Here is a 49,257-nt window from a genome sequence, read left to right on the forward strand (position 1 = left end):
GGGGGCGTGAAATGTCAATCACACCAATTGCGTCTATCGAACCACGTCGGTTGCACGGCGCTGCGAACAGCGCGGCGCCGTCTGGCACCGTAAGAGACTAGCATCCACGCGCTACCCCTTTCGTACGCCGGAGTGAACGTTCCGGCTCGACTTCGAGCACCGTTCCCGTCGCAGAGAAGTCGGGCAGCGCGACGCCAGGCAGCGCGAACGCGCTGAACGACGGACCACTTCCAGACAGGCGGATGCCGGCGCCGCCGCGCTCGGCCGTCGCGTGCCCGTAGAGCGGCCGCGGCGTCCCGGCGAAGGCATGCGCGGGAAGCGACACATCGTAGGCGCCCCGGGCGGCGATCACGAGGACCGACTCCTTGGCTGTCTCTCGGATGAAAACGAGCACCTCTCGCCCGACATGCAGCCAGCGCATACCACCACCGTTGAGTGCCGGATGTCCGGTGCGCAGGTGGATGAGATCGGAGTAGGGGTCGATCGTGGGGGCCGCGGCATCCACCTGGTCCCACGGTATGGGCGTTCGTGAGTGCTCACCGTCGTCACCGACCAGGCCGAACTCGTCGCCGGCGAAGACCACGGGAATGCCCGGCATCGTCATCGACAGCCCGACAGCCACCGGCTGGGCGCCGTCGATCGCGTGCGTGAGAAAGCGCGGGGTGTCGTGCGTGTCGAGGGCGTTCATCGTGCTCAGCTGCACACGCCAAGGAAAGCCGTGCGCAAACTGGCGATGCGCCGCGAAGACCTGCTCACCGGTGTAGGACGGAATCTTGCCGAACGGTAAGCCGAAGTACGACGATTCGCGCTCCTGGGCCGACAGCCAACCCCACACCGGTCGGGTGAAGTTGGCGTAGGTCATAGCGCCATGCCATGCGTCGCCCTGAAAATCGCTCGTCGCATCGTTGGTCGATTCACCGAGCAGGATCGTGTCGGGGTTGATCTCGATCATTGTGCGCCGGATGATGCCCCGTACTTCGGCATTGAGATCGTCGGTCAGATGGCGTCCCGTCATGTTCGCGACGTCGATGCGCCAGCCGTCGAGCGAATAGGGCGGCGCCAGCCACTTCGCCACGATGGAGTCCGGTCCCTCGATGAACCGAGCCCGCAGTTCGGGCGAGTTCCAGTTGAACTTGGGAAGGCTCGGCACGCCCAGCCACGACGCGTACTCGCGCTGCTCGGCATCCAGCCAGTAGTAGAAGGCGCTCTCTGGCGTACCGGGCCTGAGGTGGGATGCCTCGAACCATTCGTGCGCGTCGCCACTGTGATTCGAGGTGAGGTCGCCGATCACCCGGAGACCGCGAGCGTGCGCCGAATGCACCAGGGCAATAAGCGCCGCATCCCCGCCGAGAAGGGGATCGACCTCATCGAAGGAGAGCGCGTCGTAGCGGTGATTGGACCGCGCGGGGAAGACCGGGGTGAGATAGAGCATGGTGACGCCGAGGCGCTCGAGGTGATCGAGGTGCTGCTCAATGCCCTTGAGATCGCCACCGTAAAACTGGGTCGACGTGTGCGGCCCGACGTGCGTCACCGGATCGCTCCACTGCGCCTGCTCTGCCCAGGCTGGCAGTTCGCGCCCCGCGGCATCCGCAGATCGGGCGAACCGGTCAGGGAACACCTGGTACATCACGCTGGCCTTCGCCCACTCTGGCGGCGCAGGGTGGGCGAGGATCTTGAAGTCCTCCGAGTCAAGAGTCTCGATCGTGTGAAGACCCGTGGCGTTGAGCCAACAGTTGGACCCGTCGGCGAGTGTGAAGAGAAAGCGGTAGCCGTGGGTCAGGTTCTCCACCTCGATCTCCGCTTCCCACCACTCCCAGCCCTCGACTATCGCCACGGGGGATGCCATCGTGAACCGCGGTTCGTGATTGGGATTGGAGCGCGTGCGTACGACATCGACCGGACCGAAATCCGACGGGATCCGCACGCGCACGCGCACGCGATCGCCAAGTCGGGGCGTGGCGTCGGAGACGTAGAGGGGAGAACCGTCGTGATGCGGCTCGTGCACGATGCCCATGATGATCCTTTTTTGTGCGACGCGGAAGACCGTTGGGCCCGGTAGGTCAGTGGAGAAACTGCAGAAACACCGTCGCATCCGAATTATGCCAGTAGTGGAAGCGCTTCCCGTCTGGCGGGGATGCAATAGGGTTTTCGCATGAGCCTCGACATTCTGCAGGGATCCTCCGTGCCCTCAACCGAGTCCGTCACCCTTTCCAGCGCCGCCGGAATTCAGTGGTGGCGCTCCGCGGTGATCTACCAGATTTACCCTCGCTCCTTCGCCGACGGCATGGGAGACGACGGCCTTGGCGACCTCGTCGGAATCACCGAGCGCCTTCCCGCGCTAGTGGAACTCGGGGTGGATGCGATCTGGCTCTCGCCCTTTTATACGTCGCCACAGAAAGACGCGGGGTACGACGTGGCCGACTATTGCGACGTCGACCCGATCTTCGGCACCCTCGCCGACTTCGACGCGCTCGAGAAGCGCGTGCACGAACTCGGGCTCAAGCTCATCGTGGACCTGGTACCCAACCACTCCTCAGACCAGCACGCGTGGTTCCAAGCCGCGCTCGCCTCGCCGGAGGGAAGCCCCGAACGAGGGCGCTACCTGTTCCGTGACGGCGCGGGCGTCGACGGCGAGCTGCCACCCAACAACTGGGAATCCGTCTTCGGCGGTCCGGCCTGGAGCCGCCTCACCAAAGCCGATGGCACCCCTGGCCAGTGGTACCTTCACCTCTTCGACGCCTCGCAGCCCGACCTCGACTGGCAGAACCCCTGGGTACGCGACCAGTTCCGCCACATCCTGCGCTTTTGGCTTGACCGCGGCGTCGACGGCTTCCGAGTGGATGTCGCGCACGGGCTAATCAAAGCGGCCGGCCTTCCCGATTACACGCCATCGGCCGGCGGCGGCAGTATGGGCGGAAGCGGCAGCCTGGGGCTTGAGCCAGAAATCGACGCCCATCTCGGAAAGGGCGAAACCACACCACCGTACTGGGCGCAAGAAGGCGTGCACGAGATCTACCGCGACTGGCACTGCGTGCTGGAGGAATACGAGGGTGATCGCGTGCTCTGCGCCGAGGCCTGGGTCGAGCCACTCGACAAGCTCGCGCACTGGGTACGCCCCGACGAGATGCAGCAGGCATTCAACTTCTCTTACCTCGAGACGCCCTGGAGTGGCCCGTCCATGCGGGCGACCATTAACGCTTCGCTTGCCGCCTTCACCGGGGTCGGCGCACCGAGCACCTGGGTGCTCTCTAACCACGATGTGGTCCGTCACGCCTCGCGCCTCGCGGTCACGGCCGAGAACCCACAGGGGCACGGTATTGGGCCGCGATCCCCCGGTCAGCCGGTACGTTCTCTCGGACTGCGCCGCGCGCGCGCGGCGACCACGCTCATGCTCGCACTGCCGGGCAGCGCCTACATCTACCAGGGCGAAGAGCTGGGCCTTCCCGAAGTTATCGATCTCCCCGACGAGGCACGCCAAGACCCCACCTGGTTCCGAACCAAGGGCGAGCGCTACGGGCGCGATGGATGCCGAGTGCCGATCCCCTGGGAGGCGGACGCGCCGGCCTACGGGTTCGGCTCGAGTGGCAAAAGCTGGCTCCCGCAGCCGGAGGACTGGGCGCCCTACGCTCGCGACGCGCAGCGCGGCCTGCCCGGCTCGACCCTCGAGCTCTATCGCACCCTTCTGGCAGCACGGTCGCGCGCAAATCTCGGACTCGGCGATATCGAGTGGCTCGACGGCTACCCGGATGCCGTGGTCGCCTTCCGCAACGGCTCCGTCACGGTGATCGCCAACACCGGCGATGCCGCGGTGGAGTTGCCCGCTGGCGAGGTCATTGTGGCCTCCGAGGAGTTCGACGCGCGGCAGCTTCCGAGTGACACTGCGGTGTGGTTGCGCTCCTGAATGTTAGTTCGCGTTGGCCTTGAGCCATGCGAACGGATCAACGGGTGTGTTGTTTAGGTGGATCTCGAGGTGGAGGTGAGCGCCCGTAGAGGCGCCGCTGCTGCCCACCTGGCCCACTTGGTCGGACACCTTCACCATCTGGCCGACGACCATGCGCACCGACCCGGCGAGCATGTGGCCATAGATGCTCTGCACCTTCTGGCCGTTGATGTTGTGGTCGATTGTCACGTTGTTGCCGAGACCGCCGCCGTCGAATTCGACCTTGCTCACGACGCCGTTGGCGATGGCCTGGATGGGGACGCCAGAGCCCGGAGTGAAATCGACACCTTCGTGGAAGGTTGAGCAGAATCCGCACCCTTCGACCTGGCGGGGCCCGAAGCCGGAGGCGATCGGCACCGGCACGGGGAAGGGCCACTGGATCGTGCCGTTCGGATCGTTCGTGTAGGCAGTACTGCGCGCCGCCGACGCGTATTTCGTAGCGATCTGCTGCACGAGGGAGACGACCGTGTAAGCGTCGCGAGGGGGTGCGGCAACTGCGGCGTTGGCATCAACCCTCAGGTTTTGCACTGGCACCCCCGCGCTTGCTGATGTGGTGGTCGCGGAGGCACTGGACACGCCCGATGAGTTGAGGAACGCGCTGGCCGGCAGCGACGTGGAGATGAGCAGTGCACCGGCACCGGCCATCGCTCCGACGGTCATCAGCTTGCGCAGAACGCGTCTGAATCTATTGCGTCGCAGCGGTGCTGCGGGGCGAATCGCGACCGCCACTGTTCGGGCTCGGCGGGTGCGAAGACGAGGTGTGGAGGCGCGGCGTTCTGCCAACTCTCGGCGGCTTCGCGCCGAGGGCAGCCCGATGTCGTCGGTCACAGGCCTCCCGAGCCAGCGAACGGCACTCCCAGTGGAGCGCTCCCACATGCACAGGACAGGCTTGCGACTGCAGGCGACATGACAGGTGCTCCTTGCGACGCTGCGCGGTACCAGTGGACTGGTACGGCCACAAACGTCCTTTGGGCTCGCGACGCCGCTGGCTCCATGCGTAAGTAACGAATTTGCTAACAGTAGCCAAAAAGACCACGGAAGACCACCCCGCATGCGGGGGCGGATTTCAGTTCGCGTTCGCCTTGAGCCAGGCGAAGGGGTCGACCGGTGTTCCATCGAGGTGGATTTCGAGGTGAAGATGCGCTCCGGTGGAATGCCCGGTGCTGCCGACCTGCCCGATTTCCTGGGTCACCGTGACCTGCTGGCCAACTACGACCTTTATCGATCCCGCGAGCATGTGGGCGTAGAGGCTCTGCACCTTCTGGCCATTGATGTTGTGGTCGACGATCACGTGATAGCCAAAGCTCGAGTCGTACGCGGCAAAGGTGACCGTGCCGTTCGCAACTGCGCCGATGGGCGTGCCAGAGCCAGGAACGAAGTCAACCCCCTCATGGAAGGATGAGCATCCAGAGCACGGTGACACGCGCCCGCCAAACCCCGAGCTGATTGGCACCGGGGCGGGGAAGGGCCACTGGATTGTGCCGTTTACATCGTTCGTGTACTCGAAGTTCTGACTGCCGAGCTGCATACGGGACGGCTGGATGGTGTTGACGACCGTGTAGGAATCCCGCGTCGTCGCCGCATCGAGGGCGGTGCCGGCGACAGCGAGTCCCTGCACCTCCGAGCTCGCCTGCGTCGGGAACTGCGCGCTTGAAGCACTCGCCGAGTTACCCGGGAGAGCCACCGCTGGCAGCGAGGTCGCCACGAGCAGTGCACCCGCCCCGAACATCGCTCCGAAGGTGACGAATTTGCGGAGTACCTTCGCGCGACGGGGAGTGGATGACCGTGCGGACGTTACCGGAACCGACTTCACCCGAGCGGCTCGCACCGGTGTCGGTCTCGCCGACGTCAAGCGCCGCGGAACCCTGGCCTTTCGTGCCCGGGACACCGGTGCTGCGTTCTCTTGTGCCCTCAGGTTGCGACGCGAAATGAACGGTACTGCGTCGGGAGTGGCGCCTGCGTGGTCCGCGACATCTGCTGAGTCGAGATTCCAGCTGAAATCCGCCACGCTAGCGATTCTCCGACTTCGTCGGTCGAGCGGGTGTCAAACAAAAAACGATCACAGCTGGTGGTCCTCCAACAACGAATACAGCGAGATGGAGAACTCGAGTACGTCTGTGGGTCTGGAATTGGCATGTCAAATAATGACGTGGTCGATGCCGCAAATCCCCGGGCCGAAGCCCGTGGAAATTATAACGAACGGGTAAAGGCTACGACACTCTGTGCCAAACGGCAATTACGTCGGGTCCGTGAGGTGGCCACACCCGTGGTTCACGAGAGTCTGAATTTGTCTTCAGCGTTCGCGGAGCAGCCATTGAAAAGTCGCGGCGAGATACGAAAATCCGGTAACCACCAGCGCCTATCCAGTGCCGATGAAATTTCGATTGCCGCTCCGGCTCGAATCGGCGTGCCCGCGAAAAAAGCCCCACCCTTGCCGCACAAATCTCCCCTGGTGCCGAAACGCGAAAGGCCCGTCTCGTGTCGAGGCGGGCCGGTGTTCGCGCTGGTAATGGTGGCAAGTGCGAGATTCGAACTCACGAAGTCGTAGACGGCTGATTTACAGTCAGATCCCTTTGGCCACTTGGGTAACTTGCCATGCCCGCCAACCATAGGTCAACGGTGCATCGTAAGGATACAGGGTGAACGGCCTCCGCGAAATCGGGTAAGCGACGACCGAGGTAATAGGTTTCAGTTGGTCGCACGACAGGTGCGATGGGCAGGCGCCGTGGCTGGCATCCAGGAGGTTGCGGATGCCGCATTTCACCGCCTGTTACTTCGCCGCCTGTTACTTCGCCGCCTGTTACTGCACAGGGTCGACGTCCCTCGCGTACCCGGTGGAGTATCGGATCACATCGACGAGGTACCGATTCGACCCGTTATAAGCGAGCACTGCCTTGCGCCAGCCGCTCTCGGTATCGAGGGCCTTTCCTCCCGCGCGGCATAGGTAGCTCGCCGCAGCGAGAGTTGCGTCGTCGATGTTCTGTGGATCCTGCACCCCGTCGGCGTTGCCGTCCGCATGCCAGTTGCGCCAAGTTTCGGGGATGAGCTGCATCGGACCCACCGCACGGTCGATCGTTGCGTCGCCGTCGATCGCCCCCTTGTCGGAGTCGGGGATGTTTGCCACCGCACCCCCGCTGAGCGGAATCCCGAAAATCGGCGGAATCGCAGAGCCATTGGCCGCGATTCTGCCTCCAAAGATGGTGCCGTGGCGGGATTCGACCTCGCCGATGCCAGCGAGGGTGTTCCAACCAATTCCACAGGGGCGACTCTCGAACGAGATCGCGACGCCGGCATAGGCAGCAAGCGCGCGCGGGGGAATACCGGTCTTCCTCGCGGTGGCCGCGACCCAGGCCGGGTCGGCGAGCGCGGAGAGCGCGGGACCGGCCGGATCTGGCGCTGCGCTGACCGGCGCGGCCGTCGCAAACCGGGCGAGCGGGATCGAGGGGCTCTCGGCATCCGGACGCCCCGGTAGTCCGACCCCTCCCGGCAGCGTGAAGGCCACGATGGCCCCGACCACGGCAACGGTGGCCATTACGCCGGCCGCGGAAATCAGGACCACTCGCAGATTCGACATCGGATCCTATCTTCGCCTGACCGGCCCGTTAAACTGCTGGAATGGCTGACCCAACTTTTGACATCGTGAGCAAGGTCGACAAAATGGAGGCCGACAACGCGCTCCATCAGGCACAGAAGGAAATCGCGCAGCGATACGACTTCAAGAACGTGGGCGCACAGGTGAATTGGAGTGGCGAGAAGCTGCTGCTCAAGGCCTCATCGGAGGATCGCGTTAAGGCAGTGCTCGAAGTGCTCGAGGCCAAGTTCATCAAGCGAGGCATCTCGCTGCGCAGCCTCGATACCGGGGAACCCTATCCGTCAGGAAAGGAGTACCGCATCGACATTTCGCTGAAAAACGGAATCTCGAGTGAGGATGCGAAAAAGGTCTCAAAACTCATCCGCGACGAGGGGCCCAAGAGCGTGAAGGCGCAAATCCAGGGCGACGAACTTCGGGTCACCTCGAAAAGCCGCGACGATTTGCAGTCGACGATGGCAATCCTCAAGGGCGCGGATCTCGATATCGATCTTCAGTTCGTCAACTTCCGCTGAGCCTGCTGTCCACGCGACCCAATGATTTCGTTCGTCGTCAATTTCTTCGCCAGCTCCCTCTTCGCCACGATCGCTCTGGTAGTCGACATTTCGATCCGGGTGATCGCGGTGATTGTGGTGCCGCAGAACCGCAAGCCGCAAACCGCTATGGCGTGGTTGCTCGCGATCTTCCTCATCCCGTACGTCGGGATCCTCCTGTTCCTGCTCTTCGGCAGCACGAAGTTGCCGAAGAGCCGGAGGGAGAAACAGGTCGAGATCAACGCCTTCATCCTCGAGACGACCGAGGGAATGGACCGGGTGGAGAAGGAAATCGACTTTCCGTCGTGGCTCGAACCGATCGTGGAACAGAATCGCACTCTGGGCTCGATGCCCCTGGTCGGGGGCAACACGGCGAAGCTGTACACCGACTATGCGGGGTCCCTCGCCGCAATGACCGAGGCGGTGGGCCAGGCGAAGCGATTCGTGCACGCGGAGTTCTACATCCTGTCGTACGACCAGACAACGAAGCCGTTCTTCGATGCGCTCGAGGCCGCGGTGTCGCGAGGGGTGACCGTGCGGGTGTTGCTCGACCACATCGCGTCGATACGCTCCCCCGGCTACCTGCGCACCATTCGTCGGCTGAAGCGCATCGGAGCGCTGTGGCAGCTGATGCTGCCGGTGCAGCCCTGGCGCGGACGCTGGCAGCGTCCCGACCTGCGTAACCACCGCAAGCTGCTCGTGATCGATCGCACCGTCGCGTTCACCGGATCGCAGAACATGATCGATCGCAGCTACAACAAGCGCGGCAACATCCGTCGCGGCCTGCAGTGGAAGGACCTGATGGTGCGATTCGAGGGACCGGTCGTCGCCGGCATCAACGCACTTTTCGTCACGGACTGGTACAGCGAGACCGACGAGTTGCTCCTGCGGGAGACCGACCGCTTTCCCGATGCGAAAATCGTGGGTGCGATCGATGCCCAGGTGGTGCCGAGTGGGCCGGGGTTTGACCTCGAGAACAACCTTCGGCTTTTCGACTCGCTCGTGTACAACGCACGACGCCGGGTGATCATCACGAGTCCGTATTTCGTGCCAGACGATTCGATGCTCTACGCGATCACCAACGCCGCCTACCGCGGGCTCGACGTGCAGCTCTTTTGCTCAGCCGTGGCCGACCAACCCGTGGTCTTCCACGCCCAGCGCAGCTACTACGAGGCGCTGCTGCGAGCCGGCGTGCGCATATGGTTGTACACGTCGCCGACGGTGCTGCACGCGAAGCATTTCACGATCGATGATGAGGTGGCGGTGATCGGGTCAAGCAATATGGACATGCGCTCGTTCACCCTCAACTACGAGATATCGATCATGGTGCACGGTCGTCAGATCGTGGCCCAACTGCGTGAAATAGAGGAGACCTATCGCGAGCACAGCACGGAACTGCTGCTCGACGACTGGCTAACCCGACCCCTCCGCTCGAAAGTGCTCGACAACACCGCGCGGCTGACCGCCGCAGTTCAGTAACGCGTGGCTTGACTGGTCCCGTGCAGCGGTGGATCAGGCCTCGGAGCGCGACACCGCGACCATCTCGACGCGAGGCACGATCTTGATACGCAGGCGGCCGACTGGTTCGCCCAGCGCTTTCTCGTGCTCATCGAGACGATGCCAGCCGCTGAGGTCGGTGTATTCCACTCCCCGCTCCTGAAGGAGGTCGACCACGGACTGCTCGTCGGGATGCGACGGTGCCCACCAATTCGCCTGGTCGTTCACAACATGCTTGATGGTCTCCATCGCATCGCTCTTGGTGTGTCCGATCAGTCCAACCGGTCCGCGCTTGATCCAGCCCGTGGCGTAGACACCGGGCACCGGGTGGTCCGTATCATCCAAAACCTGGCCTTCACGGTTGGGAATGATGCCGCGCCTCTCGTCGAAGGGGATCCCCGGCAGGGGCGACCCGAAGTATCCGACCGCGCGATACACGGCCTGAACCGGCAGTTCGCGGACTTCGCCGGTGCCGACGACTCCACCCTGCCCGTCGGGGGCAGTGCGTTCGTAGCGGAATCCCTCCACCCGCCCGTCTCCGGTGACCGCCACCGGGTTCGCGTGGAAATGCAGGTGCAGCCGTCGGGATGCGGTGCCAGCCTCCCGTGCGCGCCACCCGGTGAACACCTTATCGATCACGAACACCTGCTTATTGCTCGCGATCGCGGCCTTCGACGCCTCGTCGTAGTCGAAGTCCTCGTCGTGCACGATCATGTCCACATCTCGCAACTCGCCGAGTTCGCGCAACTCAAGCGGTGTGAACTTCACCTGCATTGGTCCGCGGCGCCCGAAGACGTGGACGTCGGTCACTGGAGAGGCGGCGAGGGCCTCGTAGACGTTGGCCGGGATCTCGGTCGGCAGCAGGTCGTCCGCGTGCTTCGCGAGAATGCGGGCCACATCGAGGGCCACGTTGCCGTTGCCGATCACCGCCACTTGCTTTGCCTCGAGCGGCCATCCGCGCGGCACGTCGGGATGCCCGTCGTACCAGCTCACGAACTCGGCGGCACCGTAGCTGCCGTCGAGATCGATCCCCGGGATGTCCAGATCGGCATCGCGCACCGCACCGGTGGAGAAAATCACGGCGTTGTAGTGGGCCTTGAGATCGTCGAGGGTGATGTCCTGCCCGTAGAGGACGTTACCGAAGAGACGAATACGACCGGTGTCGAGCACTTCGCGCAGCGCCGTGATAATTCCCTTGATCCGCGGATGGTCGGGGGCCACGCCGTAGCGAACCAGTCCGTACGGAGCCGGAAGCTGCTCGAACAGGTCGATCGACACCTCGAAGTACTTCTCCGCCTTCAGCAGGATGTCGGCCGCATATATTCCTGCGGGACCGGCACCGACAATGGCAAGTCTCAGTTTCGTCATGGGTTCCTTGTTGGTCTGCAGCAGATCTCGACTGTCTCGACCCGCGGGATGGCGCTGCGGTTAGTTGGAGCGTTCGACGACGCTCTCGGCAAAGCGGGTGAGGGCCTTCTTCACGGGGCCGGCTGGCAGCGGGACGAGCGCTTCCACGGCCTCCCGCGCCCATCGGTGTGCCTCGTCCAGAGTCTTCTGCGTCACCTCGTGGCCGCGCAACTCGGCGATCGCGTTGGCGAGCTCCGCCTCATCGTCATTTTCGGGCGAGTAGTGCGCCGCGTTGACGTCGCGCTCGAGGCGGGTAAGCAGGTCGGCGGCATCCACATCGGTCTTCGCGAGGTCGCGCAGGTACAGCAGCGGGAGAGTGGCGACCCCGGACCGCAGGTCGGTTCCGGGGGTTTTTCCTGTCTCCTCCTCGCCGGCCGCCAGATCGATCACGTCGTCGATGAGCTGGAACGCGACGCCGATCTTCTCGCCAAAAACCTTCACCGGGGTGCGATATTCCTCCGGGGCATTGCCGAACATTATGCCCATCTCCGCTGCGGCGGCAATGAGCGATCCGGTCTTGTCGGCGAGTACCTGGATGTAGTGGTCGATCGGGTCTTCGCCGTCGCGCGGGCCGATCGTCTCGTGCAGCTGGCCGAGGCAGAGACGCTCGAAGGTGTTGGCCTGGAGCATGATCGCCCTTTCGCCAAGGCTGGACATCAGCTTAGATGCTCGCGCGAACAGCAGGTCTCCGGTGAGAATGGCCACTGAGTTACCCCAGACGCTCTGAGCACTCGGCACGCCTCGACGCATCCCGGCCTCATCCATGACGTCGTCGTGGTACAGCGAAGCGAGATGGGTGATCTCCAGGGCTTCGGCGGCGATCATCACCTCGGGAGTGTTGCCACTGCCGAGTTGCGCGGTGAGCAGTGCCAGCGTCGGGCGCACCCGCTTGCCTCCCGCCTCGAGGAGATAGCGGGTTGTCACATCCGCGAGATCGTCGGCGAATGACACCTGGTCGAGCAGGCCGGTTTCAACCTCGTCGAGACCGTCTTCGATCGCGGAGGCGAATTTGCGCTCGCTCGCCGATGAGAACAGCTTTTCGCCAAGCCCGAGGGCGGAGTTGAGCGAGTTACGGCGGCGGGCGAGGGGCACGCTGGGAGTCACGGGGTCGGCCTTACCGTCGAGGGCGGAAACGAAGCCCTAGGGCTTCGGAGCCGCCGGGCTGTCCGGGTTGGTGCCGCTGACATCGGTGTTGGTCGCACCGAGGTCGGTGACGGTCTCGATCTCGGGCTTCTTCGTGCTGACCGTCTTCCGCGACGCCCGGCGGGTGACCACCCTGGCCGGCTTGTGCCCGCGGTGAAGCGCGACGACTCCGGTGGTGAGGTTGCGGTAGGCAACGCGCGTGAAGCCGGCACCACGGATCCACTGGCTCAGCGTGACCTGGTCCGGCCATTCGCGAATGGAGTCGGCAAGGTAGGTGTAGGCCTCGGGATTAGAACTGGCCACTCCGACAATCGAGGGCATGAGGTAGCGCATGTAAGCGGTGTAGCCAGCGCGGAAAATCGCACGCGACGGAGTGCTGAATTCACAGATCACGAGGCGGCCGCCCGGCTTGAGCACGCGATACATCTCGGCAAGGGCTTTTTTCGGATTTTCGACGTTGCGGAGGCCGAAGGAAGCGGTGACCGCGTCGAACTCGCCATCCGCGAACGGCAGGTCTGTCGCATCCGCTACGACGAAGGAGATCGACGGGTGCTTTTGCCTGCCGACCTCGATCATGCCAGGCGAGAAGTCGGCAGCGACGACATCGGCACCACTCTTCGCCAGCGCGGCGGAACTGGTGCCAGTGCCGGCCGCGATGTCGAGAATGCGCTCTCCCGCCACGGCAGCGACCGCTCGAGTCGTCGCGATCCGCCAGATAAACGAATTACCCATCGAGAGCACGTCGTTCGTGCGGTCGTAGTGTTTCGCGACGTCGTCGAACATCTCGGCGACCTCTTTGGGTTGCTTAGTCAGATCTGCCTTCGCCACGATGGCAAGTCTAGTTCAGCGTTCCTGTGCGTTTTCGGCTCCCAGTGGGGCCCGGCTAGTGTTGGCCGGGTGACCGCATTCGCGCCCTTCGACGATGACTCCACGGTGCCGTCTCTCACTGTCGAAACGACCGCGACGGCCGATCTCGGTCCGCTGGTTCCGCTGCTCGAGGCGGGGCATCCCCTGGCCTGGATGCGTCGGGGCTTCGGCCTCGTCGGACACGGTGAAGCCCTGCGGCTCGAGTTCTGCGGCCCCGATCGGATGCGGGATGCTGCAATTGTCTGGCAGCGGATCGCGACCGCCGCGTCCGTGACCGATCCTCTCGTCCGAACCGGCACCGGACTGCTCGCGTTCGGCAGCTTCGCCTTCTCCGATAGCTCGGCGACGACGAGTGTTCTCATCGTGCCGTCGGTCATCATCGGTCGCGACAAGGGTCAGAGCTGGTTGACGCGCATCGCGGTGGGTGAACTCGAACCCCTGGTCGTGCCGCCCCTGGAGCCCTACGGTCCGAGGTATCACGTCGACCTCCACCCTGGCACGGTGCCGGACGCCGACTACCGGCACGCGGTTGCGGCCGCCGTTGCGCGCATCCGCTCCCACGAAGTGAGCAAGGTCGTGCTCGCCCGAGACCTGGTGGGGCAGTTGCCGCCGGGTGCCGATATCCGTCGCATGATCGACGTGCTCGCCCTTGGCTATCCGGACTGCTGGACTTTCGCCGTCGACGGCTTCATCGGGTCGAGCCCGGAAACCCTCGTGAGTGTGGATGACGGCTCAGTGACCGCCCGGGTGCTGGCGGGTAGCGCAGCCCGTGGCACGGATGCAGCCACGGACGAACAGGCGGCCACGGCCCTGGCGACCTCGACGAAGGATCAGGACGAGCACCGGTACGCCGTGCAGAACGTGCTCGCGTCGCTGCGATCACACAGCCCGAACGTGATGGCCAGCGAAATGCCGTTCACTCTCAAGTTGCCGAACGTGTGGCATCTCGCGAGCGACATCGAGGGAGATCTCATCGACGGGTCGACCTCTCTCGACCTCATTGATTCGCTGCATCCCACCGCCGCGGTTGCGGGCACTCCGACGTCGGAGGCCCTGCGCATCATCGACGAACTCGAGCCATTCGACCGCGGCCGCTACGCCGGACCGGTCGGCTGGGTGGGAGCGGATGGCGATGGCGAATGGGCGGTCGCACTGCGGAGCGCGCAGTTCGACGAAAACGGCCGGGTCACGGCATATGCCGGTGCGGGCATTGTCGCCGAATCCGTGCCCGAACGGGAGCTGCTCGAAACGCGGATGAAGTTCCGGCCGATTGCGGAGGCGCTGGACTGAGAGTCGATCTCGATCCACTTCCGCGAACGCCAACCTCAGCGCCTGCGAGTGACACGGGCGCCCGCATGTTTGGGCGCGAGTGTCACTCGCGGGCGCGGAGATGGGCGTGAGTGACACTCGTGGTCGGACCGTCAGGCGGTGGCGAGCCGCTGCTTCTGCGCCGCAACGTCGTACTCCGCCACCGGCCAGGTGAGGTGCAGCCCACGCAGCGCGTCGAGCAGCAGATGTTGCACCGCCACTCTGGCGTACCACTTGTGGTCTGCGGGGATCACGTACCACGGGGCATCCGCCGTGGACGTTTTTTCGAACGCTGCCTGGTAGGCATCCTGGTAGTGGGCCCAGAATGCGCGCTCGTCGAGGTCACCCGGATTGAACTTCCAGTGTTTCTCGGGATCGTCAAGGCGGGCGGCGAGCCTGGCCTTCTGTTCATCCGCGCTGATGTGCAGCATGACCTTCACGATGGTGGTGCCGCCGTCAACAACCTGCTTTTCGAACTCGTTGATCTGGGCGTAGCGCTCTTCGATGACGTCGGGCTCAACCAGGTTGCGCACCCGCGCGACGAGCACATCTTCGTAATGCGAGCGGTCGAACACTCCGAGCAGTCCGGGCGTCGGCAGATGGTCGCGCACCCGCCAGAGAAAGTCGTGCGAGAGCTCTTCCTTCGTCGGCTTTTTAAAGCCATAAACCGTGACGCCCTGCGGATCGACCCCGCCGACCACGTGCCTGACGATCCCACCTTTGCCTGCGGTGTCCATCGCCTGAAGCACCAGAAGCACAGCCCGCGTGCCGCCAAACCGGCTCTCCGCCCAGAGCCGCTCCTGCAGATCGCCGAGCTCGATACGCCCCTTCTCGAGCAGAGTTTCACCGTCGAACTTGCCACCCTTGAGGCCGGGCGTGGATGACGAGTCCACACCGGCGAGCGCGAATCCCGCTCCCACCGTGAGCAGCACACCCGGGTCTTCGCTCCATACGGTTTGCGCCATAGGCCAGATGCTACTCGGGTGGCCGGGCTTTCCATCCGGTGGCTATTCTCGCGCCGTAACACGCCGGGCAGTCAGCGAGGCAGCGGCACCTCGACGAGCGTCGGGTTGTTGGATGCCGCGAGCGCCTCATCCAACTCTCCCCGGTTGCGCGCCACCCGGTAGTCCCACCCATAGGCGGCGGCGAGAGCTCGCAGGTCGACCGACTGCGGCGTGTACTGCACTCGGTCGAAGGAAATTGCGGGAGCCGTGACTGCGACCTCAAGCCCGTCGAAAATGGTGCCACCCCCGTCGTTACCCACGATCACCTGGATTCTCGGCCGCACCTCGCCCCCGCCGAACAGCAGCGCGCCGACGTCGTAGAGCGCGGTGAGGTCGCCCACCAGCACGCGGGTGATTCCGGAGTCACCGCCGTCGGTGTCCTGGCTCGAGAGCGCGATGCCGATGGCAGTGGCGATCGTACCGTCGATGCCAGCGAGCCCACGATTGGCGTGCACGGGAATTCTCTTACCCGGCACACAGGCGTCCGCCTCGCGGATGAGTCGGGATGCCCCGAGCACCAATCGATCGTGTGGCCAGGTCACGCCCCACACGGACTCCACCAGCAGGCGTCGGGTCACCGGCTCGCGAAACACCGCCAGCTGTTCCCGTGCCAGATCTCCCGGGCGCTCGTCCGGAGCGGGAGGTGTTATCGCGTCGGCATTGAGTATGCTCCGACCGGAATGGACCCAGCTGCCGAGCCAGGTGCGACCCTCCGGCGAGTCGTCCGTTGGCCCGTCGTGGGTCACCGCTGCGTCGATCGATGCGGCACGGTGGCCCGGGTTGTACGCGTCTGAGGTGGGTCCACGCACGACGTGCACGACGACATCCGACCGAGTGAGCAGTGCCGGCACCTGTCGGGTGAGGGTGGGATGCCCGAACACGATCGCGCGCTTGATCTGGCCGCCGAACTCGACATCATCGAGCAACTGCCGGTAGGCGCCAACGAGGTTGGGGCCGAACCGTGAGCCGCTCGAGACCTCCGCGATCAGGGGAACCCCGAGTGACCTAGCGAGTGCCTCGGCATCAGGCCCAGCGCCATGACCGGCGATGACGACTGTACGCGGGGAATTCGCGATCTGCCGCGCCGGTAGCGCGTGGCCCTGGGCTACTCCAGTGTCGATTATCGGCGGGAGCCCGCCGACCGGGCCCGACAACGGCTCACGGAACGAGAGATTGAGCTGGACCGGTCCCGGCGTGCCGACTGCTGCGGCATACGCCTCCTCGGCCAGGGATGCTGCCCCCACTGAATCCACAGGCGGCGCGACGTCCCGCACCCAACCAACAGCGCTGCCGAACATTCCGACCTGGTCAGTGGTCTGATTGGAGCCGATACCGCGAAGCTCGACCGGACGGTCCGCGGTCAGCAGGATGAGTGGAATACCGGAGTGATGCGCCTCGAGCACCGCCGGATGCAGGTTGGCCACGGCCGTGCCAGAGGTCGTGATAACGGCGACCGGGCGCCCGGTCTCCACCGCGATGCCGAGCGCGAGAAAGCCGGCAACCCGCTCGTCGATTCGCACTCTCAGACGCACTCGGCCCTGCTGTTCCCAGGCTGCGGCGGCCAGGGCGAGGGCCTGAGACCGGGCACCGGGACACAACACAATGTCGCGCAAGCCTCGCCCGATGAGCTGCCCGAGCAGTGCGACCGAGAACTCCGTCGCCAAGCTGCCCACTTGCACCGAGCCACTGGCCGGATTGCTCACTTCTCGGTCGAGTTGTTCTGGTCGTCGTCGAGTTCGGCCAGTCGGGCCTCGAGCTCGCGGATTCGCGCATCGCGCTGTTTGTCGGCGCCCAGCTGGCGCAGGAATTCCGGGTCGTCGTCCGGAGCTTTCGAGCCGCCACCGCGGGTTGCGCCGACCGGTGAGCGTCCGGATCGATCCTTGCCCAACGCGAACCAGAGGATGCCACCGAACGGGGTGATGATCACAATCAGCACCGCCCAGAGAATCTTCGGCAATGCTCGGACGCGCGGCTCCGGCGTGCGGATGCAGTCGATGAACGAGAAGATCGTGAATGCCACGAAAAGCACTGTGAGTATCACTGCGAACCGAGCCATGAGCAGATTCTAAGCCGGGATCCTGCATGGATCGGATGAGCTTTCAGGCGGCCATGCCTAGACTGTTTGCCGTGTACTCGCGCCAGTGGATTCTCTTCTCCCTCATCAGGGTCGGCACCTTCGCTGTGGCGCTCGCGATCCTCCTGCTGCTGGGCGTCAACGTGTTCGTCGCGGCCCTCGGCGCGGCGGTCATCGGTTTCTGCGTCTCCTACATCTTTCTGCGCAAGCAGCGCGAGGCCGTGTCCACGAGCATCGGGCAGCTGCGCGCCAACAAGGACCGCGACCGGGACAATGAGCTCGAGAACGAAGCTCTCGACCGGTTCGACGAACCTCGATAATCGCATCTGATTTCTCCGCAACCCTAAAAAGCGATCGCTGCCGCGAGGGTGACGCCGAATACCAGTGCCGTAAAACTCGTGAGTTTGAGCGCCAGAATGAACTCGGGTGCGGTTTTGCCGGTGAGGGTGATCAGGATCGCGGGCAGTGCAGAGAGCAGTGAGAAGTACACGAGCGGCGCCTTCGCGTAGAAAACCGAGAAGAAGATCAGGATCACATACGGCACGCCCACGAACACCGCGAAGAGGATACGAGCTCGGCGACTGCCGACAAGCACCGCGAGGGTGCGCTTTGCCGAGAGAGTGTCCTGGTGGATGTCGCGGATGTTGTTCACCATCAGCACCGCACACGCGAACAACCCGGCGGCAACACCGGCAAGCCAACTCTCAATGTTGACGGTGCCCACCTGGGTAAAGGTCGTGCCGGTGGTGGCGACGAGGCCGAAGAAGACAAAGACGAAGAGTTCGCCCAGCCCGTTGTAGCCGTAGGGACGCTTCCCCCCCGTATAAAGGTAGGCGGCGACGATACAGACCGCACCGACGGCAAGCAGCCAGTAATATCCGCTCAACACGGTGAGAGCGAGCCCGGCGAGGCCGCCGAGGCCGAAGAACACCAGCGCGACGATGAGTACCGTTCGCGGCTTCGCGGCGCCGGAACCGGTCAGGCGCGAGGGGCCGACCCGGTTCTTGTCGGTGCCGCGCACGCCATCCGAGTAGTCGTTGGCGTAGTTGACCCCGACCTGCAGGAAGATCGCGACCGCAAGCGCGAGCAGCGCCCGCACCCAGTGCCAGCCCCCGTCCGAGAGGAGGTGAGCTGCGCCGGTTCCGAGTGCGACCGGGGCGATTGCGAGCGGGAGAGTGCGCAGCCGCGCGCCGCCGATCCAGTCTCTCGCGGTGGCCGCGCGCACGACGACGCGCGGCGCTTGGCCACCGGGCCGGCCGCTCTTGCCCGGTTGCATCCGCCCGGGTGTCTTGCCACCGACGCTGCGGGGATCGATGCGTTTCTGGACGGGTCTGCCTGCGTTAGCCACGAACCGAATTCTACTGACCGGACCCGGGTCATCCGCCGCGAGTCGCCGCGAAGGCCGTGAGCGCCACACGGTCCGGCTTGCCGTTCGGCAGCTGGGGCACACTCTCCACCCGCACCAACGCAACGGGAGCGGATGCCCGCCCGAGCGCCGCGATCACGGTCGCCTTCACCGCGGCCAGGGTTGCGATCCCGGACGTGAAAACCACCGGTACCTCGCCCCACTCGGCGCTCGGCGATCGCACTGCCACGGCATCCGCGAGGCCGTCGATGGCGCGCACGACACGTTCGATCGCATCGAGCGACACTTTCTCGCCGCCGGAGATGATCACGCCATCGAGACGTCCGGTAACCCTCAGGGCGCCGTCGTCGATCTCGCCGGTGTCTCCGGTGCGATACCAGCGCGCTCCGTCGTGCATGGTGAAGGCGGCATCCGTCGCGGCTGGGTCGCCGAGGTAGCCCTCAGCGAGCATTGGGCCGGAGAGTTCGACCTGCCCCTCGATGATTCGCGCCTCAGCAGAGCCGATGGGGATGCCGTCGTAGACGCAGCCGCCGGAAGTCTCGCTCGACCCGTAGGTGCGCGTCACGTTCAGGCCGAGCTCGATGGCGCGGGCGAGGAGAGCCGGCGGAGTGGCCTGGCCCCCAACCAGGATCCGATCAAAGCGGCGAACGATGGTGAGCAGGTCGAGGTCGTTGTTCGCGGCATCCACGAGGCGGGAGAGCTGGGCCGGCACGAGTGCGGTGAACCGCAGCCGGGCATCCATCGTGCGGGTCGCCGCAGCGAACTTCGCCGCGTCGAAGTGCCCTGCGCCGAAGTAGACCGGCTCGAGATCAGCGGCGATCGATCGCACGAGCACGTTGATTCCGGCGATGTAGTGGGTCGGCAGTGCGAGCAGCCACTGGCCAGGCCCACCGAGGGATGACTCAGATGCTGCGGCGCTCGCGAGCAGGGCATCTGCGCTGAGAGCGACCCGTTTCGGGACCCCCGTTGAGCCGCTCGTCTCGATCACCACGGCAACACGCTGTTCCACGGTCTTCGGAATCGCTGTTCGGGGACTCCCCGGCAAGATCGCCGGCCCTCCGGCGAGGGCATCGCGCAATGCGGCCAACACCATCGAAGAATCGACGGCGGAAACGGCCAGCAGTGGTCGACTCACGACAGCCCGCGAAGCAGCGAAAACAACCAGACCAACACCAGCGGATTGGCGAGAATCCCCAACGCTACGGCGAAGATGCCCCACCGTCGACCGTTGCCGGTGAGAATTGCGGCGAGGCCGACTGCGATGGAGATCACGAAGAGGGCGATGACGAACCAGGCCAGGGTGGTGGCGAGGCCCCAGGCTCCGCCGCCTCCGACCGCGATCGCAAGCACCTCGAGGACGACGGCCGAAATGGCGAGCACGAGGCTCGCCATTCCCAGCCGACGGATTGACTGCGTCACGGCCTTTGACACAGTCACCTCCGGAGCAGCCTGCACGGAGTCAAATGACATGATTTCAGGGTAATCCAACCCGCCTGAGCCGGGCGCAGCCGAGCTACTTTTGCATGTCGATGGAGAACTTCACCGCTCCCTCGTCGTCGATCTGCGCATCGAGCACCTTATCGTCGAGCACGAGCGCGGCGTTCTGCTCCACGAAGACCGTGGCACCGGCAGTCTTGATCACGGTGTCGTTCGGCTCGGCTTGGGTGGCGACGGCGAGGGAGAGATCGGTCGCTCCGGGCTCTGAGGCGCTGATGCGCAAGGCGGCATCGGTGGTGTCCGGGGTGCGCTCGACGATGGACTTGACGACCGTGGAGGCGGAGTCGGTGAGTGTGAGCATGGTGAACCCTTCCGGTTGTGCGAATGGAAGTAGGCCACGCTTCCGCAGTCCGCCGACAGGCGCAAGTCATTCCGAAAGACACGGAGGATTCTCCCACCTGCCGAAAGTCGGATCGGCCCGATACCAGCGCACTACGACAGACTGGAGCTATGTTGCCATCGCTGCCAGACATGCTCTCTTCCGCACGCGTCGTCACGTTGCCGCTGCGCCAGCGCTTCCGGGGAATCGAGAGTCGCGAAGTGATGCTGTTCGAAGGTCCGGCCGGGTGGACGGAATTCTCCCCCTTCCTCGAATACGGCGACGCGGAGGCATCCGCGTGGTTGGCGGCGGCGATCGATTTCGGCTGGCAGGAGGCGCCGCCGCTCTTCCGCAGCCAGATCCGGGTGAACGCGACTCTGCCTGCGGTGGCCCCGGATGCTGTTCGCGAGATCCTCGACCGGTTCGCCGGCTGCCGAACGGTGAAGGTCAAGGTCGCGGAGCCCGGGCAACAGCTCGCCGACGATCTGGCTCGGGTGATCGCCGTGCGCGAGTACCTCGGACCGGAGGGCCGCATCCGCCTTGACGCCAACGGCGGCTGGAACGTAGACGAGGCCGAGCATGCCATCCACGCCCTCGCACCGAGTGACCTCGAATATGTGGAGCAGCCGTGCGCCACCGTGGACGAGCTTGCGGACATTCGAAAGCGGGTGAAATACATGGGCTTGCCGATCGCCGCAGACGAGAGTGTGCGCAAGGCCGTGGATCCGCTCGAGGTCGCGACCGCACAGGCCGCGGACCTTTTGGTGATCAAAGCGCAGCCGCTCGGCGGCATCCGTTCCGCGCTGCGGATCGTGGATGCTGCGCGCCTTCCGGTCGTCGTCTCGAGTGCTCTCGAGACCTCAGTCGGTATTTCGATGGGAGCGCACCTCGCCGCAGCTGTCCCGGAACTGGCCTACGACTGCGGGCTCGCCACGGTGAGCCTTCTGGGCTCGGACGTCACGACGGATTCACTCGTTGCCGCCGGTGGGATGGTGGACGTGCGCCGGGTGAGCCCGGATGCGGCGCTGCTCGACCGCTACGCCGCGGATGCCGAGCGGAGGCAGTGGTGGAACGCGCGACTCGAACGCTGCTTGGCGCTGCTGGACGCCTGACTCTCAGCACCGTTTCGGCCAGGGTAGCCACCCGTTGGCGGGCAGGCTCGTGAACCCGAAGGTCAGTGTGGCCGTGAGCGGAACGGCGGGCGCGAGGCGCTGCGGGTTGCTGACTCGGCTGTAGGAGTCTTCGGGGGGCCTGCCTGCGGTCCAGCGGGATCCGTACGGGATGACCACTCCGGCCTCGTCGCGATACTCGGTGGGAGGCACCGATATCCGCGAATAGCCTGTCTTCGTGGCAGTCTACGCATCGACGGAATATCGACGGCCCGGTCTCCGTTATTAATCGATGCACATGCATAGACATTGACTTGGAGAGACGCTGATGGCCCCGCACCTCGAACTCGGACTCGACACCTTCGGTGACGTCACCACTGAAGCGGACGGTACCCCGGTGCCCTTCGCCCAAGTGCTGCGCAATCTCGTGGCCCAGGGCGTGCTGGCCGACCGGGTTGGACTCGACTACATCGGGGTCGGTGAACATCACCGTAAGGACTTCGCCGTCTCCGCGCCAGAGGTCGTGCTCGCGGCCATTGCGGCGCAGACCGAACGCATCCACGTCGGTACCGCTGTCACCGTGCTGTCATCGGATGACCCGATCCGGGTCTTCCAACGCTTCGCGACCCTTGACGGCATCTCGAACGGGCGTGCGGAGGCGATCCTTGGTCGGGGTTCGTTCACCGAGTCGTTCCCGCTGTTCGGACTTGACCTCGCGGACTACGAGCGTCTCTTCGAGGAAAAGCTTGAGCTGTTTGCAGCAGTGCGCGAGCAGCAACCGGTGAACTGGACGGGAAGCACCCGCGCCCCAGTGGTCGACAAATCCGTTTACCCGACCATCGAGAACGGCCTGCTCCCCACCTGGCTAGGCGTGGGAGGCAGTCCGGAATCGGTCGTGCGTACCGCCCGCTACGGCTTCAATCTCATGCTCGCGATCATCGGCGGGGAGCCCGCTCGCTTCGCCCCCTATGTGGACCTGTTCCACCGCGCGCTGGCCCAGTTCGAGCGGCCGACGCCGAAGATCGGCGTGCACTCGCCCGGTCACATCGCCGAGACAGACGAGCAGGCGCGCGAGGAACTCTGGCCTCACCACTCGGCGCTGATGGGCCGCATCGGCAGGGAACGCGGCTGGGGCCCGATGAGTCGCGAATCGTTCGAAAACGAGGCCGACACCGGTTCCCTCTATGTCGGATCCCCCGAGACGGTCGCCCAGAAGATCGCGTCCACCGCCCGCGTGCTCGGTCTCGACCGCTTTGATCTCAAGTACTCCAGCGGCACTCTCGCCCACGAGAAACTGATGTCGAGCATCGAGCTCTTCGGTACGGTGGTTGCTCCGCGGGTGCGCGAGCTTCTGGCAGAAGAGGCCTGATGTTATTTTTGGTAGCCTCTAGCCCCGGTCGAGCGGCGGTGTCACACTACTGACATGGCCAAACACGGTAAGAAGTCCAAGAGCGAGACCATCGGCAAGGCCGCATCCGACAAAGTTGTCGCCTCGGCCTCATCCACGTCCAAGAAAACTGGCCCCGATGCGGGCCGGGTCGGAGTGCTCGATGAAGCGCTCACCTACGTGTTGCGGCATGCGGCGGCATCGCTGCGGAATGCGATGGCAGAGGCGTTGCGTCCCCTCGATCTCACCGCGGCGCAGCACTCCTGTCTCGAATTGCTCGGACGCAGCCCCGGGCTGTCGAGCTCCGACCTCGCCCGCGGTGCATTCGTGAGCCGGCAGTCGATGAACCTCGTTCTGCGCGGCCTTCAGGATCGCGGACTCGTCACCCGCCCTGAGGTCGCGCCTCTTGGCCGGGCCCTCCCGACGAAACTCACGGCCGAGGGCCGAGAACGTCTCAACGCAGCCAACTCGCTCGCCCGGTCAGTGGAGAAGCGGATGCTCGCGGCAGTGCCCGAGAAACGGCGCGCCCGCTTTCGGGCTGACCTCGCCGCCTGCGCCGCCGTGCTCGCGCCGACCGACTAACTCACTCGCCCCGGCGCGCCAAGGAGTGCAGAGCCACGCTTCGCATTCCACTGATCGAGGCGCCTCGTTCTCACCTCGCGACCGCGACCGCGTCCGCGTCCACGTCCGCCTCCGCGTCCGCGTCCGCGAAGGAGGGAAAATCCCAATCCTGCGCGAAAAGTCCCTCCATCCGAGGCGGATTCTTGAAATGTCCCTCCCGCGCCGGAGTTGAGGCGAGGATGCATTCGGGAGACGAGCGTAGACCGCGAAGAGACAACGATGAGCGGATGGATGCGACCGGGCCACGCTTCACATTCCGCTGATCGAGCCGCCTCGTTCTCACCTGGCGACCGCGACAGCGTCCGCACCCGCGTCCGCACGGTCACCCGCATCCGCATCCGCGTCCACACCCGCGTCCACGTCCGCGTCCGCGTCCGCGAAGGAGGGAAAATCCCAATCCTGCGCGAAAAATCCCTCCATCCGAGGCGGATTCTTGAAATGTCCCTCCCGCGCCGGAGTTGAGGCGAGGATGCATTCGGGAGGTGAGCGTAGACCGCGACGAGACAACGATGAGCGGACGGACGGGACCGGTACTGACGAGCCGGTACTGACGGGGCGGAGCTCCGGGGGTTTGACACGGCCCAGAACCGCGCCCGACCGTGCGGGTTACAGGCCGCTGTAGGCGTGCAGGCCCTTGAAGAACAGGTTCACGATGGTGAAGTTGAACATCACCGCGGCGAATCCGACTATCGCAAGGTAGGCGGAGCGCGAGCCGCGCCATCCGCGAGTCGCCCGCGCGTGAATGTAGCCGGCGAAGATGGTCCAGATGATGAAGGTCCAGACCTCCTTTGTGTCCCAGCCCCAGTAGCGTCCCCAGGCGTGTGCAGCCCAGATGGCGCCGGCCATGAGGGTGAAGGTCCAGAAGACGAAGCCGACCACGATCACGCGGTAGGCGAGGGTCTCGAGCTTCTCGGCATCCGGCATCGTGTCCAGGAATTTGAGACCCGAGAACTGCTTCGCCTCGCGCCGAGCCTGAATCAGCTGTACGAGCGACAGTCCCGCGCCGATGGCGAAGAACGCCGTGCCGAGGGTTGCCACGAACACGTGGATCACCAGCCAATACGACTGAAGCGCCGGGGGAAGGGGCACGACGCTGACGTAGAAACCGACGGTGCCGAAGCCCAGCACGATGAGTGAGAAGCCGGTGATGTAAGCGCCGAGAAAAAGCAGGTTTTGCCACACCTGCACCGCGATGAACACACCGACGATGATGGCGGATGCCGTGAGCGAGAATTCGAACATGTTGGCCCACGGAACGCGATGGGCCGCGATGCCGCGCAAGACGGTGCCGACGACGTGCAGCGCCCAGCCGAGGATGGTCAGCGCGAACGCCGCCCGCTCAAACCGATTCGATCGGCGCTGGGGAGCGGAAGGCGTGATCGGCAGGCGGTCGAGCACCGCAGTGCCTCCGACCCGGGACATGAGGCCCACGCGCGCGGGCGTCGTCGTTGCGGCGACCGGAGCCTCGGCGGAGCGCTTTGCGAGGTCGAGGGTGAAGGCGATGAAGGCGAAGAGGTACACGCCCATTGCGGAGTAAATCGCAGTGAGGGAGAACGATGCGAGGGCAGCTGAAGTCACAGATTGAGCCTAAGCCCGAGTTGCTGGGAGTGACGCTGGGCGACAGCGGAGACTGCGGCGTCCAGGGTCGGGTCCTCGCCACGCGCGAGCCCGGCATATTCGATCCGCAACCGCCCGCCCGCCAACTCGACCACCTTGATCCACAGGCGCCGCCGAGGGATGAAAAGCGACGTGAGCAGCCCGGCGAGCAGGCAGATCGCGAAGAAGAGCACCCAACCCTGGGTCGGGTCGCGATGCACGTCGAACGAGACGAAGCGTTGCACGCTTTGGGACAGGTCCGCCTTCTCAGACGCCGGCGCCTTGTTCTCGAAGGTGATGGAACCGAGGCCGCGGGGAATCTGCACGGTCTCGCCGGGTTTCAACCGCAGCGCCGAGGTTCCGTCAGCCGAGCCCGGGCCAGCGAGCGGGGTCATCTTGTCGGTATTGAGCACGTAGACCGACTTTGGTACACCCTTGTCGATACCGAGGTCGCCCGTGAAGACGACGAGGGACAGCACCGGGTTGCGCAGATCCGGATACACCGAGCCGAGAACGCCAGTCGCACTCTTGGCCGCGGTCGGGTAGAAGAACGCCCGCATCCCCACCTGGGACGCCAGGCCGTCGGGCACCTTGATGATTCCGAGGGAGGTGAGGTTGGCATCCTGGGCGAGAAACGGCACTGGCTCGGAGTAGACGGTCTTACCGACCGGGTTTTTCACGGTGACCCAGGGGGCGTAGCCGTTGCCAAGAAGGTAGATGTCGTTGCCGCCGAGGCGCAACGGGTCGTTCACCTTGACCACAGCCGGTGTTGCCTTCCCCGCCGCATCGAAGGTCGTGACATCGGCGGTGTAATCGATCGGCTGGCCGAGGGCGTTTCGATTGGTCTCCTCATATTTTACGGCGAACTTGTCGAGCCGAAGCCGGTACGGCTGCAGGTCGCTGTCCGAGAAGAAGCGTCCCTTGGTGAAGGCGTCGAAGGTGAGGCGCACGTTGGCGAATGCCTGCCCGACGACGAGCACCTTTTGGCCGGTGTAGCCAACACCGCCGCCGATGCCCACGGCCAGGAGGATGCCGATCAGCGAGAAGTGGAAGACCAGGTTGCCGGTCTCGCGCAGGTAGCCACGCTCGGCGGAGACGGACAGCTCGGGACCATCGGGTCCGCGCCCGTCGAACATCCGGACGCGATACCCCGCCTTGCGCAGTACCGCACGGCCGGAATCGACGGCGGAGGCGGCCGTGAGGGCCGGACCAGAGGCATCCGCTTCGGTTTCGAAGGCGCTGAACGCACCGAGTCGCTCGAGACGCGCCGGAGTCTTTGGGGGCGGCGAGGCGAGGGCTTTGGCGTGGTGGATCGTGCGCGGGATGACGCACCCGATGAGCGAAACGAACAACAGCAGGTAGATGGCCGAGAACCATGCTGAGGTGTAGACGTCGAAGAGCTGGAGTTTATCGAGCGTCGGCGCGGCCGACGGATTGTTGCTGAAGTACTGGGTTACGCCGTTGGGGTCGGAGCTCCGCTGCGGAAACACGGATCCGGGCACGGCGGCGACCGCGAGCAGCAACAGCAGGAAGAGGGCGGTTCGCATGCTCGTGAGCTGTCGCCAGAAATAGCGGACATAGCCGATCGGGCCGAGTTTCGGCTGGATGACACCGTCGCGAGGGGCGGGCGCCGGGGAATCAATGTGATCAGAGGGGCGTGACATAACTTCCGACGATCACCCCCTGCAGTTGCGCGATGATGATCTGCCAGAGGCCCGAGACCATGAGCAGTCCGATCAGGATGAGCAGGGATCCTCCGATGATATTGATTACTCGAATGTGACGCTTGAGCCAGGCCACCGAGCCGGTGACCCAGTTGAGACCGAGCGCGACGAGCAGGAACGGGATGCCGAGGCCGAGGCAGTAGACGACGCCGAGGAGTACGCCCCGGCCGGCGGTTCCGCTCCCTGCGCTGAGCGTGATCACCGCCGCAAACGTCGGTCCGATGCATGGCGCCCAGCCGAGTCCGAAGACGATGCCGAGCAGGGGTGCTCCGGCGAGCCCGGTGGTAGTACGCCAGCGCGGTTTGAAGTCCCGCTGCAGGAAACTGAACTGCCCGATAAAGACGAGTCCCATGATGATGAGCACGACGCCCGCGATCCGGGTGATCACGCCGATCCACGGCAGTAGCAGCGCTCCGACCGCTGCAGCGACAAGCGTAAGCCCGACGAAGACCACGCTGAAACCCAGCACGAAGAGCGCGACTCCGAGCAGGAGTCGACTGCGCTGCCTCGTGCCACGCACATTCTTCTCCGCGCTCCCGGCGAATCCCCCGATGTAGGCGAGGTACCCGGGCACCAGTGGTAGCACGCACGGCGACGCGAATGCCACGATCCCCGCGAGCAGCGCGAGCGGAAGTGCCACGGCGAGATTGCCACCAAAGATGAGTTGGTAGATCGGGTTCTGCACTACTTGCTCTCGGCGAGAGTGTCGGAGATGAGCGTGTTGAGGATGGACTGCGATTCGAGCTGCCCGACAATTCGGGCGGCGATGCGCCCCTTGGCGTCCAGAACGAAAGTCGTGGGGGTGGCGGTCGGTGCCACGGCGCCGGCGAAGGCGATCCTCGCGGCGCCACTGTCGACATCCATCACCGAGGGATAGGTGATCTTGTAGGTCTTCTCGAACGAAAGTGCGCCCGCCGGCTGGTCGAAGATGTTGACGCCAACGAAGTTCACGCCGTCGGACCGGTATTTCTCAGAGAGCCCCTGAAGGAAGGGGGCCTCTGCACGACATGGCGCGCAATTGGCGTACCAGAAGTTGACCACGGTCACCGGACCCCGGGAGTCGGATGCCGTGTAGGTCTTGCCGTCCACAGTCGTTCCGGTGAAGTCAATCGCCTTGGTTCGCTTGTCTGCCGAGATCACCACAGGGAGGCCGGAGTTATCGGTGTAGTTGGACCCGCCAGTGCCGTAATCCTGAGCGAGGGAGTCGCTCGCGCAGCCGCTGAGCGCGAGCACGCCCAGAAGGGGGATGGCGATGAGCGCAATGGTGATGCGCGCTCTCACACGGCACCCGTGTCGATCGACCCGGCCAGCAGCTCGGCCGCCGGGTCCTGGTATCCGACCTCGACGAAGGACTCGCCGTCCTTCTGAAGGGTCGTGATGCTCGACAGGTGGCAGCGGCGTTGACGCGGGTCGTGGAACGGCTTGGCCCCGGCGACGAATCGCTGCACCATCACGATGGGCATCTGATGGCTCACCATGACGACCTCGCCGCCGTCCGCGGCATCCCAAGCATCACCGATCGCAGACATCATGCGGTCGATCACGCTCACGTAGGGCTCGCCCCAGCTCGGCTTCCAGGGATTGATCACCCAACGCCACATTCGGGGTTTGGTGAGAACGGCGGGGCCGAACTCGAACTTTTCCCCTTCGAAGCGGTTGGACGGCTCGATCAGACGGTCATCGGTGATGATGTCGAGGCCGAACTTCGCACCCCAGGGAGCGGCGGATTCCTGTGCGCGTTGCAGGGGGCTCGCATACAACGCGGTGATGGGATGCCCGGCAAGCTCGCCTGCTGCGGCGGCGGCCATCCGCTGCCCGAGCTCCGAAAGATGGAAGCCCGGCAGCCGCCCATAGAGGATGCCCTCCGGGTTGTAGACCTCTCCGTGCCGGACGAGGTGAATCAGAGTTGCAGGCACCCTCTTATTCTACGTTTTGCGGTGCTGCAGGATTCCCGTGAGGATGCTCGGCGGACGCTGCCCTTGGATCGTATTCGAGATCCGGGCACCCGTGCTGGCCCGTCACTGGTACCGTGACGTCCATGAACAACGACTCCCCCGACCCGCGCCAGGCCGCTATCGCGGCGGGCCGCGAATTGCAGACGATCCTCGAGGCTCACATCGCGCTACTTGCCGCCGGCACGGACCAGGATGACGCGGCCGTCGAGATCGATCGTGAGCTCTGGGAGGCGGTGGGCGCTTACGGCGAAGCGCTCGACGAACTCTACGATAACGCGGACGACGACGCGGACGACGACGCGGACGAGCTCACCTTCACCGTGCGCACCCGTTACGACTACACGGTCATCGACGAGAAGGCTTTCCTCGCCGCGGGCACGGGCGTCGGAGCCGCGATCTCGGCCCTGCTCGAGCGGGCCGGCGGCAAGCCGGTGAGCGCGCTCGAGGTGGCCTCGCTTGAGACTGGCAGCGGCATCCTCACGGTGCATCTCAACAACGAACTCCTGGTGTCCGCAGATTTCCAGGCTGCCGACGAAGAGACCGACCTGCTGCTCGTGGCCCCGAACGAAGAACTCGTCTATGTTCTCGACGAGCCCGTCTACGAGTCTCGCGCGGAAGCGGAAGCGGAAGCGGCAGCCAAGAACCGCTGACGAGGGTGACTACACCAGGAAGTCGACCGCGGCCTGCTCGCTGACGACCGAGCGGATGTGCGCTGCCACTTTTTGGTGCTCCGGGTGCACCTGGTACGCCTCGAGCCCGGCCTCATCGTCGAAGTCCACGACCAGGCCGAGATCCCAGTGGTTGGGACCGGTCACGACGCTCGGCCCGACGCTGAGCGCACGAATCGACGGCACGACCCCCACGAGCGATTCGAGGCCGGCGACGATCGACGCGATCGTCTTCTGGCCCTCCGGGCTGGGGGCATCCGCGACTTTCCACGCCACGACATGTTTGAGCATTCTCTAGACCTCCAGTAGGGCGGCGCGCAGCCGAGCGGCGTCGACGCGCCAGATGGTGTGCACGCGCCCGTTGATGAGCACAACGGGGATCTCATCCGCGTACCGGTCGAGCAGGACCGGGTCGTCGAAGATCGAGAGCTCCCCCACCGTGATGCCGGGAGCGGATGCCTCAGACGCGAGTTGCCCGACCACCGTGCTGATCGTTTCGCGGGCGGCATCGCACAGGTGGCAGCCCGGCTTGCCGATGAGGGTTATGGCTGCCGTGGACACGGTTCAACAGTATCGGCGTTGCGCGGGGCCGTGCGGCCGATGGTTCGGAACTCCCGCGTAACATAGTGCGACATGCCAGCATCAGACACCGGATCGGCGGCCCGACCGATCGTGGCGTTCTTCGACGTCGACAACACCCTGCTTCATGGCGCGAGCGCGTTCCATGTGAGCCGCGCCGCCTGGAAGCGCGGACACGTCGGGGTGCGCGACCTCCTCACCTTCGGCTGGCAACAGCTGCGATTCGTGGCGGTCGGAGAGAATGTCAAGCACTTCGCGAGTGCGCAGGAGCGAGCCCTCGGCTTGGCAAAAGGCCTGCCAGCAGACGAGCTCACGAATCTCGCGGACGATGTCTACGAGCGGGAGATCGAGTCGCGGCTCTGGCCGGAGACCGTCGAATTAGCGCGCGAACATTTGCGTAAAGGTCACGAGGTCTGGCTCATCACCGCTACCCCGGTCGACATCGCCGCCGTGATCGCCCGGCGACTCGGCCTCACCGGTGCCCTCGGTACGATGCTGCGGTCAGAGGACGGCAAGCTCACCGGGGAGTTCGACGGGCCAGTACTGCACGGCGCGCGCAAGGCCGTTGCAGCGAAGGAGCTCGCGGCCGCCCTGGGAGCAGACCTCGCGGACTGTTGGGCCTATTCGGACTCCCGCAACGACATCCCGCTGCTCGAGCTGGTGGGCAACCGCGTTGCGGTGAATCCGGATGCCACCCTCGCGGCGCACGCACGCACGCACGGCTGGCCCATCATGCGATTCGATCCCGCGAGCATCCGGGCCACGGTGAAGCGGGTGCGCCGCGATGCGCGGGCGGCGCAGCCGGAAGCCGACACGTCATCCAACCCAAAACGCCAGGCCGGTTAGGCCTGGCGTTTAGTGTGACTCAGTCCACACGGTCAGGGTGCGCATGCGCACTCCCGGTGGTGTGGAGCTACTTCTTGTTGCGACGCTGGTGACGAGTCTTACGAAGCAGCTTGCGGTGCTTCTTCTTCGCCATGCGCTTGCGACGCTTCTTGATTACGGAACCCATAAAGACCTCAACTGTTGTTCGGAAGACGACCGGGTCCGATCAGAACCGCGGAAAAATGCCTCTGGCTAGCTTAGCCGCCCGACTGTCGCCCCGCTAACCGGCCGGCCGGCGAGCATCCCGTCCACCTTGGTCACGGCGGGGCGATAGCCTCGCGGAGGGAGTCGTAACTCCCGCCGGAACGCACTGAGAGCGCCATGAACGGGCGTATCCCCCGCCACGGCGTGAAACGGGCCGGGGCGATTGCAGAACAAGCCGCCCGTGCGCTAACCGACGTCGGAGATGTGCGTATCGATAGCCGCGACGACAGCGGATTCCGGAACACGGAACGAGCGACCGAAACGGATGGCGGGTAACTCGCCCGAATGCACGAGACGATAGACCGTCATCTTCGATACCCGCATCATGTCGGCGACTTCGGCAACCGTGAGAAACCGCACCTCGGAAAGATCGCGTGCCATGTCGGGTGCCCCTTGTCAGGTTCCAGCGATATTGGGAACAGACGCACTCGATCGCCTGTGTTACTGGAGTGCTAATCGGTAACTGTAGGGGCTAATGTGACCCGTTGGCAACCGCCCATTCGGTCGGACTATCTCTCGTCACGCCTCGTGAGCTTCTTCTTGATCGGTTCGATCACCCGACGTTCCAGGTCATGCTGGGCATCCTGCAGTCGAATCGAGGCCTCGGCGGCGCGACGACCGATCGCCGTGCCCGCCTCGGTGGGATGCTGCAGCGTCTCGGCTGCGCGCCGAAACGGCTCCGGCACCTGAACGCCCGACCACGCCGCGAACACCGTCGAGCCGTCGTCTATGCCCCCGTCAAAGTCCGCGCTCAGAAACGGAATGAGCCAGTCCTCGAGTTCTTCGAGTGGGCTGGTGTCGAGGCTGTAGTAGCGGTGCTGTCCCTCTTCACGCACGGTCACCAGTTTGTGGTCGCGCAGCACTTTGAGGTGCTTCGACACCGTCGGCTGGCTCAGGCCGAGCTTTTCGACGATCTCGCCAACACTGATTTCTCCCCTGTCGGCTCGGCCGTGAGTAGCGTTGGACGCCGTGTAGCGGTCGAGTAGTACCTGCAACAGGTCCCGTCGGGTTGCATCTGCAACCACGTCAAAGATGTCAGCCATCCTGACAGGCTACCGGGCGGGGCTATGAGGCACCATGACAACCTGTTGCGCGCGGATCGATGGCCATCAGACCAGTTGTGCGCGCCGATTACCCACGCCGGGCATTCGACTCACCCGCTGATGTTGCGTCGGCATCCCCGTCGCGATGTGCCACCGTTATCCTCCGCACGGAAGCGTGCAGGTACCGACCTCTGAGGGCACCTACACGGGAGAGCTGATTGGCGATCTGCCGCCGAGCCTCTCAGCCCGCGGCGAGCTCCCTCGCCCTGGCCAGCGCCGCGGCCGTCGCCCGATCGAAAACGGTCGACAGGTCGGCCTTCTCGAGCTCCCAGATAGCGCGCTCGGTAGTGCCCTTGGGGCTGGTCACCCGGCGACGCAGCTCCGCGGGCTCCTCCCCGGATGCCTCGAGCAATTCGGCCGCCCCGAGAAAGGTGCCGTTCACCATCGTCGCGGCCTCCTGCCAGGTGAAGCCGAGCGCGACCGCGGTCTTGGTCAACTGCTCGATCAGGTAGAAGACATAGGCGGGGCCCGATCCGGAAATCGTGCTGAGTGCGTCGATCTTCGACTCGGCAATCTCGAGCACCTGGCCGACAGTATCGAACAGGGTGAGCGTGAGCGCGACATCCTCCGGCGTCGCACGCGATCCGGGGCTGACGCCGGTCACTCCCCTACCGACGAGGGCTGGCGTGTTCGGCATCGCCCGCAGCACGACCTGCGAGACGAGCGCCTCCATGGTGGCGGTAGTCACCCCGGCCGCAACGCTGACGACGATCGCGTCTTCGGCAAGCGCGGGGCCGATCTCCCGCAGCAGGTCGGGCACCATCGCAGGCTTGACCCCGATCAGCACGATTCGGGCCCCCGCGACCGCGGTGAGATTCGCGCCAGGGTCGTTCTCGAGAGCAAAGGAGGTCACGGCATCCGATCGCAGTGGCGCAGCCTTGGCCTCGGTGCGGTTGGTGACGCGGATACCACCCTCGACGGTGACCGAAGGGGAGAGCAGTCCGTTGAGGATCGCGCCGCCCATCGATCCGGCTCCGAGAATGGCGATGGTCGGGAGGGTGCTCATCACCTCATCCTAGGATTGACCGCATGAGCACCGACCGCATGAGTACTGAAGTCACTCCATGAGCACCGAGGGCAGCAAAAAGGCGATCCTCGCGGCAATGCTCGCCAACTTCGGCATCGCCATTGCCAAGTTCGTCGCGTGGGGACTCTCCGGCTCGAGCTCGATGCTCGGCGAGGGCGTGCATTCGCTCGCCGACACCGGCAACCAGATCCTGCTTTTGCGCGGTGGATCCGTCTCGAAGAAGAAGCCGGATGCCGACCACCCCTTCGGATTCGGACGGGAACGCTACGTGTACGCCTTCGTCGTCTCGATCATCCTGTTCAGCGTCGGTGGCGTCTTCTCGCTCTATGAGGGCGTGGACAAGATCCAACATCCGCATGAACTAGAGAACGCCTGGATCCCGATCGCCGTGCTGCTGGTCGCGATGGTGCTGGAATTCTTCTCGTTGCGCACCGCGGTGCGCGAGTCCAACCGTGTTCGCGGAAAGGACAGCTGGATCGCGTTCATCCGCCACGCCAAGGCACCCGAGCTGCCGGTGGTGCTTCTCGAAGATGTCGCGGCCCTCACCGGCCTGCTGTTCGCCTTTGTCGGCGTCGTGCTCTCGATCGTCACCGGTGACGCAGTGTGGGATGCAATCGGCACGATCTGCATCGGAGTGCTGCTCGTACTCGTCGCCATCGTGCTCGGCATCGAGACCAAGAGCCTGTTGGTGGGTGAGGGCGCGACCGCCGACGACACCGTGCGCATCCGCGATGCGATCAACGCCGATTCCGACGTCGAGTCCCTCATCCACATGAAAACCCTCTACCTCGGTCCGGAAGAATTGCTCGTGGCCGCAAAAGTCGCCTTCCCCACGAAAATGAAACTCGCCGAGGTCGCAGCCGCGATCAACTCACTCGAAGCCCGCGTGCGCGCAGAGGTGCCAATCGCCCGGGTCATCTATATCGAGCCCGACGTGTATGTCGCGCCAGGCGAGGGCAACCCCTCGACCGAGGCGATCATCATTCGAGCGGCGGACTGAGGATGCCCCTCGCACTCGTACTTCGGCACCTCGATATCGCACATCTCGGCAATTTGGAGGCGGTGCTTCGCGATCACGGCTATGACATCCGCTATGTGGATGTCACGTCGGAGTCCCCCCGCGATCACCCCGAGGCCGACCTCGTCGTGGTTCTCGGCGGTGACATGGGCGCATATGAGAAAGATGCCCATCCCTTCCTTGTGGGCGAGCTGGCGTACCTCCGCGATCGGCTTGCCGCGGAACGCCCCACTCTCGGCATCTGCCTGGGGGGCCAGCTGATCGCGGAGGCTCTTGGTGAAACGGTGCGAAAGGGCAAGACCGTTGAGATTGGATTCCGCGAGGTGACGCCGACCGAAGCCGGTCTCGACTCGCCGCTGCGGCACGTCGCCGGCGTACCGATGATGCAGTGGCACGGCGACACCTTTGGACTGCCGAGCGGGGCGATTCGGCTCGCCAGTTCCAGCGCCTACAGCAACGAAGCCTTCGCGCTCGGCGACTATGCGCTCGCCGTGCAGTTCCACCCGGAACTCACCGCTGAGATGTATGAGACCTGGATTGTCGGCGGCTTGGACGAACTCGCGGCGCTCGAGATCGAGCCCGACGACCTGCGCCGGGATGCTCTTGCCAACGGGCCTGCGATGCAGGCAGCCGCCGTCGCCATGTTCACGGAGTGGCTGGGGGCGCTGCAGCGACTCGTCAGCCGCGTTTCGTCTCGAAAAAGTTGAGCAGCAAAGCGGCACACTCCGCTTTTTCGACGCCGGCATAGACCTCGACGCGGTGCGGCATCCGTCGGTCGCGCAGCAGGTCGTAAACCGATCCGGCGGCCCCCGCCTTGGCATCCCACGCCCCGAAGACGACAACGGGAACTCGCGCCGCCAGAATCGCACCGGCGCACATCGCGCAAGGTTCGAGGGTTACGACGAGAGTCGTGTCGGTCAGATGCCAGTCGCCGGTGGCAACCGACGCGGCCTGCAGCGCGAGGATCTCGGCGTGGGCCGTGGGGTCCTGGCGCAGCTCACGCTCATTGCGTCCCGCGCCGATGACGGTTCCGGATGCGTCGAGCACGAGCGCCGCGACGGGAACGTCAGCATGTTCGAGAGCCTGCCGTGCGCTCGCGACTGCCTCGAGCATCCGCTGTCGATAGAGAGCCGGAACGACTGTCATCACCCACCTCCCGCTCGGATATCCAGATCCCTCGTTGGGCTAGATTGAGCCTATGCGAGTCCACGTAGCCGACCACCCGCTCATCACTCACAAGCTCACCGTGCTGCGTGACAAGAGGACGCCGTCGCCCACTTTCCGGGCCCTCGCCGAAGAGCTCATGACCCTCCTCGCCTATGAGGCGACGCGCAACGTGCGGGTTACGACGGTGACCGTCGAGACGCCGGTGGCCACCGCTACGGGCCTGGCAATCAGTCAGCCGCGGCCACTCGTCGTGCCGATCCTGCGCGCCGGGCTCGGCATGCTGGAGGGCATGGTCAAACTCATCCCGACCGCCGAGGTCGGATTTCTGGGCATGGTGCGCGACGAGGAGACCCTGCAGCCCACCACCTACGCCGAGCGGCTGCCCGAGGACCTCTCGAACCGGCAGTGCTTCGTGCTTGACCCGATGCTCGCCACCGGGGGCTCGCTCACCGCGGCCATCAACTTCCTGCTCGCGCGCGGGGCGGTGGATGTCACGGCGGTCTGCCTCATCGCGGCACCGGAGGGTCTCGCCGCCGTCGAGACCGCGATGGAAGGCCGCGATGTGACTATCGTGCTCGGCGCTGTCGACGAAAAGCTCAACGAGCTTGGATACATCGTGCCCGGCCTCGGCGACGCCGGCGATCGGCTCTACGGGTTGGTGTAGACGCGGATCCTGCTGGCCGCCTTGACTTTTGTGTGGCCCCCCCGGATAGTGGAGCAATGACTGTTCCCACGCTCGCTCCGCTCGCCCCTGTGGCCTCCGGAAGCTTTCACGTGGTCATGTGTTGTCGAATGTGTGCCTAACGGTCCACTCCTGAGTCGGATTCCCCCCTCACGGGTGGAGGATCCCCGGATGTCCGCCCCTCATAACGAGCGGCATTCTGTTCTGCATCGCCTGAAGCATCCCGAAGGATCACACCCTCATCATTAGAGGCCCTTCACCCCTCTCAAGGATTCTTGACACATGTCTCTTGCAACAATCGACCTCGTTCGTCCATCCGTCTCTCGCCGCCTTGTTCCCGTCGAGCAAGCAACTCCCGGCACCGAAACCCCGTCGCGCATCCGCGCGGTTCCCGGAGGCACAGAGGCACGCGGCTTCGTGCTCTACGTCGGCGTCGACGAGCTGAAGGCCGCCGCCGCCGGTACCGACCTCGCCCACGTCGTCGCAGCATTACGCGCACTCGCGTCTGAACTCGTGCCCGCCTCAGAGACCTATGCCGCCGTCGCACTGGCTCCGCAGGGCGCCGGCGGGCGTGATGTCGAAGTCGTGCGGCTCGCGTTGCAGGACCCGTCGGCCCTGGCCAAGCACCGCCATCAGCCCGAGCGGGAAGAGAAGCCCCGCGGAGGAGTCGTGGTTGACCTGTCGCGCAAGCGTGTTGTGCTCGACGGTGAGACAGCCGCTCTGACCTACAAGGAATTCGAGCTTCTGCAGTACCTCGTGCTTCGTGAGGGTCGCACCATCGATCGCGCCGAACTCATCTCGTCGCTCTGGTCGGCAGGAGACGACGACGCCCCCAACGAGCGCACCATCGATGTGCACGTGCGCCGCCTACGGTCGAAACTGGGATCGTACGAAGATATCGTTCGCACTGTGCGTGGCATCGGCTACCGCTTCGATCGGCATGCGGATGTCGCCATCCGCCACACCACCACGCCGAGCCCGGACGTGTTCTAGGGTCGCAACAGCGCCTAGAGCGCGGTGGACGACGCGTCAGGCGTGGTCTTTTTCGACTGGCTGGCCAGTGCATCGCGCTCGGCGAGCAGGGAGTTGAGCGTCACGTTTTCGAGTCCGGGGCTTGCGACGTCGTTGAATGGGCTGTCCAGTCCCGTCTTGGCGTACACGGCTGCCGCGTAGGCCGATGCCGTCGACTGCAGTTTCGCCGAAGCGCGCTGGGACTTCTTGAGGGACACGTGGCTGCCTCCAACGGCGTCCGCGTGGGTGCGCAAGGCCTTAATCAGATCCTTCAACGAAGCTTCGATTTTCTTGGACATGAGCCTCATTCTCGCTTATGAAGGTAAACGAAGCGCAAGGGGCGAAGCGGATGACCCACCCTGCGGTCACGGTACCGACTCACCGAGTACGGCGTGGGTGTCAACTTCTGCACGCGCACCGTCCGGCGAAGGCAGCCCCGAAGCCCCGTCGCTCGGCCCCCGTGCCGAATGCTGCACAGTGCCGATCTCCCTGGCCTGGTCGAGAGGCGCGTATGACCGGCCGGCCCTTCCCGCGCGCTCGGCCCTTGCCGCGGCCGGCCCTTCGCGCGCGCTCGGCCCTTCCCGCGGCCGGCCCTTCGCGCGCCATCCGATGCCCGCCGCATCCCGCCGCATCCGAAGCCCGTACGAAATGCAGGACACAAAGTGACACGAGGGACGGATGCATCACACCCGTCTCATGGGTAACAGGTGTTCCTGCATTTCGAACAGTCGCCCGGATTCCGCGCGGATGGCAACCTCCATTCACGGTTGGCCGTGAGATGTCGGCGTAATCGGAACCCGCCCGGGTATTTTCCCGCCGCGAGGGAGGGAAATCTGCTGTTCTCCGCGAATTTCTCCTCCATTCGATGCGGATTCCCGGATTGTCCCTCCTTCGCTGAGTGCGACGAGGTCGCGAATAAGTCGAACGGATGCCGCGGTCCTGCCCGTGAGGACAGGTGGCACGAGTCCTGTCCCGTGCCCTTCAATCTGTCCGATTGACAGGTGAGTTGTCCGCCGAGATCACCGCGTTTTCGGGGCAACGTGGTGTTGCAGGAAAACACACTGATGGGGGATCTGTGCCATTCATTTTGTCCAAATCGGAGATCTCGGCAAACGCGACGCTGATGTTGATAGGCCGAACGCCGGCCTTCTCAGCTCCTATTGTCGAGGTCCTCCGGCGAGGTGCTCCAGCGAGGAAATTGACGCTGTGACCGTCGAGCTCAGGTGCCCGTAAGCCGAAGGTAGAGCGGGACGTCGTGACCACCAACTTTTCTGGGACGAACGAAAAGTCTGGAGGGGAGGTTCACCGATCTGGTTTTTGGTCGGCGGTTAGGGGCTTTTTTCGAACGTTGAGAATCCAAGGAAGAGATACCCACTATCGGTGGGTGCGCGATACATTCCGGCGAGCCCGCTTAGCTCAACGGTGACGGATGCGAGATCCTCTGCGAGAGACTCCGTCGCATCGAGCTTTCGGGCGCTCAAGGCTTCCATCTGGTGCGCGTCTCCGTATGACTTCGTTGCAGTTGACGCTCCAGTGACTCCGAGTGGCAAAGTCTCGTTCGCCCAAGCCCAAAGCCACGTCCCAGATGTGCTGGACCAGGTTCCGAGGACTTCGACCGGGCCTGAGATCGAATGATCCGCGAAGTGAAAGGTGATCGATCCCGCTGACAGATCCGCAGACCAACGGTCAGCTGTGCCGATGCCCCAGGTCTCGGTAGCGGTTGCATTCTTCGCCCTCAGCTCCCCACTCGATTCAACTATGAGTTGGATGAGATCGGGCGTAAGTAGCGAAGGGGGTGGCGACGAACGCTTCTTGCCGAACATACGCAAACTGTATCCTCACGTAGCTTCAGAATCGGTTAGGTCTAATGACTCCTGCAGCCCGGTTTGACACGCCATGCGTCGAAAGCGTGACGATGACCGCGACAGATCCAGGCAACGATCGCAGTGCTCGACGCTGTGCCACTTGGGAACCTTGAATGGGAAACTGGTCGGGTGATTACTGAACACGCTCTGTTGCCCGTCATCCCCGGCAGAGAAATTGATTTCGAACGCGCCTTTGCCGAGGCGAGAGCCATCATCATGTCAATGCCAGGGTGCCGGAGCCTGTCGCTGTCACGTTCGATCGAATCCCCGAGCAACTACCTGTTGCTCGTTGAGTGGGAGCATCTAGACGACCACACGATCGGTTTCAGACAATCCGAGCAGTACCAAAAGTGGCGCACACTTCTCCACCATTTCTACGACCCGTTCCCACTGGTCGAGCACTATCAAGCTGTTCAATGAGGGAAACGCTCATCGGGGCTTACCACGCATAAATAGGCCAGATGCAGACGATGCGGATAGTTCTGCTGGAAATTCTTCGAGTTCAATGTTGCAACATATAGTGTTGCGACATGCATCCAATTTCGCGTGTGACAATGTTGAGTACTGGCACCGTCCAGATCCGACCCGAACACGTAAAACGGACCCGCTCACCATTGCCATGGTGGTTACTCACATCCCGGCGCTGGACTTCTCCCCGTCCGATCAACGTCTACGTGGTCGAGCACGAGCACGGGTTAGTGCTTTTCGATACCGGCCAGGATCGTGCATCAGTGACAGATGCTGATTACTTTCCCCCTGGACTGGCAGGTTTTCTATACTCCCGACTCGCTCGCTTCCGCATCGGGCAAGAGCAAACCTTGGCAACCCAACTGCACCTGCTTGGTTACGACATCGCTCACGTCCGTGTTGTTGTCCTCTCACACCTGCACCAGGACCATATCGGCGGTCTCGGCGAACTCGGCCATGCGCAGATCATCGTGGGTCGCTCCGAACTGGCGGCGGCTCGCGAACCTTTCGCCGAAATGAACGGCTACCTCACACAACACATTTTTCATCCAGGGCTGAAGTGGAAAGCCGTCGACGACACACTCGATATTTTCGAAGACGGATCCCTCACCGTGACATCCACTCCCGGCCACACACCCGGATCCCTCTCAATGTTGCTGCGTCAGAGTGACTTTCCCACGCTCCTGTTCGTTGGAGATCTGACGTACGACGTGACCCTCCTCGCCAGCGAACACATTCCCGGCATCGGCTCAAAATCGGAACTGCTCGCCTCCACTAGACGTGTCGCCGAATTTGCTGCGCAATACCCGGGGCTTGTTGTCCTAGCAGCCCACGATCCCACTGCCCAGAGCTTGCTGAAAAGCGCAATGTCGAAGAACGTAGACCGATGAGGCGCTCGGAACAGATCCGATATTTACTCCTCGCCGCTCAACGTGAAGGAAACCGCAGACTGGCAGCGGCACTCTCGAAAATCGAGCTCTCCCCCGCGCAATCCGAAATATTGCGAATTTTAGGAGATCACAACACTCTCACCCTGACCGGTATCGGCCAGATGCTCGTCTGCGACAGCGCCACCAGCCCATCCCGTCTAGTCGAACGACTGGTGGATGCCGGATTTATCAACCGGACGCCTGATCTTCACGACCGTCGGCAGGTGCATCTCGCTCTTACCCCAGCTGGTCAAGAGAAGGAACTTCAGGTTCGCACGATCGAGAACGCTCTATACGACGAACTCGATGCACTCCCGGGAGCGGACGAGTTTGTATCAACGCTCGAATTACTGGTCACTGGTCTTCCAGCCGGCAAAGCTCTAAAACTACGAATCGGATGACTCTGGATCCTCCAGAAAGCCCACGCAATACCCGTAAGCGGAACCCTCTAAGAAACGTTGTTCAAGGCCAGTCAAAGCAATAAGACCAGTCCGCTGACGGTGCTCTGGACTCCCATCACAATGAGCGCCCCAGTTGCTAGAGCCTGGAGCACGATCGCGATTCGCGGCTTGTCCGCGATCAGAGGTACCTGAGTTACGAGCGCGGTTACTAGAGCGAGCCAAGCGAGAAGCATCACAATATGGACGGCAGCGATAGTTGCGTAACCCTCGAACGCAGAAGTCTCGCCGGGAATGTTCGAGGGTACGACAATCACGTATAGCGCCAGGGCCTTCACGTTCGTGACAACGGCGACAAAGCCCCATGCGACAAGCCGAACAGGACGTGGCTCACTCCGCTCTGCGCCGCCCCGTGTGCGGGCTCGCCAGAACTTCATAAGGGGCCTCACGCCGAACCCGATTAGCAACAGACCGCCGACGATCTCGAACCAGACACGGATCAGCTCATTGGAGGCGACAAAAAGGCCCACTCCGCTGATTCCGGCCACAGCCGCGATCAGAGCGATACCGATTGACGTACCAAGCCCGACGCGCAGACCTGCAGCGCGGTCACCAGCTGCAGCACCACTGATGGTGAGTGCAAAGCTCGCCCCCGGCGCGAGCACAAAGGGCAGGATAATCAGGACTGCCGCAGCAACTGTCATAGATCCATCGGGCGAAGGTAGTGAAAGACCGTCCTGATGTTCTGCCCGTCAATCGCATGGAGCGCGAAGCCCGGCATGGCGTCAACATCTGCGATGGGGCCCGTGCGGCTACCAAGACGCATCGTGGACACAATGCCGGGGCTGCCAAGAATTGGCACCCCCGCAAACGTTGTGGTGAATGCTGCGTGAACGTGCCCGGTGAAGACGGCGATTACCCTCGGGGATTCCCGGATAAGTAGTTCCAAGTCTTGCGGGTTCGCTAGTGCGAAGTGCTCATCCACGATGTGGTGCCCGATCGGTACGGGCGGGTGGTGCAGCATCACCACTACAGGCCCGGGGACGGCGCCGATTTCGTCGCGGGCGAAGTCCAACGTGGCTGCATCGAGAAGTCCGTCGTCGCGACCGTCGACATGGGAGTCCAGCCCGATGATGGTCAGCCCGTCGAGGTGCAGAACCGCATTCGAATGCGGTGTCATTTTTGCTGCGACCAATGCGCCGGCTAGGGGCGCGGCGAGGTCATGGTTGCCAGCGATTACTAGCGTGGGAACACCGGAGGGAAGGTTGGCGAAGAAGCTCGCGTATTCCTCAGCCAGCCCGTGATCTGCAAGGTCACCGCTCACGAGAAGCGCATCGACTCTGGGAAGAGCGCCGACCTGGCGCAGTGTGGCAGCGAACCGCTGCATCCGTTCGGGAGAAAGATCAAGGTGCGGGTCGCTCAAATGCGCAATCGTCAACATGAAGTACTCATTCCTGGCTAGTGCATCCACGGTACCGACACCAAGCTCGTCACATCGAAAGAGGGGTTTGGTGAGTTCCCACAGCGTTCAAAAACGGTGTCAAAACCCCAGTCCATTTCAAAACGCGTTTCCGGATCTTGATTCCAAGCAGTTTCGTGGACAGCAGATCTAACACCTTTGTGGCTGCCCCCGGCGGGTGAGCGCTTTGCAGCTCGAAAACGATCGTTTGCGAACTGCAGCACTCACACTCATCAGCATCAAAATTTGGCGATAAAAGGCGGCGTGCAATGACCACTCGACACCGCATTGCGGACTTTGAGTCGACTTACATCTCGTGAGTTACGAGACAGTGCGCCGGCCCAGATCGCCTGTAAGCGGAACCTCATACGAGACACCACGGACGTAATTCCGAGCCTTTGGCCTTGCGGGTTCAGTGACGTGACCGGGCCTCTTCTACGTCCGACCAGTTTGGGTCGCATGTCGAACTGTCGAAGCGATCACCTCTCAGCGATGGCCTTGACCCCGTGTCCACCAACTGGGGGCAGGGCTAATGCAGGGCCGGGCCGGTTGTCGTGGATGATGAGGATATGCCCACCCTTGCCACGCAACTGTCAGGACCGAACACATGATCGGCAACCGAAACCCACACGCCCGCCGCACCGCAGTAACAGCGCTTGCGGTGACGGTCACGCTTGGGTTGGCGTTGGTGCCGACCCTGTCGGCGTCAGCTACCACTGGCGGGTCGAACTGGTGGCGTGACTGGTACGGTGTGCCGGCGGCTCAGGCAGCCGGGTGGACCGGTGCCGGGGTGAAGATCGCTGTCATCGACGCGCATATCAACTCTTCACTGCCGGTGTTTCAGGGCACGAACCTCACGGTCTACCCGAAGTCGTTCTGTGACAACAGCACACCACCAGACACCACCACCGCGAACGAAGATTCGGTCCATGGGTCGGACGTGACCGCGTTGCTTGTCGGGAACGGCACCGGTACCGGCCTGGTAGCTGGAATCGCACCGAAGGCGGCAGTCACTTTTTACGCCGATGGTGGACCCGATGGCGTCAGGAACGCTTGTCTTCCTGTGCAACGAGATGGGCTAATTTATTCACCGACAGGTATAGCGATCCTGAAGGCGATTAGTGACGGCAATCGAATTATCTCTATCTCCCAGATAGGCGAAGACGCGTCGAACGGGGATCGGCAAGCCATCGCGGAGGCAGTCGCGAAAGGCGTGATCATTGTTGCCGGACAACCCAACCTCGAGTCCCAAGCGACGGAGACGTTTCCGGCAGACGCGAACGGTGTGGTAGCGACCAACGCGTTCGATGACCAGGGTAATCTGCAAGCCCATGACGGAAAGACCACGTCGCATTCAACCACCACGGTGGTAGCAGCCGGAGCCGGTTTTCCTACCCAAGCGTCAGCTGCTGGCGTATGGGGGGATAACCAGAACAGCGGCACCGGTTCGTCGTCAGCGACACCGCTGGTGGCGGGGATGCTGGCGTTAACGTGGCAAAAATATCCGACAGCGACGGGGAACCAGTTGATCCAGTCGCTGATTACGAACACCACGGCGAAGGATCACCCGGTGAGTTTCGACAGCACCGGATATGGGTACGGTCCCGCGTCGCTGTCGCACCTGTTGCGGGTGGATCCAACCCAGTATCCGAATACGAACCCGCTGCTCAACAAGCCCGGCGGCCTCGGAGTTCCCACCGCGGAAGAATTTGCCGCCGCCGCCAAGAAAGCATCCTCGAAACCGTCCGCATCTCCCTCGAACTCTGCGGCACCAGCACCGGGTCAGGGGTCGGGGTCGATCCTGCCCGGACTGTTGACCGGGGTCATTGTTGTGGTGGTCTTGCTGCTGGTATTGGCAGGTCTTGCTGTTGTGCTGATGCGGTCCTTACGTCGCAAGGCGGTACCGTCGACGCCAGCGCCTGTCGGTTCTGATGGGACAGTGCCGGAAGCCGGTATCTCAGATGCCCCACGGTCGTACGGTGCCGGCGGAGTTGTTGTGCATGACGAGAGTGGACCCACGCCGACGCTGTCAGGACCCAACCCATGATCGGCAACCGAAACCCAAACTCCCGCCGCACCGCAGTGTCAGCGCTTGCCGCGGTGGTCGCGCTCGGGATGGCGTTGATGCCGACCCTGTCGGCATCGGCTGAGACAGCGGGGTCGAACTGGTGGTACGCAAAGTACGACGTGGCGGGCGCGCAAGCGGCCGGGTGGACCGGTGCCGGAATCAAGGTCGCTGTCATCGACGGGCAGATCAACTCCTCACTGCCGGTGTTCCAGGGTGCGAACCTGAAGATCTATCCGACGTCGTTCTGCAACAACATCACCCCCGCCGACACCACCACCGCGAACAGAGGTTCGGTTCACGGGTCGGATGTGACCGCCTTACTGGTGGGTAATGGCACAGGTACCGGCTCAGTGGCCGGTATCGCACCGAAAGCAATCGTTTCGTTTTATGCCGATGGCAACTCCGATGGCACCTTGAACGGATGCTCCACCACTCAGATCGACGGGCTGACCTACACGTCATTCGGTCGAGCGATACTCAAAGCAATAGGAGATGGCAACCGAATCATTTCCATGTCCCAAGCCGGATCAGCGTCGCCCTCCGGTGACACTCATGCCGTTGCGCAGGCCGTCGCAAAGGGGATCGTATTGGTCGTAGGTCAGCCCAACACTGTGGCAGAGGCCGCACAAAGGTTTCCGGCAGATGCGAACGGTGTGGTGGGGACCAACGCGTTCGATGACCAAGGCAATCTGCAAGTCCATGACGGAAAGACCACGGCGTACTCGACCACCACGGTGGTAGCAGCGGGAGACCGGTTCCCCACCCAAGCGTCAGCTGGCAACGTGTGGGGGGATAACGGTAATTCTGTTACCGGTTCGTCGTTGGCGACACCGCTGATGGCGGGCATGCTGGCGTTGACGTTGCAGAAGTACCCGACGGCGACAGGGAACCAGTTAATCCAGTCGTTGATTTTGAACACCTCGGCGAAAGACCACCCGTTGAGCTTCGATACCGCCGGCTACGGCTATGGCCCGGCGTCGCTGTCGCATCTGTTGCGGGTGGATCCAACCCAGTATCCGGATACGAATCCGCTGCTGAGCAAACCGAACGGATTGGGGGTGCCCACGGAGGCGGAGTTCGCGGCCGCAGCCAAGGGGGCATCCCCGACACCGTCCGCTTCCCCTTCAACTGCTGCTGCTGCTGCTGCACCGTCACCGGGGAAGGCGTCCGGGTCGATTCTGCCCGGACTGTTGACCGGGATCATTGTTGTAGTGGTCTTGCTGCTGATGTTGGCGGGCCTTGCTCTGGTGCTGATGCGGTCGTTACGTCGCAAGGCGGTGGCGTCGACGCCAGCGAGTGTCAGGCCGGATGGGACGGTATCAGATGCTAACGGGCCGGTCACAGGCGAGCAAGGCCACTGATCCCAGGAGAGTGCCCGCAGGCGGAACCTCTTACGGGAATACCGGCCGCGCCCGCAGGGAACCTCATCTACGATTACGGCCATGGCCCAAAAGCAGACGCCGGCCACGTACCGGATGCTGCGATTCTTCGGCGCCGTGATTGTGGTCGCTCGCATCGTCGGGATCGTCTCGGCCGTCCTCGGCCTTGTCTTACAGGACGGCTATGCAAGCGCCTCCGTCCAGATCATCATCTTTGGCCTGATTCTCATCGTGGCTGGCGTCGGGCTCTACCGCTGGTGCCAACGTCGAGTCGGAAATAGCTGACGAGCGACATCAAGCGAGCATCTGCGTCGGCCCGCTCAACGTCTGGCGAACCTTCTATGGCGCGCTGGGTCCAATTCCGCGCATGATCCGGCCTGCTTCCCAACCCAGATCAGCATCGCCGACAAATTGGGCAACAAACGCATTCCCGTGGGCTCGTCCCAAGCGATTGATCGGTCGCAGGAACAGGACTCGACTCTGACCGAGGCTGGGATCAAGCGCCAAGGCCATAAGTTCGTCGACGTTCTTGGCCCGAGCGCAGACGGCTAGTGTGTGCGCGAGCTGGGTCGCTTCGCCCGAGCCAGACGGCGCGGTTCGAAGCATCTCCAGGATGCGGTCCCAATAGGGCTCGGCGGCCCTCGTCGTGAGATAGGAAGCGATCCACTCCCGCGTGAACTCGTCGTAGCCTTCCATCGCGAGGTGCTTGAAGGCGATCTCGACGATTCGGACATCGGTCGACCTCTTGCCTGTCATCCGGTCCGACGTTTCCGTGATGCCAGCCGCCAGCAGGTCCTCGTTGAAGGCGGCCAACTTCCGCTTCTTCTCCGCAGCGTTCGCGGCCGACGTCCGTGCTGCCACATCGACCGTGGCCCGATAGACCGGGTCCCTCCGGTATTTCTCTTCGAGTTCCGCCATGAGTTCGCCCGCAGATTTCGCCACGTGGGGAAGCCTAATTTCCGTCAGCCCGGAACGCTATAACGGGAATTGCACTGAGCCCGCGGGCGGAACGGTCAGAGCGACAGGTCGTGGCCAATCCCCTCGACCACTGAGCGTGGCAACACTGTGTCACCGGCGCACGAGCATCTACCCGATGCGCTTGGCCCGCGCCAAGGTCCCTGGCTTCAGCAGCGATCGTGCCCCAAGTACCTCGACGCCCAGCAGTCTGCCTTTCTTGTCGAAGTCGAGCACGATCTCGCCGGCACCCTCTATCTCGTGCACGTCTTGACGCACGGCTTGCCCCTTCCGAATGCCGGGTGCGATCGGGAAATAGGCTGCGTCGGCCTCATGATCGTAGGTACCGAGCGTTCGTTTCGTCACGGTCGAACTCTATTGTTTGGGCTGCGGAAGATCCGCTTGGATTGGTGCACCGGCTCTGGCAGAGGCGAGCCAAGGTCAAACTGAACAAACTGCGCCCGTAGGCGGAACCTCCAGTGCGACACCGCTGATGCCAATCACGCCCAACGGCCCAGCGTTCCGACGCTGTATCACTTGGGAACCCTCATCCCCGGCGCCCATAAGGGTTCCCTCGGCTAGGCATAGTGGATCAGTATCGCAACAACACTGGCCACGAAGATGGCCGGAACTAGAAAGCTCAACCAATCGAGGACACCAAGGTTCCGGAAATACGACCGAGTGCGGGGACCTCTGTGCGCGCCACCCGAATCAGAATCATCCCGACCTGCAGTCTCCCCGGCGCCCCGGAGCCCTGCCGGTCTCCTTCTGCGGAATCTCGCGAGGAAGTAGATGATCCCCCCGAGGACGTATGACGCCCAAGGAATGCCGATCCACGGATGACGGATGGTGAATCCCACCCAGTCAACGTAAACGAACGGTACACACAGAACGATGGATGGGAGGAACCAGAAGTCAGCTCGCACGAACCTCCGCGGCTTACTCGCAGGGCTGGTCGGATCGACGCTGCTCCTCACAACAAATGCCCTTCTGGACGGAGTCGGGAGATCACCCTAAGGCCGAGATCTTCCAGATGTCATCACGACGCATTCGCTCGATCATGTCGACCAACATACGGTCAATGCATGACACCATGTGCCAACTCCTCGACACGGCGGTCTTTGTTCACTCGAACCCATGGCAGTGAGCCTTGCCCCGTGACACTTGTCTCCGCAGGCCGAACCTTTATCGCAACTGCCCTGGTCGCACCGCGATTCTCGACAATGTGTTTCATGACACCGAGAATTCAAGAAGAGTTTCGGGCCATACCAGCACAAAGTAGTTACCCTCGGTGGGCCTATAGGCCGCCCTGACGTCCGCCCATCGTGGGTCACCGCTCAGAACAAGCGTCGCATCGCGGAAAGCGTCAAGAGGTTGGTCCGTGTGAATGAAGATGTTCATCTCACCTGAGCCAAAGTCGTGACCGTCAACGAATCCATGAGCGAACGGGAGGTCGGCCTCCAGCCGATCCTCCATGGCGATGAGTGCGTCATAGTCGGACTCGGAGATGCCGGGCCATTGCAGGACAAGGATGTATTTCACGACTGCCTACCAGGAGTATGACGGTGGACGGAGACGATTGGCGATCTGCTTCAAGATGTAGAACAACTGCCCTTCTTCAGTGCCCTTCGGAAGAGTCTCGTGAACGGAACATGCAGGTTTAGTACAGTTCATTCGCCACAATAGACGCTCGCCCACGTCGGATTGGTCGGTAAGCGATCCATTGGCCGAAGCTCCCGATGCTGTGCCAGGCGGGAACCTTCAGCGGGCTGCATCTCATGGCTTCATCAAGCTGCCGTCGGGACGGCATTTCCTCGTGGATTGGTTACCCGCAGGGGATAGGCACAAGCTGCGCCCTCTGACAGGGTGGGTCGGATGACTACTGAATTACGTCCTATGCCAAACAAAAGTCTTTCTGAGTGGATCGAGGGCGTTGGACGCGACTACGAGCAGTCACGGATGAAAGCCGGCGACTCGCAAGAAGTCGCCGCCGAGAAAGCACGCACGTCCACCGAGACTTCCTTCCCAGACGGGACGCCAGCCGCGGGCCAGCTTGTCTACGACGTTGTGGCGGTCACGCCCGGCGTTAGCAACGAAGTAATCGGCTATCTCTGGATTACACAGATCGAAGACGGGGGCGATGCATGGTGGGTCTCAGACATCAAGATCGACGAAAACCGCCGCGGCCAAGGTCACGGGCGCGCCGCCATGCAACTCGCGGAAACCGCCGCGGCGGAGCATGGCGCAGTAACTCTTGGCCTCAACGTCTTCGGCTACAACACCGTGGCGCGAGGACTGTACGAGTCTCTGGGCTACGAGACCACTGCGGTGCAGATGCGAAAGCAGTTGAGCGTCCAATAGACGGACGATCAATGCGACAGATCGGAAGTCGATCGGGCCGACCCGGACATCGCCGGCTAGGTGTCACTCAGGAACGGTGGATTCAACTGGTCGTCG

56 protein-coding genes and 2 tRNA genes (1 of these 58 running past the window's edge) are annotated in these 49,257 nt (G+C 63.6%); 21 read left to right on the forward strand and 37 right to left on the reverse strand.

All coding sequences use genetic code 11. The features are described from left to right. Both RCH11_RS09460 and RCH11_RS09465 read right to left on the reverse strand, forming a co-directional pair. Window positions 1–6, reverse strand: a tRNA-Thr gene (locus RCH11_RS09460); it reaches 66 nt to the left of the window's first position. A gap of 91 nt (window positions 7–97) precedes the next feature. Next, a complete protein-coding gene (locus RCH11_RS09465; RefSeq protein WP_327056741.1) occupies window positions 98–2,014 on the reverse strand; it encodes a glycoside hydrolase family 13 protein in 1,917 nt (638 codons plus the stop codon). 138 nt (window positions 2,015–2,152) lie between these two features. Between RCH11_RS09465 and RCH11_RS09470 the strand changes: the two genes are divergently transcribed. Then, a complete protein-coding gene (locus RCH11_RS09470; RefSeq protein WP_327056742.1) occupies window positions 2,153–3,901 on the forward strand; it encodes a glycoside hydrolase family 13 protein in 1,749 nt (582 codons plus the stop codon). A gap of 3 nt (window positions 3,902–3,904) precedes the next feature. On the opposite strand, the gene RCH11_RS09475 is transcribed toward RCH11_RS09470, so the two are convergent. The 4 genes from RCH11_RS09475 to RCH11_RS09490 form a co-directional block, all read right to left on the reverse strand. After that, complete coding sequence (locus RCH11_RS09475; RefSeq protein ID WP_327056743.1) at window positions 3,905–4,768, reverse strand: M23 family metallopeptidase; 864 nt, start codon at window positions 4,766–4,768, stop codon at window positions 3,905–3,907. A gap of 238 nt (window positions 4,769–5,006) precedes the next feature. Next, the gene (locus RCH11_RS09480; protein WP_327056744.1) at window positions 5,007–5,948 is read right to left on the reverse strand and encodes a M23 family metallopeptidase; all 942 of its coding nucleotides are present in this window, start codon (window positions 5,946–5,948) and stop codon (window positions 5,007–5,009) included. Window positions 5,949–6,450: 502 nt separating this feature from the next. Further along, window positions 6,451–6,535, reverse strand: a tRNA-Tyr gene (locus tag RCH11_RS09485). 205 nt (window positions 6,536–6,740) lie between these two features. Further along, window positions 6,741–7,514, reverse strand: coding sequence for a lytic transglycosylase domain-containing protein (locus tag RCH11_RS09490; protein WP_327056745.1), 774 nt, complete (start codon window positions 7,512–7,514; stop codon window positions 6,741–6,743). A gap of 41 nt (window positions 7,515–7,555) precedes the next feature. Between RCH11_RS09490 and RCH11_RS09495 the strand changes: the two genes are divergently transcribed. Together RCH11_RS09495 and cls are read left to right on the forward strand one after the other, a co-directional pair. Next, window positions 7,556–8,044: a YajQ family cyclic di-GMP-binding protein gene (locus RCH11_RS09495; protein WP_327056746.1), complete on the forward strand. Its 489-nt coding sequence runs from the start codon at window positions 7,556–7,558 to the stop codon at window positions 8,042–8,044. A gap of 21 nt (window positions 8,045–8,065) precedes the next feature. After that, the gene (gene cls / locus RCH11_RS09500) at window positions 8,066–9,541 is read left to right on the forward strand and encodes a cardiolipin synthase (RefSeq protein ID WP_327056747.1); all 1,476 of its coding nucleotides are present in this window, start codon (window positions 8,066–8,068) and stop codon (window positions 9,539–9,541) included. Between the two features lie 33 nt (window positions 9,542–9,574). Here cls and RCH11_RS09505 read toward each other — a convergent pair whose 3' ends face one another. The 3 genes from RCH11_RS09505 to ubiE are packed head-to-tail and all read right to left on the reverse strand — an operon-like array spanning window position 9,575 to window position 12,937. Then, entirely contained in the window at window positions 9,575–10,927 is a 1,353-nt protein-coding gene (locus RCH11_RS09505) for an FAD-dependent oxidoreductase (RefSeq protein ID WP_327056748.1), read from the reverse strand. A 60-nt stretch (window positions 10,928–10,987) separates the two neighbouring features. Continuing rightward, a complete protein-coding gene (locus tag RCH11_RS09510) occupies window positions 10,988–12,070 on the reverse strand; it encodes a polyprenyl synthetase family protein (protein ID WP_327056749.1) in 1,083 nt (360 codons plus the stop codon). Window positions 12,071–12,106: 36 nt separating this feature from the next. Continuing rightward, entirely contained in the window at window positions 12,107–12,937 is an 831-nt protein-coding gene (gene ubiE / locus RCH11_RS09515; protein ID WP_327056750.1) for a bifunctional demethylmenaquinone methyltransferase/2-methoxy-6-polyprenyl-1,4-benzoquinol methylase UbiE, read from the reverse strand. Between the two features lie 69 nt (window positions 12,938–13,006). On the opposite strand from ubiE, the gene RCH11_RS09520 reads away from it, so the two are divergent. Beyond that, window positions 13,007–14,266: an isochorismate synthase gene (locus tag RCH11_RS09520; RefSeq protein ID WP_327056751.1), complete on the forward strand. Its 1,260-nt coding sequence runs from the start codon at window positions 13,007–13,009 to the stop codon at window positions 14,264–14,266. A gap of 131 nt (window positions 14,267–14,397) precedes the next feature. Here RCH11_RS09520 and RCH11_RS09525 read toward each other — a convergent pair whose 3' ends face one another. The 3 genes from RCH11_RS09525 to RCH11_RS09535 form a co-directional block, all read right to left on the reverse strand. After that, on the reverse strand, window positions 14,398–15,249 hold the full coding sequence (locus RCH11_RS09525) for a polyphosphate kinase 2 family protein (RefSeq protein WP_327056752.1): 852 nt from the start codon (window positions 15,247–15,249) through the stop codon (window positions 14,398–14,400). 71 nt (window positions 15,250–15,320) lie between these two features. Beyond that, window positions 15,321–16,967, reverse strand: a complete 1,647-nt coding sequence (gene menD / locus RCH11_RS09530; RefSeq protein WP_327056753.1) for a 2-succinyl-5-enolpyruvyl-6-hydroxy-3-cyclohexene-1-carboxylic-acid synthase — start codon at window positions 16,965–16,967, stop codon at window positions 15,321–15,323. A 20-nt stretch (window positions 16,968–16,987) separates the two neighbouring features. Beyond that, window positions 16,988–17,344, reverse strand: a complete 357-nt coding sequence (locus RCH11_RS09535; RefSeq protein WP_327056754.1) for a PLDc N-terminal domain-containing protein — start codon at window positions 17,342–17,344, stop codon at window positions 16,988–16,990. A gap of 71 nt (window positions 17,345–17,415) precedes the next feature. Here RCH11_RS09535 and RCH11_RS09540 point away from each other — a divergent pair, with 71 nt between their 5' ends. Further along, on the forward strand, window positions 17,416–17,682 hold the full coding sequence (locus RCH11_RS09540) for a DUF4229 domain-containing protein (protein WP_327056755.1): 267 nt from the start codon (window positions 17,416–17,418) through the stop codon (window positions 17,680–17,682). Window positions 17,683–17,705: 23 nt separating this feature from the next. On the opposite strand, the gene RCH11_RS09545 is transcribed toward RCH11_RS09540, so the two are convergent. From RCH11_RS09545 to RCH11_RS09560, 4 genes are all read right to left on the reverse strand, one after another. Beyond that, entirely contained in the window at window positions 17,706–18,638 is a 933-nt protein-coding gene (locus tag RCH11_RS09545; protein ID WP_327056807.1) for a 1,4-dihydroxy-2-naphthoate polyprenyltransferase, read from the reverse strand. 100 nt (window positions 18,639–18,738) lie between these two features. Next, window positions 18,739–19,863 (reverse strand): AMP-binding protein, encoded by a 1,125-nt coding sequence (locus RCH11_RS09550; protein ID WP_327056756.1) that lies wholly within the window; start codon window positions 19,861–19,863, stop codon window positions 18,739–18,741. Continuing rightward, entirely contained in the window at window positions 19,860–20,198 is a 339-nt protein-coding gene (locus RCH11_RS09555; protein WP_327056757.1) for a hypothetical protein, read from the reverse strand. Before RCH11_RS09555 ends, RCH11_RS09550 begins: the two co-directional genes overlap by 4 nt. A 43-nt stretch (window positions 20,199–20,241) precedes the next feature. Continuing rightward, complete coding sequence (locus RCH11_RS09560) at window positions 20,242–20,526, reverse strand: Fe-S cluster assembly protein HesB (RefSeq protein WP_327056758.1); 285 nt, start codon at window positions 20,524–20,526, stop codon at window positions 20,242–20,244. A 149-nt stretch (window positions 20,527–20,675) separates the two neighbouring features. On the opposite strand from RCH11_RS09560, the gene RCH11_RS09565 reads away from it, so the two are divergent. Continuing rightward, entirely contained in the window at window positions 20,676–21,656 is a 981-nt protein-coding gene (locus tag RCH11_RS09565; protein ID WP_327056759.1) for an o-succinylbenzoate synthase, read from the forward strand. Between the two features lie 3 nt (window positions 21,657–21,659). Here RCH11_RS09565 and RCH11_RS09570 read toward each other — a convergent pair whose 3' ends face one another. Continuing rightward, window positions 21,660–21,866: a DUF6226 family protein gene (locus RCH11_RS09570; protein WP_327056760.1), complete on the reverse strand. Its 207-nt coding sequence runs from the start codon at window positions 21,864–21,866 to the stop codon at window positions 21,660–21,662. 115 nt (window positions 21,867–21,981) lie between these two features. Here RCH11_RS09570 and RCH11_RS09575 point away from each other — a divergent pair, with 115 nt between their 5' ends. Further along, window positions 21,982–23,022: an LLM class flavin-dependent oxidoreductase gene (locus tag RCH11_RS09575; RefSeq protein ID WP_327056761.1), complete on the forward strand. Its 1,041-nt coding sequence runs from the start codon at window positions 21,982–21,984 to the stop codon at window positions 23,020–23,022. Between the two features lie 54 nt (window positions 23,023–23,076). Then, window positions 23,077–23,622 carry a MarR family winged helix-turn-helix transcriptional regulator gene (locus tag RCH11_RS09580; protein WP_327056762.1) on the forward strand — a complete coding sequence of 182 codons (546 nt, stop codon included), beginning with the start codon at window positions 23,077–23,079 and terminating at the stop codon, window positions 23,620–23,622. A 318-nt stretch (window positions 23,623–23,940) separates the two neighbouring features. On the opposite strand, the gene RCH11_RS09585 is transcribed toward RCH11_RS09580, so the two are convergent. From RCH11_RS09585 to RCH11_RS09610, 6 genes are all read right to left on the reverse strand, one after another. Next, window positions 23,941–24,081 (reverse strand): hypothetical protein, encoded by a 141-nt coding sequence (locus RCH11_RS09585; protein WP_327056763.1) that lies wholly within the window; start codon window positions 24,079–24,081, stop codon window positions 23,941–23,943. 186 nt (window positions 24,082–24,267) lie between these two features. Next, window positions 24,268–25,239, reverse strand: coding sequence for a c-type cytochrome biogenesis protein CcsB (gene ccsB, locus RCH11_RS09590; RefSeq protein ID WP_442789027.1), 972 nt, complete (start codon window positions 25,237–25,239; stop codon window positions 24,268–24,270). Beyond that, on the reverse strand, window positions 25,236–26,921 hold the full coding sequence (resB, locus tag RCH11_RS09595) for a cytochrome c biogenesis protein ResB (RefSeq protein WP_327056764.1): 1,686 nt from the start codon (window positions 26,919–26,921) through the stop codon (window positions 25,236–25,238). The genes ccsB and resB overlap by 4 nt, the downstream gene beginning before the upstream one ends. Further along, window positions 26,905–27,666, reverse strand: a complete 762-nt coding sequence (locus tag RCH11_RS09600) for a cytochrome c biogenesis CcdA family protein (RefSeq protein WP_327056765.1) — start codon at window positions 27,664–27,666, stop codon at window positions 26,905–26,907. Before RCH11_RS09600 ends, resB begins: the two co-directional genes overlap by 17 nt. Next, window positions 27,666–28,262 (reverse strand): TlpA family protein disulfide reductase, encoded by a 597-nt coding sequence (locus RCH11_RS09605; RefSeq protein ID WP_327056766.1) that lies wholly within the window; start codon window positions 28,260–28,262, stop codon window positions 27,666–27,668. Before RCH11_RS09605 ends, RCH11_RS09600 begins: the two co-directional genes overlap by 1 nt. Beyond that, a complete protein-coding gene (locus RCH11_RS09610; protein ID WP_327056767.1) occupies window positions 28,259–28,897 on the reverse strand; it encodes a histidine phosphatase family protein in 639 nt (212 codons plus the stop codon). The genes RCH11_RS09605 and RCH11_RS09610 overlap by 4 nt, the downstream gene beginning before the upstream one ends. A gap of 122 nt (window positions 28,898–29,019) precedes the next feature. Here RCH11_RS09610 and RCH11_RS09615 point away from each other — a divergent pair, with 122 nt between their 5' ends. Then, complete coding sequence (locus tag RCH11_RS09615) at window positions 29,020–29,586, forward strand: hypothetical protein (protein ID WP_327056768.1); 567 nt, start codon at window positions 29,020–29,022, stop codon at window positions 29,584–29,586. Between the two features lie 9 nt (window positions 29,587–29,595). On the opposite strand, the gene RCH11_RS09620 is transcribed toward RCH11_RS09615, so the two are convergent. Together RCH11_RS09620 and RCH11_RS09625 are read right to left on the reverse strand one after the other, a co-directional pair. Beyond that, complete coding sequence (locus tag RCH11_RS09620) at window positions 29,596–29,895, reverse strand: Dabb family protein (protein WP_327056769.1); 300 nt, start codon at window positions 29,893–29,895, stop codon at window positions 29,596–29,598. 3 nt (window positions 29,896–29,898) lie between these two features. Further along, the gene (locus RCH11_RS09625; protein ID WP_327056770.1) at window positions 29,899–30,165 is read right to left on the reverse strand and encodes a glutaredoxin family protein; all 267 of its coding nucleotides are present in this window, start codon (window positions 30,163–30,165) and stop codon (window positions 29,899–29,901) included. 72 nt (window positions 30,166–30,237) lie between these two features. Between RCH11_RS09625 and RCH11_RS09630 the strand changes: the two genes are divergently transcribed. Further along, the gene (locus tag RCH11_RS09630) at window positions 30,238–31,029 is read left to right on the forward strand and encodes an HAD family hydrolase (RefSeq protein WP_327056771.1); all 792 of its coding nucleotides are present in this window, start codon (window positions 30,238–30,240) and stop codon (window positions 31,027–31,029) included. 67 nt (window positions 31,030–31,096) lie between these two features. Here the strand turns inward: RCH11_RS09630 and RCH11_RS09635 are convergent, their stop codons facing one another. From RCH11_RS09635 to proC, 4 genes are all read right to left on the reverse strand, one after another. Next, window positions 31,097–31,195: a 30S ribosomal protein bS22 gene (locus tag RCH11_RS09635; RefSeq protein ID WP_003792170.1), complete on the reverse strand. Its 99-nt coding sequence runs from the start codon at window positions 31,193–31,195 to the stop codon at window positions 31,097–31,099. Between the two features lie 263 nt (window positions 31,196–31,458). Then, window positions 31,459–31,653: a helix-turn-helix domain-containing protein gene (locus RCH11_RS09640; protein ID WP_327056772.1), complete on the reverse strand. Its 195-nt coding sequence runs from the start codon at window positions 31,651–31,653 to the stop codon at window positions 31,459–31,461. Between the two features lie 128 nt (window positions 31,654–31,781). Continuing rightward, entirely contained in the window at window positions 31,782–32,315 is a 534-nt protein-coding gene (locus RCH11_RS09645) for an ArsR/SmtB family transcription factor (RefSeq protein ID WP_327056773.1), read from the reverse strand. 241 nt (window positions 32,316–32,556) lie between these two features. Beyond that, complete coding sequence (gene proC, locus RCH11_RS09650; protein WP_327056774.1) at window positions 32,557–33,381, reverse strand: pyrroline-5-carboxylate reductase; 825 nt, start codon at window positions 33,379–33,381, stop codon at window positions 32,557–32,559. Between the two features lie 58 nt (window positions 33,382–33,439). On the opposite strand from proC, the gene RCH11_RS09655 reads away from it, so the two are divergent. Both RCH11_RS09655 and RCH11_RS09660 read left to right on the forward strand, forming a co-directional pair. Next, window positions 33,440–34,402 (forward strand): cation diffusion facilitator family transporter, encoded by a 963-nt coding sequence (locus tag RCH11_RS09655; RefSeq protein WP_327056775.1) that lies wholly within the window; start codon window positions 33,440–33,442, stop codon window positions 34,400–34,402. A 2-nt stretch (window positions 34,403–34,404) separates the two neighbouring features. After that, window positions 34,405–35,127: a glutamine amidotransferase gene (locus RCH11_RS09660; RefSeq protein WP_327056776.1), complete on the forward strand. Its 723-nt coding sequence runs from the start codon at window positions 34,405–34,407 to the stop codon at window positions 35,125–35,127. On the opposite strand, the gene RCH11_RS09665 is transcribed toward RCH11_RS09660, so the two are convergent. Continuing rightward, window positions 35,099–35,566 carry a nucleoside deaminase gene (locus RCH11_RS09665; RefSeq protein ID WP_442789028.1) on the reverse strand — a complete coding sequence of 156 codons (468 nt, stop codon included), beginning with the start codon at window positions 35,564–35,566 and terminating at the stop codon, window positions 35,099–35,101. The two genes, RCH11_RS09660 and RCH11_RS09665, sit on opposite strands and share 29 nt — an antisense overlap. A 52-nt stretch (window positions 35,567–35,618) precedes the next feature. Between RCH11_RS09665 and upp the strand changes: the two genes are divergently transcribed. Next, the gene (gene upp, locus RCH11_RS09670; RefSeq protein WP_327056777.1) at window positions 35,619–36,251 is read left to right on the forward strand and encodes a uracil phosphoribosyltransferase; all 633 of its coding nucleotides are present in this window, start codon (window positions 35,619–35,621) and stop codon (window positions 36,249–36,251) included. A gap of 300 nt (window positions 36,252–36,551) precedes the next feature. Next, on the forward strand, window positions 36,552–37,262 hold the full coding sequence (locus tag RCH11_RS09675; protein WP_327056778.1) for a winged helix-turn-helix domain-containing protein: 711 nt from the start codon (window positions 36,552–36,554) through the stop codon (window positions 37,260–37,262). Window positions 37,263–37,276: 14 nt separating this feature from the next. Here the strand turns inward: RCH11_RS09675 and RCH11_RS09680 are convergent, their stop codons facing one another. Then, the gene (locus tag RCH11_RS09680) at window positions 37,277–37,579 is read right to left on the reverse strand and encodes a hypothetical protein (protein ID WP_327056779.1); all 303 of its coding nucleotides are present in this window, start codon (window positions 37,577–37,579) and stop codon (window positions 37,277–37,279) included. Window positions 37,580–38,608: 1,029 nt separating this feature from the next. Next, a complete protein-coding gene (locus tag RCH11_RS09685; protein WP_327056780.1) occupies window positions 38,609–39,103 on the reverse strand; it encodes a DUF6882 domain-containing protein in 495 nt (164 codons plus the stop codon). Between the two features lie 171 nt (window positions 39,104–39,274). On the opposite strand from RCH11_RS09685, the gene RCH11_RS09690 reads away from it, so the two are divergent. The 3 genes from RCH11_RS09690 (at window position 39,275) to RCH11_RS09700 (ending at window position 40,943) form a co-directional block, all read left to right on the forward strand. Continuing rightward, entirely contained in the window at window positions 39,275–39,565 is a 291-nt protein-coding gene (locus tag RCH11_RS09690) for an antibiotic biosynthesis monooxygenase family protein (RefSeq protein WP_327056781.1), read from the forward strand. Between the two features lie 134 nt (window positions 39,566–39,699). After that, on the forward strand, window positions 39,700–40,503 hold the full coding sequence (locus tag RCH11_RS09695; RefSeq protein ID WP_327056782.1) for an N-acyl homoserine lactonase family protein: 804 nt from the start codon (window positions 39,700–39,702) through the stop codon (window positions 40,501–40,503). Then, complete coding sequence (locus RCH11_RS09700; protein WP_327056783.1) at window positions 40,500–40,943, forward strand: MarR family winged helix-turn-helix transcriptional regulator; 444 nt, start codon at window positions 40,500–40,502, stop codon at window positions 40,941–40,943. The genes RCH11_RS09695 and RCH11_RS09700 overlap by 4 nt, the downstream gene beginning before the upstream one ends. Window positions 40,944–41,014: 71 nt before the next feature. Here RCH11_RS09700 and RCH11_RS09705 read toward each other — a convergent pair whose 3' ends face one another. Together RCH11_RS09705 and RCH11_RS09710 are read right to left on the reverse strand one after the other, a co-directional pair. Then, window positions 41,015–41,644 (reverse strand): LysE family translocator, encoded by a 630-nt coding sequence (locus RCH11_RS09705; RefSeq protein WP_327056784.1) that lies wholly within the window; start codon window positions 41,642–41,644, stop codon window positions 41,015–41,017. Then, complete coding sequence (locus RCH11_RS09710) at window positions 41,641–42,381, reverse strand: metallophosphoesterase (RefSeq protein WP_327056785.1); 741 nt, start codon at window positions 42,379–42,381, stop codon at window positions 41,641–41,643. Before RCH11_RS09710 ends, RCH11_RS09705 begins: the two co-directional genes overlap by 4 nt. A gap of 625 nt (window positions 42,382–43,006) precedes the next feature. Here RCH11_RS09710 and RCH11_RS09715 point away from each other — a divergent pair. The 3 genes from RCH11_RS09715 (at window position 43,007) to RCH11_RS09725 (ending at window position 46,131) form a co-directional block, all read left to right on the forward strand. Next, entirely contained in the window at window positions 43,007–44,446 is a 1,440-nt protein-coding gene (locus tag RCH11_RS09715) for a S8 family serine peptidase (protein ID WP_327056786.1), read from the forward strand. Next, on the forward strand, window positions 44,443–45,828 hold the full coding sequence (locus tag RCH11_RS09720) for a S8 family serine peptidase (RefSeq protein ID WP_327056787.1): 1,386 nt from the start codon (window positions 44,443–44,445) through the stop codon (window positions 45,826–45,828). The genes RCH11_RS09715 and RCH11_RS09720 overlap by 4 nt, the downstream gene beginning before the upstream one ends. Before the next feature lie 81 nt (window positions 45,829–45,909). Beyond that, complete coding sequence (locus RCH11_RS09725) at window positions 45,910–46,131, forward strand: hypothetical protein (RefSeq protein ID WP_327056788.1); 222 nt, start codon at window positions 45,910–45,912, stop codon at window positions 46,129–46,131. Between the two features lie 54 nt (window positions 46,132–46,185). On the opposite strand, the gene RCH11_RS09730 is transcribed toward RCH11_RS09725, so the two are convergent. The 3 genes from RCH11_RS09730 to RCH11_RS09740 form a co-directional block, all read right to left on the reverse strand. Further along, the gene (locus RCH11_RS09730) at window positions 46,186–46,764 is read right to left on the reverse strand and encodes a hypothetical protein (RefSeq protein WP_327056789.1); all 579 of its coding nucleotides are present in this window, start codon (window positions 46,762–46,764) and stop codon (window positions 46,186–46,188) included. A 168-nt stretch (window positions 46,765–46,932) separates the two neighbouring features. Continuing rightward, complete coding sequence (locus tag RCH11_RS09735) at window positions 46,933–47,166, reverse strand: DUF2283 domain-containing protein (protein ID WP_327056790.1); 234 nt, start codon at window positions 47,164–47,166, stop codon at window positions 46,933–46,935. Window positions 47,167–48,030: 864 nt separating this feature from the next. After that, the gene (locus RCH11_RS09740; protein WP_327055835.1) at window positions 48,031–48,342 is read right to left on the reverse strand and encodes a hypothetical protein; all 312 of its coding nucleotides are present in this window, start codon (window positions 48,340–48,342) and stop codon (window positions 48,031–48,033) included. A 354-nt stretch (window positions 48,343–48,696) separates the two neighbouring features. Here RCH11_RS09740 and RCH11_RS09745 point away from each other — a divergent pair, with 354 nt between their 5' ends. Then, a complete protein-coding gene (locus tag RCH11_RS09745) occupies window positions 48,697–49,161 on the forward strand; it encodes a GNAT family N-acetyltransferase (RefSeq protein ID WP_327056791.1) in 465 nt (154 codons plus the stop codon). Window positions 49,162–49,257: the final 96 nt, after the last annotated feature.

This window comes from Glaciihabitans sp. GrIS 2.15 (assembly GCF_035984695.1).
Lineage (GTDB): Bacteria > Actinomycetota > Actinomycetes > Actinomycetales > Microbacteriaceae > Lacisediminihabitans.

Bases quoted from the DNA above. Each gene is read 5' to 3' on its own strand.
- RCH11_RS09705 (WP_327056784.1), bottom strand. From the start codon at position 41,644: ATGACAGTTGCTGCGGCAGTCCTGATTATCCTGCCCTTTGTGCTCGCG.
- RCH11_RS09730 (WP_327056789.1), bottom strand. From the start codon at position 46,764: ATGGCGGAACTCGAAGAGAAATACCGGAGGGACCCGGTCTATCGGGCC.
- RCH11_RS09665 (WP_442789028.1), bottom strand. From the start codon at position 35,566: ATGACAGTCGTTCCGGCTCTCTATCGACAGCGGATGCTCGAGGCAGTC.
- RCH11_RS09745 (WP_327056791.1), top strand. From the start codon at position 48,697: ATGCCAAACAAAAGTCTTTCTGAGTGGATCGAGGGCGTTGGACGCGAC.
- RCH11_RS09560 (WP_327056758.1), bottom strand. From the start codon at position 20,526: ATGCTCACACTCACCGACTCCGCCTCCACGGTCGTCAAGTCCATCGTC.
- RCH11_RS09680 (WP_327056779.1), bottom strand. From the start codon at position 37,579: ATGTCCAAGAAAATCGAAGCTTCGTTGAAGGATCTGATTAAGGCCTTG.
- RCH11_RS09695 (WP_327056782.1), top strand. From the start codon at position 39,700: ATGTTGAGTACTGGCACCGTCCAGATCCGACCCGAACACGTAAAACGG.
- RCH11_RS09555 (WP_327056757.1), bottom strand. From the start codon at position 20,198: ATGTCATTTGACTCCGTGCAGGCTGCTCCGGAGGTGACTGTGTCAAAG.
- RCH11_RS09710 (WP_327056785.1), bottom strand. From the start codon at position 42,381: ATGTTGACGATTGCGCATTTGAGCGACCCGCACCTTGATCTTTCTCCC.
- RCH11_RS09725 (WP_327056788.1), top strand. From the start codon at position 45,910: ATGGCCCAAAAGCAGACGCCGGCCACGTACCGGATGCTGCGATTCTTC.
- upp (WP_327056777.1), top strand. From the start codon at position 35,619: ATGCGAGTCCACGTAGCCGACCACCCGCTCATCACTCACAAGCTCACC.
- RCH11_RS09505 (WP_327056748.1), bottom strand. From the start codon at position 10,927: ATGACGAAACTGAGACTTGCCATTGTCGGTGCCGGTCCCGCAGGAATA.
- RCH11_RS09615 (WP_327056768.1), top strand. From the start codon at position 29,020: ATGAACAACGACTCCCCCGACCCGCGCCAGGCCGCTATCGCGGCGGGC.
- RCH11_RS09495 (WP_327056746.1), top strand. From the start codon at position 7,556: ATGGCTGACCCAACTTTTGACATCGTGAGCAAGGTCGACAAAATGGAG.
- RCH11_RS09635 (WP_003792170.1), bottom strand. From the start codon at position 31,195: ATGGGTTCCGTAATCAAGAAGCGTCGCAAGCGCATGGCGAAGAAGAAG.
- resB (WP_327056764.1), bottom strand. From the start codon at position 26,921: ATGTCACGCCCCTCTGATCACATTGATTCCCCGGCGCCCGCCCCTCGC.
- RCH11_RS09545 (WP_327056807.1), bottom strand. From the start codon at position 18,638: ATGCAACCGGGCAAGAGCGGCCGGCCCGGTGGCCAAGCGCCGCGCGTC.
- RCH11_RS09490 (WP_327056745.1), bottom strand. From the start codon at position 7,514: ATGTCGAATCTGCGAGTGGTCCTGATTTCCGCGGCCGGCGTAATGGCC.
- RCH11_RS09630 (WP_327056771.1), top strand. From the start codon at position 30,238: ATGCCAGCATCAGACACCGGATCGGCGGCCCGACCGATCGTGGCGTTC.
- cls (WP_327056747.1), top strand. From the start codon at position 8,066: ATGATTTCGTTCGTCGTCAATTTCTTCGCCAGCTCCCTCTTCGCCACG.
- RCH11_RS09585 (WP_327056763.1), bottom strand. From the start codon at position 24,081: ATGGAGGGATTTTTCGCGCAGGATTGGGATTTTCCCTCCTTCGCGGAC.
- RCH11_RS09685 (WP_327056780.1), bottom strand. From the start codon at position 39,103: ATGTTCGGCAAGAAGCGTTCGTCGCCACCCCCTTCGCTACTTACGCCC.
- RCH11_RS09675 (WP_327056778.1), top strand. From the start codon at position 36,552: ATGTCTCTTGCAACAATCGACCTCGTTCGTCCATCCGTCTCTCGCCGC.
- RCH11_RS09720 (WP_327056787.1), top strand. From the start codon at position 44,443: ATGATCGGCAACCGAAACCCAAACTCCCGCCGCACCGCAGTGTCAGCG.
- RCH11_RS09620 (WP_327056769.1), bottom strand. From the start codon at position 29,895: ATGCTCAAACATGTCGTGGCGTGGAAAGTCGCGGATGCCCCCAGCCCG.
- proC (WP_327056774.1), bottom strand. From the start codon at position 33,381: ATGAGCACCCTCCCGACCATCGCCATTCTCGGAGCCGGATCGATGGGC.
- RCH11_RS09580 (WP_327056762.1), top strand. From the start codon at position 23,077: ATGGCCAAACACGGTAAGAAGTCCAAGAGCGAGACCATCGGCAAGGCC.
- RCH11_RS09655 (WP_327056775.1), top strand. From the start codon at position 33,440: ATGAGCACCGAGGGCAGCAAAAAGGCGATCCTCGCGGCAATGCTCGCC.
- RCH11_RS09565 (WP_327056759.1), top strand. From the start codon at position 20,676: ATGTTGCCATCGCTGCCAGACATGCTCTCTTCCGCACGCGTCGTCACG.
- RCH11_RS09660 (WP_327056776.1), top strand. From the start codon at position 34,405: ATGCCCCTCGCACTCGTACTTCGGCACCTCGATATCGCACATCTCGGC.
- RCH11_RS09535 (WP_327056754.1), bottom strand. From the start codon at position 17,344: ATGGCTCGGTTCGCAGTGATACTCACAGTGCTTTTCGTGGCATTCACG.
- RCH11_RS09465 (WP_327056741.1), bottom strand. From the start codon at position 2,014: ATGGGCATCGTGCACGAGCCGCATCACGACGGTTCTCCCCTCTACGTC.
- RCH11_RS09645 (WP_327056773.1), bottom strand. From the start codon at position 32,315: ATGGCTGACATCTTTGACGTGGTTGCAGATGCAACCCGACGGGACCTG.
- RCH11_RS09470 (WP_327056742.1), top strand. From the start codon at position 2,153: ATGAGCCTCGACATTCTGCAGGGATCCTCCGTGCCCTCAACCGAGTCC.
- RCH11_RS09700 (WP_327056783.1), top strand. From the start codon at position 40,500: ATGAGGCGCTCGGAACAGATCCGATATTTACTCCTCGCCGCTCAACGT.
- RCH11_RS09715 (WP_327056786.1), top strand. From the start codon at position 43,007: ATGATCGGCAACCGAAACCCACACGCCCGCCGCACCGCAGTAACAGCG.
- RCH11_RS09640 (WP_327056772.1), bottom strand. From the start codon at position 31,653: ATGGCACGCGATCTTTCCGAGGTGCGGTTTCTCACGGTTGCCGAAGTC.
- RCH11_RS09575 (WP_327056761.1), top strand. From the start codon at position 21,982: ATGGCCCCGCACCTCGAACTCGGACTCGACACCTTCGGTGACGTCACC.
- RCH11_RS09525 (WP_327056752.1), bottom strand. From the start codon at position 15,249: ATGGCGCAAACCGTATGGAGCGAAGACCCGGGTGTGCTGCTCACGGTG.